General features: G+C 66.7%; 32 protein-coding genes and 4 tRNA genes. 16 read left to right on the top strand and 20 right to left on the bottom strand.

All coding sequences use genetic code 11. The annotated features are described in order from the left end of the window. Positions 1 to 1,073 (top strand): FAD-dependent oxidoreductase (locus AC36XV_RS00295; protein ID WP_492201679.1); only part of this gene is annotated, 1,073 nt, incomplete at its 5' end. 12 nt (positions 1,074 to 1,085) lie between these two features. On the opposite strand, the gene AC36XV_RS00290 is transcribed toward AC36XV_RS00295, so the two are convergent. Genes AC36XV_RS00290 through AC36XV_RS00275 form a run of 4 tightly spaced genes read right to left on the bottom strand, consistent with a single transcriptional unit; the run spans position 1,086 to position 4,700 of the window. After that, the gene (locus AC36XV_RS00290) at positions 1,086 to 1,472 is read right to left on the bottom strand and encodes a DUF3307 domain-containing protein (RefSeq protein WP_492201678.1); all 387 of its coding nucleotides are present in this window, start codon (positions 1,470 to 1,472) and stop codon (positions 1,086 to 1,088) included. Next, entirely contained in the window at positions 1,469 to 2,800 is a 1,332-nt protein-coding gene (locus tag AC36XV_RS00285; protein WP_492201677.1) for an alkaline phosphatase, read from the bottom strand. Before AC36XV_RS00285 ends, AC36XV_RS00290 begins: the two co-directional genes overlap by 4 nt. A gap of 18 nt (positions 2,801 to 2,818) precedes the next feature. Further along, entirely contained in the window at positions 2,819 to 4,018 is a 1,200-nt protein-coding gene (locus AC36XV_RS00280; RefSeq protein WP_492201676.1) for an endonuclease/exonuclease/phosphatase family protein, read from the bottom strand. Then, the gene (locus tag AC36XV_RS00275) at positions 4,011 to 4,700 is read right to left on the bottom strand and encodes a sterol desaturase family protein (RefSeq protein ID WP_492201675.1); all 690 of its coding nucleotides are present in this window, start codon (positions 4,698 to 4,700) and stop codon (positions 4,011 to 4,013) included. The genes AC36XV_RS00280 and AC36XV_RS00275 overlap by 8 nt, the downstream gene beginning before the upstream one ends. 448 nt (positions 4,701 to 5,148) lie before the next feature. Here AC36XV_RS00275 and AC36XV_RS00270 point away from each other — a divergent pair, with 448 nt between their 5' ends. Next, positions 5,149 to 5,727 carry an outer membrane beta-barrel protein gene (locus AC36XV_RS00270; RefSeq protein ID WP_492201674.1) on the top strand — a complete coding sequence of 193 codons (579 nt, stop codon included), beginning with the start codon at positions 5,149 to 5,151 and terminating at the stop codon, positions 5,725 to 5,727. 70 nt (positions 5,728 to 5,797) lie between these two features. Here the strand turns inward: AC36XV_RS00270 and AC36XV_RS00265 are convergent. Beyond that, positions 5,798 to 5,870, bottom strand: a tRNA-Gly gene (locus tag AC36XV_RS00265). A gap of 295 nt (positions 5,871 to 6,165) precedes the next feature. On the opposite strand from AC36XV_RS00265, the gene AC36XV_RS00260 reads away from it, so the two are divergent. Then, a complete protein-coding gene (locus tag AC36XV_RS00260; RefSeq protein WP_492201680.1) occupies positions 6,166 to 7,116 on the top strand; it encodes a fibronectin type III domain-containing protein in 951 nt (316 codons plus the stop codon). A gap of 88 nt (positions 7,117 to 7,204) precedes the next feature. On the opposite strand, the gene AC36XV_RS00255 is transcribed toward AC36XV_RS00260, so the two are convergent. Then, positions 7,205 to 9,559 (bottom strand): AfsR/SARP family transcriptional regulator, encoded by a 2,355-nt coding sequence (locus tag AC36XV_RS00255; protein ID WP_492201673.1) that lies wholly within the window; start codon positions 9,557 to 9,559, stop codon positions 7,205 to 7,207. 291 nt (positions 9,560 to 9,850) lie between these two features. On the opposite strand from AC36XV_RS00255, the gene AC36XV_RS00250 reads away from it, so the two are divergent. After that, positions 9,851 to 10,411, top strand: coding sequence for a hypothetical protein (locus tag AC36XV_RS00250; protein ID WP_492201672.1), 561 nt, complete (start codon positions 9,851 to 9,853; stop codon positions 10,409 to 10,411). Between the two features lie 197 nt (positions 10,412 to 10,608). Continuing rightward, positions 10,609 to 12,447, top strand: a complete 1,839-nt coding sequence (locus AC36XV_RS00245; RefSeq protein WP_492201671.1) for a c-type cytochrome domain-containing protein — start codon at positions 10,609 to 10,611, stop codon at positions 12,445 to 12,447. A gap of 157 nt (positions 12,448 to 12,604) precedes the next feature. On the opposite strand, the gene AC36XV_RS00240 is transcribed toward AC36XV_RS00245, so the two are convergent. From AC36XV_RS00240 to AC36XV_RS00220, 5 genes are all read right to left on the bottom strand, one after another. Next, positions 12,605 to 12,677: transfer RNA gene (locus AC36XV_RS00240), tRNA-Gly, on the bottom strand. A gap of 131 nt (positions 12,678 to 12,808) precedes the next feature. Next, positions 12,809 to 12,882: transfer RNA gene (locus AC36XV_RS00235), tRNA-Val, on the bottom strand. 95 nt (positions 12,883 to 12,977) lie between these two features. Continuing rightward, positions 12,978 to 13,050, bottom strand: a tRNA-Gly gene (locus AC36XV_RS00230). A 100-nt stretch (positions 13,051 to 13,150) separates the two neighbouring features. Continuing rightward, positions 13,151 to 14,158 carry a radical SAM protein gene (locus AC36XV_RS00225; protein WP_492201670.1) on the bottom strand — a complete coding sequence of 336 codons (1,008 nt, stop codon included), beginning with the start codon at positions 14,156 to 14,158 and terminating at the stop codon, positions 13,151 to 13,153. Between the two features lie 161 nt (positions 14,159 to 14,319). After that, the gene (locus AC36XV_RS00220) at positions 14,320 to 15,051 is read right to left on the bottom strand and encodes a VTT domain-containing protein (protein ID WP_492201669.1); all 732 of its coding nucleotides are present in this window, start codon (positions 15,049 to 15,051) and stop codon (positions 14,320 to 14,322) included. A gap of 217 nt (positions 15,052 to 15,268) precedes the next feature. Between AC36XV_RS00220 and AC36XV_RS00215 the strand changes: the two genes are divergently transcribed. Then, positions 15,269 to 15,529 carry a zinc-ribbon domain-containing protein gene (locus AC36XV_RS00215; RefSeq protein ID WP_492201668.1) on the top strand — a complete coding sequence of 87 codons (261 nt, stop codon included), beginning with the start codon at positions 15,269 to 15,271 and terminating at the stop codon, positions 15,527 to 15,529. Beyond that, on the top strand, positions 15,526 to 16,386 hold the full coding sequence (locus AC36XV_RS00210; protein WP_492201667.1) for an RNA methyltransferase: 861 nt from the start codon (positions 15,526 to 15,528) through the stop codon (positions 16,384 to 16,386). Before AC36XV_RS00215 ends, AC36XV_RS00210 begins: the two co-directional genes overlap by 4 nt. Here AC36XV_RS00210 and glgP read toward each other — a convergent pair. From glgP to AC36XV_RS00195, 3 genes are all read right to left on the bottom strand, one after another. Then, positions 16,383 to 18,560 carry an alpha-glucan family phosphorylase gene (glgP, locus tag AC36XV_RS00205; protein WP_492201666.1) on the bottom strand — a complete coding sequence of 726 codons (2,178 nt, stop codon included), beginning with the start codon at positions 18,558 to 18,560 and terminating at the stop codon, positions 16,383 to 16,385. The two genes, AC36XV_RS00210 and glgP, sit on opposite strands and share 4 nt — an antisense overlap. A 121-nt stretch (positions 18,561 to 18,681) precedes the next feature. Further along, complete coding sequence (gene rho, locus AC36XV_RS00200) at positions 18,682 to 19,824, bottom strand: transcription termination factor Rho (protein WP_492201665.1); 1,143 nt, start codon at positions 19,822 to 19,824, stop codon at positions 18,682 to 18,684. A gap of 260 nt (positions 19,825 to 20,084) precedes the next feature. Next, on the bottom strand, positions 20,085 to 22,373 hold the full coding sequence (locus tag AC36XV_RS00195) for a TonB-dependent receptor (protein ID WP_492201664.1): 2,289 nt from the start codon (positions 22,371 to 22,373) through the stop codon (positions 20,085 to 20,087). A 513-nt stretch (positions 22,374 to 22,886) separates the two neighbouring features. On the opposite strand from AC36XV_RS00195, the gene AC36XV_RS00190 reads away from it, so the two are divergent. From AC36XV_RS00190 to AC36XV_RS00175, 4 genes are read left to right on the top strand one after another with little or no spacing between them, the layout of a single operon-like run. Beyond that, complete coding sequence (locus AC36XV_RS00190; RefSeq protein ID WP_492201663.1) at positions 22,887 to 23,846, top strand: ABC transporter permease; 960 nt, start codon at positions 22,887 to 22,889, stop codon at positions 23,844 to 23,846. 13 nt (positions 23,847 to 23,859) lie between these two features. After that, positions 23,860 to 25,059 carry an ABC transporter permease gene (locus AC36XV_RS00185; RefSeq protein WP_492201662.1) on the top strand — a complete coding sequence of 400 codons (1,200 nt, stop codon included), beginning with the start codon at positions 23,860 to 23,862 and terminating at the stop codon, positions 25,057 to 25,059. After that, a complete protein-coding gene (locus AC36XV_RS00180) occupies positions 25,056 to 25,739 on the top strand; it encodes an ABC transporter ATP-binding protein (RefSeq protein ID WP_492201661.1) in 684 nt (227 codons plus the stop codon). The genes AC36XV_RS00185 and AC36XV_RS00180 overlap by 4 nt, the downstream gene beginning before the upstream one ends. Continuing rightward, positions 25,736 to 28,015 (top strand): serine hydrolase, encoded by a 2,280-nt coding sequence (locus AC36XV_RS00175; RefSeq protein WP_492201660.1) that lies wholly within the window; start codon positions 25,736 to 25,738, stop codon positions 28,013 to 28,015. The genes AC36XV_RS00180 and AC36XV_RS00175 overlap by 4 nt, the downstream gene beginning before the upstream one ends. Before the next feature lie 38 nt (positions 28,016 to 28,053). Here AC36XV_RS00175 and AC36XV_RS00170 read toward each other — a convergent pair whose 3' ends face one another. The 3 genes from AC36XV_RS00170 to AC36XV_RS00160 all read right to left on the bottom strand — a co-directional run bounded on the left by AC36XV_RS00170 (position 28,054) and on the right by AC36XV_RS00160 (position 31,777). After that, complete coding sequence (locus AC36XV_RS00170; protein ID WP_492201659.1) at positions 28,054 to 29,055, bottom strand: zinc-dependent alcohol dehydrogenase family protein; 1,002 nt, start codon at positions 29,053 to 29,055, stop codon at positions 28,054 to 28,056. 94 nt (positions 29,056 to 29,149) lie between these two features. Then, complete coding sequence (locus tag AC36XV_RS00165; protein ID WP_492201658.1) at positions 29,150 to 30,166, bottom strand: DUF6588 family protein; 1,017 nt, start codon at positions 30,164 to 30,166, stop codon at positions 29,150 to 29,152. Between the two features lie 306 nt (positions 30,167 to 30,472). Further along, the gene (locus AC36XV_RS00160; RefSeq protein WP_492201657.1) at positions 30,473 to 31,777 is read right to left on the bottom strand and encodes a MiaB/RimO family radical SAM methylthiotransferase; all 1,305 of its coding nucleotides are present in this window, start codon (positions 31,775 to 31,777) and stop codon (positions 30,473 to 30,475) included. A 100-nt stretch (positions 31,778 to 31,877) separates the two neighbouring features. Here AC36XV_RS00160 and AC36XV_RS00155 point away from each other — a divergent pair, with 100 nt between their 5' ends. The 4 genes from AC36XV_RS00155 to AC36XV_RS00140 all read left to right on the top strand — a co-directional run bounded on the left by AC36XV_RS00155 (position 31,878) and on the right by AC36XV_RS00140 (position 35,072). Beyond that, positions 31,878 to 32,450 carry an RNA polymerase sigma factor gene (locus AC36XV_RS00155; RefSeq protein ID WP_492201656.1) on the top strand — a complete coding sequence of 191 codons (573 nt, stop codon included), beginning with the start codon at positions 31,878 to 31,880 and terminating at the stop codon, positions 32,448 to 32,450. Positions 32,451 to 32,594: 144 nt separating this feature from the next. Further along, a complete protein-coding gene (locus AC36XV_RS00150; RefSeq protein ID WP_492201655.1) occupies positions 32,595 to 33,305 on the top strand; it encodes an anti-sigma factor family protein in 711 nt (236 codons plus the stop codon). Between the two features lie 74 nt (positions 33,306 to 33,379). Then, on the top strand, positions 33,380 to 34,231 hold the full coding sequence (locus AC36XV_RS00145; protein ID WP_492201654.1) for a DUF4097 family beta strand repeat-containing protein: 852 nt from the start codon (positions 33,380 to 33,382) through the stop codon (positions 34,229 to 34,231). A gap of 10 nt (positions 34,232 to 34,241) precedes the next feature. Then, positions 34,242 to 35,072 carry a DUF4097 family beta strand repeat-containing protein gene (locus AC36XV_RS00140; protein WP_492201653.1) on the top strand — a complete coding sequence of 277 codons (831 nt, stop codon included), beginning with the start codon at positions 34,242 to 34,244 and terminating at the stop codon, positions 35,070 to 35,072. Between the two features lie 47 nt (positions 35,073 to 35,119). Here the strand turns inward: AC36XV_RS00140 and AC36XV_RS00135 are convergent, their stop codons facing one another. After that, entirely contained in the window at positions 35,120 to 35,641 is a 522-nt protein-coding gene (locus AC36XV_RS00135) for a MarR family winged helix-turn-helix transcriptional regulator (protein WP_492201652.1), read from the bottom strand. A gap of 128 nt (positions 35,642 to 35,769) precedes the next feature. Continuing rightward, a complete protein-coding gene (locus AC36XV_RS00130; protein ID WP_492201651.1) occupies positions 35,770 to 37,629 on the bottom strand; it encodes a FlgO family outer membrane protein in 1,860 nt (619 codons plus the stop codon). A 216-nt stretch (positions 37,630 to 37,845) separates the two neighbouring features. On the opposite strand from AC36XV_RS00130, the gene AC36XV_RS00125 reads away from it, so the two are divergent. Next, entirely contained in the window at positions 37,846 to 39,546 is a 1,701-nt protein-coding gene (locus tag AC36XV_RS00125) for a serine/threonine-protein kinase (protein WP_492201650.1), read from the top strand. 108 nt (positions 39,547 to 39,654) lie between these two features. Here AC36XV_RS00125 and AC36XV_RS00120 read toward each other — a convergent pair. After that, on the bottom strand, positions 39,655 to 40,511 hold an 857-nt coding region (locus AC36XV_RS00120), incomplete at its 5' end, for a hypothetical protein (protein ID WP_492201649.1).

Genomic DNA, 40,511 nt, shown 5'->3' with positions numbered 1-40,511 from the left:
GTTCCCGGCATACCGCCCTGTACCTGGGCATCGGGGCGCAGATGGGACGCGGTCTCGGAATCCTGGGGGAAGACGGTCCCGCGGTGTGGACGGGCACGGACTACCTGGCGCGGGTGAACTGCGGCGAAGCGGTGGAGCTGGGAAACGAGGTCGTCGTGGTCGGAGGCGGAAACACGGCCATCGACGCCGCCCGGACGGCCCGCCGGACCGGGGCCCGCGTCACCCTCCTGTACCGCCGTTCCCGGGCCGAAATGCCCGCCATCGAGGAAGAGGTGGAGGACGCCCTGGAGGAGGGGATCGAGCTCGTGCTGTTGTCCTCTCCGGTGCGTCTCGAGCGGTCGGAAGACGGAACGCTGGAGCGGATGATCGCCTGCCGCATGGAGCTCGGCGAGCCCGACGAGTCCGGGCGCCGGCGTCCGATCCCGATCCCCGGCTCCGAGTACGCCATTCCGGCCGACTCGGTCATCGCGGCCGTGTCGCAGGCGCCGGTGCTCGAGGGCTTCGAGGCTCTCGATCACGACGGCAGCTGGCTCGTGGCCGGAGGCCAGGGCCCGAACGGGGATGGAATCCTCGTCGGAGGCGATGCCCTCGGGCTCGGGATCGCGGGCAACGCGATCGTCCAGGGCCGCAGGGCCGCAGAGGAGCTTCATGCCCGGCTGAGCGGTCGAGAGGTGGGCGAGGTCCGGGCCGACCACCGGATGGACGGCCGACCGGTGATCGATGCGAGTCAGGTCATGCTCGATTACAAGCCCGAGACCTCAGCCACCCGGGCTCCAAAGCTGGACGGGATTGAACGGATCGCCCACGGCGCCGCGGAAGTCGCGGGGACGATCTCGGAGGAGGAGTTCCTCGCGGAGGCGAGCCGGTGTTTCTCCTGCGGGTCGTGCTTCGGGTGCGAGCAGTGCTCGATGTTCTGCACCCCGGGCTGCTTCACGAAGCTGGAAGAGGTGGGTCCGGGGATGTACTTCACCCTCGCGCTCGACCACTGCGAGGAGTGCGGAAAGTGCGTCGAAGTGTGCCCGTGCGGCTTCCTGGAGGTGACCCGGCCCTCCGACACGCGGCCGACCGCCTGACGCAGCGTTCCGCTACAGCAGGACCAACCAGCCGATCCACACCAGCACGACCGCGTGCGCGAGCTGGTCCAGACCGAGCGCCGTCCAGAAGCGCCTGCGGCTCGGGTCGCCGAGTGCCGGTCGGCGCGAGCTCATGACCCCCTTCCACCAGTCGAGCAGGAAGTGCGTCCAGAACTCGATCGCCAGCGCGGCCAGGACGAGGATCGGCGCCGCGCGGGCGACCAGTGCGACGGCGAGGCTCACCAGAGCGGCATGCACGAGGGCATGCAGGGCGATCGGTCCGAGAGGCGTGCCTGCCCGCTTTGCTTCCTGCATCCTCTCCGTGGCCAGTGGCGTGAAGTCGCCGAGGAAGTGGCTCAGGAAGAGAACGGAAAGCAGCACCGCGGCCTGCGAGCTCATGGCTCCTCCGGCAAGGGACCGAAAAGGACCGAGTACATTACGGTGTAGAGCTCGGTGTTGTCCATCGTCCCATGGACCCGCTCGGCTCCGAGACCGGCAGCACGCATGAGGATCCCGCCGCTCACGTCGTGATACTGGGCCCACGTGATGACGAACGGCAGGCGTACGCCCTGCGCATCCGGCTGGGCGAGAAACAGGTGACCTCCCGTTCCCTCCACCCCATCGAAGGGCGCGCCGTTGGCGGCTCTGTGGGCGGCGGTGTCCGCGGGCTGAGGCTCGCCGAACACCTGCATGCCTCCCGCGTCGCTGTCCGACGCCATGATCATCAGGGTATTCGGGTGCTCGTCGATGAACCGCTGGATCACTCCGATCGCCTCGTCCGCCCGCTGGCCGGCGATGATCTCACCCATGGCGTTGTTGGCGTTCGCCATGTTGTCCGTGCCTTCCTCCTCGGCCACGAGGAAGAATCGCCGGCCGCTGCGCGAGAGCACGTCCAGGGCTGCCCCCGTCATCTCGGCGATGGTGGGCGCTTCGGCGGGCCAGGCCTGGAGTCCCTTCTCCCGCAGGGACTCTTCGGGCTGATCGTTGAAGGTATGGTAGTAGGCGAACAGGCCCAGCAGCTTCGTGACCGTATCCGGCAGCGACAGCAGTTCCTCTCGGGTTCGGACGACCGTGTATCCGCGGTCTTCGGCCTCCTCGATGAGATTCCGTCCGTCCTCGCGGGAGCCCGGACCGTAGAGGCCGTCCGTACCCTCGGGAAGGAAGAACTGTTCACCGCCGCCGAGGATCACCTCGGCGTCCGACTCGAAGATCTGCCGGGCGATCTCCTGGTGCGCGTACCGCTCGGGGTAGCTGGCGGCGAAGACCCCGGAGCCCGGCTCCGTGATCGTGCCGCTGTTGACCATGCCGACCGGCAGCCCGGCGGCCTGCGCCTCCTCGAGGATGCTTCCGCGGAAGCCCGAGGCGGACGTAAGGGGCTCCCGGCCGTCCATCCCGTAGCTGTCCGCCAGTACCTTGACGCCGTAGGCGTGCACGGTCGCCCCGCCGTGAGAGGTCGACGTCAGTCGGTCCTTCATGTGGCCCGTGTACACGGCCATGTACGGAAGCCGGTCCCAGTTGAGCCGACCGTCCGGCCCGACGGTCATCATGCGGACCGCCCCCCACGTGTTGACGCCCATTCCATCCGGGTGGAAGAAGACCACGCTGCCGAGCTCACCTTCACCTTCGCCTCCGGGGACGGACGCGGCGGGTCGGGAGCGTGCGGCCCAAAGCGCGAACCCGGCCAGGAGGGCAACCAGTACCATGACAAAGCGAAGCGGTCTGGACATCGGGGGCTCCGTTCCCGTTTACGGTTGTCCCGCTCGCGAGCTATCGGGCGGCCAGGCCAGGTCCACCCACACGAGTCGGTGGTCCGAAGCGGTTTCAACTCGTCGCGCCCCCTCCGGATCATCCGCCGGATCCGGGTCGAAGACGCCGCTCGAGGTCACCTTCAGGCCGGCGCTGGGAAGAACGTAATCGACCCGGGTCCCTTCGTTCCACACCGCCGTCCTCGCGCCCTTCGGACCCGGGTCCTGCAGTCGTGGATCCATCAACAACTGATCGATCGCCGATAGTCCGTCGTAGACGACCTCCGGATCGGCGGGCCTCGCGTTGAGGTCGCCCGCGATCACGACGGGACTCGTCGAGGCATACCCACCTTCGCGGCCCTGATCATCCACCAGCCGCTCTTCACCATCCATGTACAGCACCCAGAATCGGATCTCGTCGAAGTTGCGGCGGCCATTGCGGTCTTCAGGTCCATCGAAGACCGGGGGCGTGGGGTGGCTGACCCACAGATGCAGGGTGTCGGTACCGATGGGCACCGGCACGTCCCAGTGGGACTTGCTGGAGAGACGGAACACGGCTCGGGCTTCCGCCGAGAAATGCCCTTGCGGCATGTGGTTGCCCGGAAGTTCGGCCCACTTGAAGCGCTGAAAGGTCCGGACACCGGCCGAGTCGATCGGAAGGCGGGAGAGCACGGCCATGGCGTATTGGCCCGGATAGGTACCGAAGCCGTACGAATCGTCGCCGTGCTCCCTCGTTCCGCGATCCGCGTCCGTCGCTACCGTACCGTTTCCGTCCAGATCCAGCCCGGACAGGAGCCCCGTGTTGCTCGGCGCCGCGTAGGCGTAGGAGTAATCGATCGAGTCCGGTCCCACGGCCAGATACGAGGCGGCGAACCGTCGGGCGTTCAGAGAAAGATCGTCCGGGTGACTCCAGTCGAGGTCGATCTCGTTCAATACGAGGATGTCGGGACGGACGGCCTGGACGATGCGGGCGGCCGCGGACGCCTGCGGATCGAGACCCCTTCCCGCTTCGTCCACGGAGGTCAGGGCCCCGGTGTCCAGCTCCTGGATGTTGAACGTGGCCACACGAATCGTGGGCGGAATTGTCGAATCGACGTCCGGAGAGCGGCACCCACCCAGGGAGGCGGACAGGAGGAAGACAAACCCCTGGGCGAGGGAATGAAGCCTGAGGTTCGGGGGCCTGCGCAGCACGTCACGCACGCACGGCAGTCTTCTTCTTCCCTCCATAGGTCCCGAAGATGATGTCCCACAGGGGCGAGCTGACTCCGTAATCCTCATCCGGGTCGAGGAAGTGGTGCCGCATGTGCGTCCGCTTCAGGAGCTTCCCGAACGGAGTCGGCACGGACTTGTGATGCACCACGTAGTGTGTCGTGTCGTAGATGAGGTATCCCACCAGCAGGCCGGCGAACGCTGGCATCGCCCGGTCTCCGAACGCCAGTGAGAAGATGAGCCAGGCCACGATCCCCATCGGAATGCTGGCGATGGGCGGCATCACGAGTCGCAGCGAGTCGCTCGGATACTCGTGGTGGACGCCGTGGAAGATGAAGTAAATGACGTGACGAAGCGTCGGCAGTGCCGGAATCACCGGCTCATTGAGCTCGAGACCGGCGGAAATCTCGTGGGTCTCCCGCATGATCTCGTCCGGAGCGTGAAACGCGAAGCGGTGCAGCAGGTACTCGAGGAACGTCCAGATGAGGAGACCGACCGCGAAGTACAGCGCGCTGGCGCCGACGCCGAGCGGACTGAACCACAAAAGGGCGACCACGATCGGCACGTAGATCAGGTGCGGTACCCAGGGTCGCACGAAGGTGGTCTTCTCGAGCAGGTCGCTCCGGAACATTCGGACGGATTCGTCACGATTCGATACGAAGAATTCGCCCATCAGGATCCTCGGGAATCGAGTGGCTGGGGCTCCCTCCAAGTCGCGGAAAACTAGTCCACGCAGAGGTTCGCTGAAAGGGTCCGAAGGTACCCGGGACTCAGGGCGCTCACCGCACGACGCACCCCCTGTTTATAGGCCGGTTTGCGGGTTCCGCTCCTCTCAGCGGGCCGTGGCATTCTGCGGCGATCAGACCGGGCTGCGATAGCGCAATCTGCCTTGGGCGATCCGAATGAGTCGGCCGGAGATCGGGGTCGGCGGTCGACTTCAGGCAGGGCAGGTGCCGTAAGTAACACCTGGACAGCACGATAACTGTTTCCGGACGAGCCCTTGCCATTCCAGAAAGTGCGCTATCGCCGCCGGGGCATTGGAGTTGCAGCTGTTCCTGTGGAATCGGGGCGCTTGCGTCCCGTCTCTGGCACTCGAGCCGTCGACTGGAAGGAGACTCTCCATGAATCGATTCGCGAGTATTCTGGTAGCTGCCGCTGCTTGCTTGTTCTTCTTTTCGGCCCAACTCGCAGGGCAGGAGGCGCCTCGCGAGAACAATCGGGTCGGTCTGTGGGGTGGCTTCGGCCTGGGGGCCGGTCTGCTCGGCTGTCTGGAGAGCGGCTGCAGCCACGACGAGTGGGGCTTCTCCGGTAACGGCCGACTGGGCGGGACGCTGTCGCCTTCCCTGCGCCTGGCTGGCGGGACTAACGGCTTCTACAAGCAGCTCGACACCGGGGACGTCGGAGACGCCGACTTCACTCTGGGCGTCGTCAGCGCCCAGGCGCTGTGGTATCCCGGCGCGGGAGACTTCTTCGTTCTCGGCGGGGTGGGATTCGCGTGGGCGGAGGTCTCAGCTTCGTATCAGAACCTGACCGTGTCCGACAGCGAGACGGGGGCGGGCTTCGTCCTCGGCTTCGGCTACGACCTGGTGCTGAACCGGTCCGGGAGCCTGGCCCTCACTCCGTTCGCCAACTGGGTGATCACGACGATCGATCCAACGTACGACTTCCTGCAGTTCGGCCTCGGGCTCACCTTCAACTGAGTCCAGCCTTTCAGAGCCGTAGACAAGCAAAGCCGCAGCGCTCCGAGCGCTGCGGCTTTGTTCATATCAGAGCGGGCGACCGGGGTCGAACCGGCGACCTTCAGCTTGGAAGGCTGACGCTCTGCCAACTGAGCTACGCCCGCATTGAATCAGGGGGCGGCAATCTCGCTACCGCCCCGCCTCATGGCAAGGACGGCAGCCAGGCAACCGAGGGACGCTTGCATCTCCGCCTTGCAGAGCAGACGACGACCGCTCAGGCAGGACCCCGGAATTGTCCTCAGTTGCGCCCCGTTACGGTCCGTGCGGTCGCGGTAGAATCCTGTATATTGGAATGGCCCCCGACGTTGGTCTGTGCGCACACCCCCCGAAGCGACGAACCAGCAATGCCCAGCATGGGAGGGAGTCGTGCGTTCCGGACGGAAGTCGTGGATCGGTCTCATGGCCATAGCCGCTTGGACGCTCGCCGGAGGGTGCGGCGGGGATGAGGTCACCAGCCCGACGGGCGGCGAACCGCCAGAGCCGCCTGAGCCGCCTGCCGTATCCGCTCCTGCCTCGCCGACCGACGTCGGTGTGACGGTGCAGAACAACACAGCGTGGATCCGATGGACACCCGGTGACCGGGCCTCGACCCAGGATGTCGTGCTGTCGAACCTGGATGGGCTCGAGGCCGATCGGATCGAAGAGCTGAACGGCCTGTGGTTTCAGCTGGTGTTCACGGACCTCAAGTGGGGCGCATCGTACCAGGTCGTGGTCGCGGCAGTGAACGAGGCCGGACGTGCGGAAAGTGCCCCGGCGAGTTTCGAGATCCAGATTCCCGAGCCCCCCGTCCTGACATGGTTCTCGGCCATGCGTGACCCCACTTGCCTGACCGTCGAATGGACCGACACGGGACCGGCCAAGGGCCACCGCGTTGTCGTGACCGGAGCCACGGAGGACGCATCGTTCGAACACCCCGTCGATCCCTTTGTGGATGTCGCGTTCTGTGCGAGAGGCTTCCCGATCTTCGACGGTATGACCTACACCGCCCGGGTGGTGGCCGAGTACGAAGGCCTGGAGCTCGAGAGCGGCACGCGCGAGTTCACGGTCGACTTCGATCCCGAGTATTCGCTGACCGGAGTCTGGCACGGTGGATTCTGTTTCGAGAACTGCGTGGAGTGGATGCTCGACCTCGTCGAGGTGGACGGTAGTATCGCCGGTTCCTGGATGTTTCTGGATGCTTCCGGTCTGGAGTCATCCGGCCGTGTCACCGGCACAAGTATCGGCGAGGACTTCGAGCTGGCTCTCGACGAGTGGGAATTCGACTACTCATGGTTCGGCAGCTTTGACGGACCGGACAGAATCTGGGCATGGATAGTCGACGGAATCGGGTTGCAGCTCCAACGCGACTGAGCGAAGCGGTCCGTCACGCTCATGCAGACGCTGACAAGGGAGTACTTCATCTGGCCTCTCCCGGGTCGCAGTCGAGAACTGGGGCGTCCTATCCGCGCGGCCGCAGGAACGCGACGAATTCCGGCTCGGAACGGAGTGGCCGTAGCGCCGGCATGGCGTGAAGCTCGACTACGGCCGTCAGTCCGTCCGCCCGTGCCCGACGCAGCGCGTCGACGGCCATAGCGGGCCGCCCGAGCGTCGACTGAATCTCGGCCTCGAGCAGCAGGTGGCGGCCGCTGAGGTAGGGATTCTCCAGCGCACGAAGCTGCTCGATGACAGCATCCGCGCTCGCTTCATCCCCCGTCACCGCGGACAGTAGCCCCGCCATGCCCAGCGGCTCCAGGTCCTCGAAGGGCGTCAACGCGGCCAGGCGGGTGCCAGCACCCTCCAGGTCGCCCGATTCGATCAGAAGGCGAATCTCGAGGGAACGTTCCACCGGCCCTCCTTCGCGGGAAGCGAGCCAGGCAAGACCCAGACGCCTCGCCTCGGATCCAGCCTCGGGGTGACCGTGTGCTTCGAGTTCCTGTGCAGCGGTCCAGGCCACGTCGGCGGGAGTGACGAGTCGTGGCAGGAGGCTCATCGCCTCATCGACGATCTCCAGGACCGCCTTCGCCTCCCCGAGTGCGGCCCGCGCCCGAACCTCCGCCCGCATGGGCTCCAGCGCTTCGGGAAAACGCGTCCGGCCACCCAGCACGACTTCGAGCTCCGTGTGATGCTCGCCGAGAAGGTGGTACGCACCGCCCTGCACCTCGAAGACTTCGACCCAGTTTCTCCACCACCCCTGACCGTGGTCGCTGCGCTCGAGCAGGGGCAGTGCCTCCCGCGGCCTCAGCAGCCTGTACGCCTCGCGACCCGCGAGGAAGAGGAGAACGGGGTGGGAAGTCAGCCTGATGATCTCCTGCGTCGCTCGATAGGCCCCTGAGCGGTCTCCTCGCAGGTCCGCGAGGAAGTAGGCGCCGAAGTGTCTCTCGTACTCCGATGCCGTATCCGCTCCGGTGCGCAGGGACTCAGTCGCCAGCACCTCGGCTCCAGCCGGATCCCCGCAGTAGGCCCGCGCGATGGCCGCGAAGATACCGGCCTTGGTGAAGTCCGCATCGATCTCGTTGGCCCGGCGGAGTCTCCGCTCCGCCTCATCGAACCGGTAGGCGCCGAAGGCCTCGGATCCCTGAAGGAACTCCAGCCATGCCTTCCAGGACGGGGTCCGTACCGGCGACCCTCCGACGAACGCGATCGGAACGCGTGGATCGAGGTGCGCCGCGACCGAGGCCATCACCCTCGCGACGACCCGATCGAGGGTCTCCTCGGAGGGATCGTCCGGGAGAGCCACGGGATCGTGCACCGCCAGCAGCCTTCCCCCTTCGCCGGCTTCCGTCAATCGCGTCCGTGCCTCCAGCCCAGCCGCAGTGCTCTCCAGGTGAGCCGAGACGATCGCGGTCGCCCAGGGCACCGTGGCGCCAACGACCACTTCGACGTAGTCGAGCTCCGAGATTCCGCCAGAGAGTCTGTCCGTGAGTCGCTTCCCCAGAATCTCGTGGCAGGGATCGCCCGTCCTGTTTTCGGTCGGACGGATCACGATCACGATCGGAACGACGGGCTGATCCGAATCCTGCAGCCACCCGTTGCCGTCCGTCGCGGCCATGCCACCACCATCGTCACCGCGGGTGACAGAATCGCCATTCGGGCGAACGGCCTGGCGCCCCCGGATGCGCTCGACCAGCGCTCGGGTCTCGGGTGCGGGCTCCACGTCGAACGTCTCGCGCAAGCGGGCCGCGAAAGAGTCGTACACCGAGAGCGCCCCCGCTCGATCGCCCGTGCGGTCCAGCAGTGACATCAGACGTCGCCAGGCCATCTCGTCGTGCCACGCGAGTTCCGTCCAGCGCCGTGCCCAGCGAATCGCGGCACTCAGGTCTCCGTTCTTCTCAGCCCGAGCACTGATTCGGTCGGCGACCAGGGATGCGCGCTGCGTAAGCCGAGACCGGGCTCCGTCCAGCCAGTGATCGAATTCGCCGCCATCGACGTGAAGCCCCGGAAGCAGCTCTCCCTGCACCAGATCCATGGCCTGCGTCAGGCGTCCGGACTCGACCGCCACCTCGAAAGCACGAGCGTCGCACCAGATTCGCTCGCCATCCACGCCGACCACCTCGCTCCCATCACCCTGAAATGCCTCGTGTCCGAGGATCTGCCTCAACTCGTACAGCTCGTGTCGCAGCATCGCTCTTCCGTGCTGCGAGTCGAGATCCGGCCACAGGAGGGCGACGAGAGTCTCGCGCCTGTGGGAGCGAACCGGGTTCGGAACCGCCAGGTACGCGAGAAGCGCGACCCGTTTCGAATGCCGAAGCGGTGCGTGGAGGAGTCTGTCTCCCTCTCGCAAGTCGATCGTGCCGAGCGTTCGAAACTCAAACATGTGCCCGTCTCGCCAAGGGTCTGGATGGGCGCACGGCGATGCAGGAAGGAGTGCAGGAGGGGTCACGCCAGTCCCGGCCAGTGTTCAAAGATACCGGAATCTCCCCGAATCGCCACTTGTTCAGGGTCCTCGTGGCTGGCGGCGCTCACGCCCAGCCCACGCTGCGCCCACGCCTGCAGAGCACTGTTCAAGAGGATCAGAGCAACGTTTTCAGCCTGCATCGCCAGGAGACTCCGATTCCGCCCTTACGGGCAGACGGGCCCGCATGGCACCAGGCCGTCGGAGGTCGACATGAAAAAGCTCATTCCTTTCATCGCCCTGCTCGCAGCGGTGAGCGCATGCGAGAACTCGACCGCGCCGGAGAATCCGATCTCCACGAGGGAAGACGAGAGCGCCGTCCCGGGCATGGCGGAGCTCAGCTCGACGGCCCTGCCCATTCATGGAATCGCGCAACGCTCGAGTGGCGACCAGCAGGTCATCGGCTGGTGCAACGAGGCGGCCGGCGTGGTCCTCATGGCTGCGCCCGGCACCGGGACTTCGACGCACGGAGGCCGTTTCGAAATCCAGCAGACCAACTGCGTGGATATGGCCTCAGGCGCCATCACCGGAGGAGCGGCCACGCTCACGACCGCGAACGGCGATGAGATCCACATGGTGTACAGCGGCCGGGTTCTCCCGGGAATCGTCCCCCAGACGCTGCATCTCGACTACGTGCTCGTCGGAGGCACGGGGCGCTTCGAACACGCGGAGGGAGAATTGAGTGCCGCGGTCTATTACACCTCGGCCACGACCTGGGTCAGCGATGGGGCTGGCTGGATCCGGTACACCGCGTCGGATGTTTCGTCGAAGTGAAGAGCCCTGGGGGATCGGCCGCCCAGCGTCCGCGTGTGCCGAGATCGTGGCCGTCCGGACGCGTCTCCCCCGGTGGTTTCGAGAAAGGAGGCGGTCCCATGAAAAGGTTATATAGGGCAATTCTTTACGGAGCCGTCATCTGGTTGTGCTCAACCTGCGACTCCGCGCCGGTCGCCGAACCCGAATACGAGCCCCCCGTGGCGAACGCGGGATCCAATCAGACGCTATGGGACAGGGATGGAAACGGGTCCGAGCCCGTGGTTCTCGACGCATCCGCCAGCATCCGCGGGAGCCGCCAGATCGTCCGCTGGGAATGGACGGAAGACGGATCTCCCGTGTTCGGATGGTCGGAAACCGACCGCCGCACCGTCTATACGAACGTCGCCGTCGGACGGCACTGGTTCGTCCTCACCGTGACCGACGATACGGAACGCTCGGATCGCGACACGACCGTGATCGAGATCCGAGCTTCGGACCCGGTCGTGAGGATCCTCCTTCCCGGCAATGGAACCACCCACGCGACCGGGCGCGATTTGCACTTCCATGGCCGCGCCGTCGACCAGTACGATTCGCTGCTGACGGGCTCCCAGCTCGTCTGGGTGTCCGACCTCGACGGCGAAATCGGGACCGGCGACGAGTTCGTGCGCACCGATCTTTCGAGCGGTGAGCACGTCATCACGCTCCAGGGGACGGACCGATCGGGCTTCGTGGGGTCCTCCAGCGTCGGGATCACGCTCATCGACCCTCCGAAGGCCACCATCCTCGGGCCTGAGGACGGACGCACGTTCTTCTGGGCGGAGGACATGAACCTCGCCGGCACGTGCGAGCGGCCCGGCGATGAGCCCTCAGGCGACGTCGAGGCGCTATGGTACGTTTCCGGTGAGGGGTTGGTCGGTTCAGGTCTGCAGATTCGGCCCGAACTGAGCCCGCCCGGTCCCGAGTTCATTTCGCCCGGTTCGCACGTGGTAACCCTAGTCTGCGCCGATGAACGGGGCGTGAACGGTGAGGCATCGGTAACCATCGATATCGCCGTCTCGTTCGCCGCGAACATTCAACCCATGCTCGCACTGCTCGGCTGCCTGCGCTGCCATTCCGGGGCGAACCCGGCCGGCGGTATCGGCCTGGACAGCTACGAGGCGATCACGGGCGGGGAGAGCGCCAGCGGGCCCCTGATCCTTCCCGGAGACGCAACGCAGGGCACCCTGATCGACCAGCTGGAATGGGGACACGAGCAGATCGACCCGGCTGACTTTCTCTATCGCTGGTGGGGATGGGATCCGAGCGACATTTACGTCAACTTCGACGGCTGGTGGGCGAAGAACATTCTCGCCTGGTGGATCGACGCTGGAGCGCTGGAAGACACGCCGGCGGATCCGGGGACGAATACCTCGCCGAGGGCTGGCATCGAGATGCCCTGCAACGGACTGAGACTGTACGAGGGCCGGGGCAGCTATTTTGGGGGCTCGGCGTGGGATAAGGAAGATGGCCAGTTATCATACGAGAGTTTCAAATGGGATCTGGATGGAAGGGAAATCCCCGGCTGCGGTGAGTGGGATGGCTGGGCCGAGGCAGGATGTGGGTATGGAGGTTGGATCGAGAGCATCGAGCTCGGGCCCCATGTCCTCACGCTTACGGTGACCGACTCCGAGGGGGCTACGGGCTCGGCGAGCATCACCATGACGGGCGTCGAGTTTCAGAACGCCTCGTTCACGGACGACATCCTATCGTTCATGGGCATGTACTGCACGAACTGCCACGGCGCGGAATGGGCGGCGGCCGGGATCCGGCTCGACAGCTACGAGGCGATCACGACGGGTGGAAGTTCGAACGGTCCCTTGATCGTGGAGGGGGATCCGACCGGGGGCATTCTGATTCCGCAGGTCCTGTCCGACCACTACTACGTCGAGGGCTTCGGCACATATCCAAGCAGGTGGCTCGGCGAGACCATTCTTCCGGTGTGGATCCTCGAGGGGGCCAGGAACACGGACCACCCGCACCCAGGGCATCCGGAACCCAGGTGCGGAGCAGGGGGGTGAAGCGGGCGTCTAACGAGAAGGGCCCCGTTGCCGGGCCTTCGAGGCAGGCGCTGGGTTTCGCCGTCGAGCCGCCTGCGGCGAGACATTCCGCGAGTGAAACGAGCGGACGTACCCACGACCGCCGAGATGCAAGAAGGCCCCGTCTCCGGGGCCTTCAAGCGGGCGATGGGTCTCGAACCCACGACCTTCAGCTTGGGAAGCTGACGCTCTACCAACTGAGCTACGCCCGCAATGCATCTACCCTGTCGCAGCGCGAACCTCCGGGCTGCGCATCGCGCACCTGCATTCGAGGGCGGTCTCTCCAGAGCGAGCCTCCGCAGCGAAGCGAGGACTCGCTCGCGGCGGAGAGATCCGTCTCGAATGGGGCGGGAGGGACTCGAACCCCCGACTTCTGCGATGTGAACGCAGCGCTCTAGCCAGCTGAGCTACCGCCCCGTGTGTTCCTGACCTCCTGCAAGCGGGTGACCGGGTGGCTTCGCACGCTGCGCGTGCTCAGTCCCGGTCTACCTGCATTCTCTGCCCTCTTGCAGAGCGGGTGACCGGGTTCGAACCGGCGACCTCAACCTTGGCAAGGTTGCGCTCTACCAGCTGAGCTACACCCGCGAGGTCAAAAACGGAGCCACCCGGGGGCGGCTCCGTGCGCGGCAGATTCTACCTGAATTCGGGTCTTTCGTCAACCGAAATCGGGCTGATTCCGAACGGCTCAGCTGCCCCACTTCCAAGGCTGGACCATCTTCTTGAGGATCGGACCGTTGTCCTCGAGAAACTCGCGGAAGGTCTTCTCGGTGTTGGCCCGGGTCGCAATGTAACAGGCCTCGCAGGTGTTCTGCTTGGTGAACTTCTCGAGCATGTCCTCCTGCTTGTCGAAGTACGCCATCACCATCGCGCAGGGCGTGAGCCGACCGTCGGGATTGATGACCAGGAACCGACGACCCGCCTGGCACCCGGGGAATCCACCTTCCGTCATGAACCGGTGGAACTTCCACAGCACGCGCGGCGAGGTGTAGACCGGGTACCCCTGGTTCCGGAGGTCGATCACTTCCTCGATCTTCTCCGCCAGGAGATCGTGGCCGCCGTTTCCATCCACCAGTCCCGTACGGTCCTGCACGCGAAGGTGGCTGTACACCGAGAAGTTGATCGGAAGGCCCCACTCCTTGGCGCGCTTCACGAGCCCCGGCAGGTCCTGGTAGTTCCAGGCCGTGATGCAGACGTTCAGCAGGATGTCGTCCTTCTCCGAGTTCCGGGCCAGCTCCGGGAGGGTGCGCGACATCTTGTCGAACAGGCCGGGGATCCGGCGGAACTCGTCGTGCCGCTCGTCCGGAAAGTCGAGCGAGATCGACAGCTGGTCCATTCCGGCCGCCTGCAGCTTCCGGAATCTCTCCTCGTTCAGGTTCGACGCGTTGCTCACGACGATCATGAACGGAAGTTTCCCCGGATTGGCCAGCTTCTCCACGATCTCGTACACGTCACCCCGGGCCAGCGGCTCACCACCGGAGACGTGAGACACCACGGGACGCAGATCCTTCTGAATCGCCGCGTACTCGTCGGCCGAGAGACGTGTCTCCTTGATCGGGCCTCCCCAGTTGCAGTGCCAGCAGTTGGCCGTGCAGCTGTGGGTCACCTCGAACGAGATCGACAGAGGCTTGTTCTGGAGTTTGTTGGCAAAACCACGCGCCAGCATCCTGGCGGCCATGGCTCCGGATATGTTCATGCACGTCCCCCTGGAGTCACTGCCCGTATGATGAAAGGTGTCAATCTGGCCCTGGACCGGGCGTCGAACAAGCGAGAGTGCCCGGCGCGGGGCGCTCACACGGTGGCCTGAAACCCGGCGTCACCTCAATCGTTCCCCGCGGTTTGCCGCCATGCGGCCCTCTACATTCCGTCTTCATCGGAAGGCTCGGCCGACGACGCCCGCGCCCGGCGCGTCGTCCGAATGTAGTCCACCGCTTTCGGCACGGCCTTCACGGCATAGATGAGAATCACGAGGCCGAAGAACGCGAACAGCACCCAGGTCGGAATCTTGAACAGGCTGCCGAGCCAGGCGAGTAGCACGTACCGCGGAAAGCGGCCCGCCAGCAGCGCGCTCAGGTACTTCCACATCGGGTAGTGCACGGAGAATGCTAGGAACTTGAAGGGAAAGAACGGAATCGGCGTGAAGCCCGTCACCACGATCACGAAGAAGGGATACTTCATGAACAGCCGGGCGATCTTCTGGTACCACGCCTTGTCCTTGTAGGCGGACAGCGACTGGAGGTTCATGACGGGCACGAACACCGAGTGGTCCAGCCAGCCTGCGATCAGCGTCCCGATGCTGGCCGCGATCGCCGTGTACCAGATGTTCCCGTTCGAGCCGAAGTAGATGACCACCGGCTCGTGGGGAAACACCGAGACCGCACTGTTGGCGGGAATCGCGTAGAACAGCAGATACAGATAGCTGTTGGACGAGAACTCCTGCAGGATGAGAACCAGGGTCACGATGGCGGTGACCACCATGATCGAGCCGAGGATCCAGACCTTCGGGCCGAGCTTCTGGTAGGTGTGCGGACGCCTCACGCCATCCGCGAACGTGTAAGACTGCGGTCCTGCCCCGTTCTTCAAGCGCATGCCTCCTCGTTGGACGCCCACGGCGCGGCGGCCAACGATATTTCCTGTCCGACCCCGGCGCCAGCGGCCGGCCGAGCGTACTGGCACGAGGCGGGCCCGCATGCGTAGCTTGGCGCGAAGCTCGGACGCGGATCGCCGGACACGGCCCCGAAGGTCGGCCGAATGCCTGATGAATCGCCTCCGCGTCGAGCCTTTGACCCGTGGTGAGGAGTTGCTCGTGACCAAAGTGTCTGCCTGTCCGGAGTGTGGCGCGGAGCTGGGACCGTACGACCAGACGTGCCAGAAGTGTGGAAGGGCCCTCTCGTACGAAGCCGGCGAGGCGAACGTCGGCTGCGCCGTGTGCGGAGCCGACATCGGCGCGTACACGGAGACGTGTCCGGAGTGTGGCGAGACGGGCTACCCGGCGCTGCGGCCGCGAAAGGGCAGGAAGTTCAAGGGGTCGCCGGCGCTGGAGTCCAAGCGAGCCGAGCAGGAGTGATCCCGACGGACCCCATGGCTGGACGCGCCACCCTCGATCGCTTCGTCGTCGTACTCTACGAGCCCCAGGATCTCGTGAACATCGCGCTCGTCGTGAGGGCGATGAAGAACATGGGGCTCTCCCGCCTGCGTCTCGTATCCCCCGCCCTATTCGATGCCTATCGGATCACGGGCATCGCGCACGACACGCAAGAGATCGTCGACGCGATCACGCTGCACGACGATTTCGACGAGGCGGTGGGCGACTCGGTCCGCGTCGTGGCCATGACGGCCAGGCGAAGGGCGAGCCAGCAGAGCTGGAGCGAGCCCGCCGAGGCGGCGGAGCAGCTGGTGGAGAGGAGCGTCGAGGGGGACATCGCCCTCGTGTTCGGACGCGAGGACCGGGGTCTTCCGAACGAGATCCTCGACCGGTGCCACGAGGCCGTCTGCATCCCGACCAACCCGGAACACCCGAGCCTGAACCTCGCGCACGCGGCCATGATCCTGTTCTACGAGGTACGGCTCGCCGTGCGACGTTCCCACGGACTCGACGAGCGGGACCTCTCCGGAAAGCTGCGGGACCAGGCCCCGCCCGCCACGGCCGCCGAGATGGAGGAGTTCTTCGGAGTCTGGGAGCAGGCGATGAGCGCTCTCGGCATGTTCCGGGGGGTCGAGCCGACGACGAAGATGCGCAGCTATCGGAGGATCCTGAAGCGCTCCGATCCCGACCGACGCGAGCTCCGCCTGCTCGAGGCGACGGCCTGGCGCATCGTGCACTTCGCGACCCGGATCGAAGCGCGGATCCGCGACGAGATCGCGAAGGAGCAGAAGGCCCGGAATTCCGAGCGTAAGAAGGACGGGCAGTCGGTCGGAAGCTAGACCTCGGCCAGCTCCGTCTCCGCCTCTTCTCCCGCTGCCCGACGCGCCGCCGGCACGTAGTATCGCTCCGTGTAGTCCTTGAGCATCCGGCGCGCCGTGAACCGGGCGCCGCCCGTGCGGATCGCCTGCTTCATCGTGCGGACCCAGCCCCTCGGCACGCCGTCCGCGTCGCGAGCGTAGTACAGCGGCCGCACCTCCTCCTCGATCAGCCGATACAGCGCCTCGGCATCGGCCGCATCCGCCGCCGCCCAGTCCAGCGGGGTCTCACCATGCAGGTCCTCGCCGATGGCCCAGCCGTTCAGGCGTGTGAATCCCTCGGCCCACCAGCCGTCCAGCGTGGACAGGTGCGGAACCCCGTTGATGGCGGCCTTCTGGCCGCTCGTTCCGCTCGCTTCCATCGGCGGCCGCGGCGTGTTGAGCCACACATCCACCCCCGAAACCAGCTCGCGGGCGACGTTCATCTCGTAGTTCTCGACGAAGGCGATCCGGCCCGCGAATGCGGGATCGGACGCGGCCCGGTACACCTCCGCGAGGAGCTCCTGCCCCGGTGCATCCGCCGGGTGGGCCTTTCCGGCCATCACGATCTGGACCGGTCTCCACGGATCGAGGAGAAGGCTCCGGAGCCGCTCCACGTCGTGAAACAGGAGCGTGGCCCGCTTGTAGGTGGCGAATCGCCGGGCGAAGCCGATCGTCAGGGTCTTCGGGCCGAGAAGGGTCCCCGCCGCCACCACCTGGCTCGGGGAGGACTCCCCGTCGGTCCACCGCTCCCGGGCGCGCATCCGCAGCTCGGTGAACAGTCGGCCTCGGCACTCCTTGTGGGCCTGCCACACCAGGTGATCGGGCAGATCCAATGCCCGTTCCCACAGGGCCGGGTCATCCTGCTGAAGTTCCCAGTCGGGGCCCAGATAGCGGTCGTACAGCCGGCGAAACGGTGGCGCCACCCAGGAAGGCACGTGAATGCCATTCGTCACGTGACCGATCGGCACCTCGTCGTCGCTCTGGGCCCCGGGCCACATCGCCCGCCACATGCGACGCGCCACCTCACCATGCCGCTCGGCCACTCCGTTCCGGGAATCCGCCATGCGGATCGCCAGGGTCGACATGTGGAAGCGTCCGTCGTCGTGCGGATGGCGGCCGAGCGCGAAGAGCTCCTCCCGGGTGAGTCCCAGCCGGTCCAGGTAGTGCTTGAAGTAGCGGTCCATGCGGTCGAGGGCGAAGGCGTCGTGTCCGGCTGCCACGGGCGTATGCGTGGTGAACACGGTCGTTTCGGCGACCTTCTCGCGTGCCTCCTCCGAGGAGAGCCCCGACTCCACGTACTCCCGGAAGCGTTCGAGCGTCATGAAGGCGGCGTGTCCCTCGTTGGCGTGCCACACATCCGGATGGATGTCGAGGGCCCGGAGCACCCTGACGCCACCGATTCCGAGCACGATCTCCTGCCGGAGCCGCATCTCGTTGTCTCCCGAGTACAGCTGGTGGGAGAGCATCCGATCCTCGGGGTGGTTGGCGTCGATGTCGGTGTCCATCAGGTAGATGGACGAGCGCCCCACGAGCAGCTCCCAGAGCCCGAGGTGCACCGTTCGCCCGTCCAGGGTGACCGTGGCGTGCGTCCCCTCCTCGCCGTTCCCCCACACCTTCCGGATCGCCATCGAGTCCGGGTCGAACGGCTCCTCGATCGCCAGCTGCCGCCCCTCCTCGGTCATCCGCTGGCGGAAGTATCCCTTCTGGTAGAAGAGACCTACGCCGACGAGCGGGATTCCGAGGTCGCTGGCTTCCTTGAAGTGATCCCCGGCCAGGATCCCGAGGCCGCCCGAGTAGATCGGGATCGAGGCGTGCACCCCGAACTCGGCGCAGAAATAGGCAATCCCTCCCGAGGCCAGGTCGCCGTACGTCTCCCGGTACCAGCTTCGCCGCTGCTCCAGCACCGCATCGAACTCGGCGATGACGGCATCGTACTCGCGCAGGAACACCGGATCTCGCGCGACATCCGAGAGCCGATCGGGGTCGACCCGGCGCAACAGATCGACGGCGTTCTTGCCGGAGAGGGCCCACAGGGTGGGATCGAGACGCTGAAACAGACCCCGGGCGTCCTGATGCCACGTCCACCAGAGGTTGTTGGCGAGTTGATCCAGGCGCTCGATGCGCTTGGGAAGCGGTGTTTCGGGCGTGTCGCTCATTCACCTCTGGCTCTCGAACGGGTGCCGCCGGGCGCTCGGCACGAACGGCGCCGATGCGCGACCCGGCGGGGAGGCGATGCAGCGCCCCCGCGCCGGGTTCACGGATTCAGAAGTGACAATGCTAGATGCGTGCCGCGATCTTGTCGAGGAGCACCGAGTTGGTCTCGGTGCGTCGCATGATGCCCAGCACCTCGCTCATCGCGTCCACCTCGGACATGCCGCTGAGCTCCCGCCGCATGGCATGAGAGGCAGTCAGCGCCGCGTCGGAGAGCAGCAGCTCTTCGCGCCGCGTGGCGCTCGCGTTCAGATCGATCGCCGGGAAGATCCGGCGGTCGGCCAGCTCACGGCTCAACACGAGCTCGCTGTTCCCGGTGCCCTTGAACTCCTCGAAGATGACCTGGTCCATCCGGGAGCCCGTGTCCACCAGGGCGGTGGCGATGATCGTGAGCGACCCGCCTCCCTCGGCAGGGTCGATGTAGCGGGCGCTTCCGAGGAAACGCTTCGGCTTGTCGAGGGAACCGGCGTCGAGCCCGCCCGACAGGGTCCGGCCCGTGCCATCCTCCACCGTGTTGTACGCCCGGGCGAGACGGGTGATCGAGTCCAGGATGATCACGACGTCCTGCCCCATCTCGGCCCGGCGCCGCGCCCTCTCGAGGGTGATCTCGGCCACCTGGACGTGCCGGTCGGCCGGGTAGTCGAAGCTCGAGGCCACCACCTCGCCGTAGCCGCAGGCCTCCATCTCCGTCACCTCCTCCGGCCGTTCATCGACGAGCAGAATGAAGACCGCCGACTCCGGATAGTTCTTGACGATCCCCTCGGCGATCGCCTGGAGGACCATCGTCTTCCCGGCCTTGGACGGGGCGACGATCATGGCCCGCTGCCCCTTCCCGAGCGGGCAGAACAGGTCGATGATCCGGTTGGTCGGATCCGGCGACCCTCGACGCTCGAGCCCGCATTCGAGCCGGAGCTGCTCCTTCGGATGCTGGGCCGAGAGCCGCTTGAAGTCGCGCCGATGGCCCAGCTCCTCGACCGGTATGCCGTTCACCGAGAACACCTGCTTCAGCGGCGGGCTCTTCCCCTTGCCGGGCGGATTGCCCACCTCTCCGGCGATTTCATCGCCCGAGCGGAGCTTGTGCCTGTGGATCAGGCGCTGCCCGACGTAGATGTCATCATCGCTCGGCGTGTAACTGGTGTGCTTGCGCCGGATGAACCCCGACTTTCCGCCGAGGACTTCGAGCACCCCGAGGGTTCCTTCGTTCGTCAATGGATTTCCGTTCGTTGCTGATCGACCCGCGCAGCCAGGCCACGAGCCAGGGAAAATCGACCACACCGTCCGCCGCCCGACCATGAGGATCGAAACAGAAGCAGCATGGAGCTACCTGAGACCCGGCGGACCTGAGGGGGATCCCCGGCGGAGCCGCGGGTCGGCTCGGTCGGGCCCGCTCACGTGCGGAGCTCGACCTCGACCGAGGCCTGTATCATAGCACTCTGACCGGTGGAATCAACCTTCGGTCATCGGGCAACCTAGAAGAGCAGCCGGTACGTCAACCTCAGATCGATGCCTGGCAGGGGCGCGATGTCCTTGAGGAGCGACACGTGATTGCGCGCCTCTTCGTCGAGCAGGTTGGTTCCACGCAGCGTCAGCTCGTGCACCAGATTCCCGGAGAAGAAGGTGTAGCCGACGGATGCGTTGAGGAACGTGTACCCCGGCGTGGTCGTTTCGTAGGCCGCGACCCGCGTCTGCTCTTCGGTACGTCTCAGCTCGACTGACGCCTGCCAGCGGTCGATCTCCCACACGGCCCCTCCTCCCCATCGAAGCGGAGGGATGTAAGGAAGCGGCTGATCGGTCTCGGTCTGCTCGGCCCACACGTAGTCGCTGAAGCCCGTGAGCGCGAGGTGATTCCCGGGCCTGTGGAGAATCGACACCGTCAGGCTCACCTCGAAGCCGTAGAAGAACGCGTCCTCCTGCTGATACAGGGCGACCGGGAAGCCATCCTCGATCGAGTCCGTCGGCATGAGGAAAATGAAATCGTTGAAGTCGTTCACGTACCCGGAGAGCTGCCCGGTGACCGGCCCGTCGCCCACGATCAGGGCCGCGTCGAGGCTGTTTCCGCTCTCGTTGACCAGGTTCGGGTTCCCGACCTCGTACAGCCGGGTGGCGACGTGCGGCCCATCGGAGTAGAGCTCCTCGGCCGTCGGGAGCTTGGTGGAGTGGGATACCGAGACGGTGACCGTGGCGGCGTCCGATGCGGACCAGTTGACGCCCAGGGACCCGGAGAAGCCGTCGTCGTTCCGGCTCCGGCCGTCCACGACGTCGTGCCGGTTGCCCTCCCAGCGGGCGCCGACTCCGAAGCTCACCGCCCCGACCGGGACCTCCTCGTACAGGAACAGCGCCAGCGCATCGGTCTTCGTGTCGGGCAGGAACGCCTCCTCGCCCGTGGCTTCGACGTTCTCGTAGCCGTACTGGAGCCCCACGGTGCCGGTGACCGGGCCGAGATCCGCGTGCGTGGCCTCCAACCGACCCTCGACGGAATTGCGGTCGAACTGGGTTCCCACCATCTCGCCTTCGAGCTCCTGATGCCGGTAGTCCGAGTAGCCCGCCCGCAGCTTCGCCGACCGAACCAGGGCGCCGCCGAAGCTCCAGGCTCCCTCCAGGTCGTAGCGTACCTGCTCGAGATCGATCTCCACCCCGCCGTGCGCCTCCTCCGGCGCCCCCGGCTCCTCCTCGTGCTCGTGGCCCGGCACGCCGTACCTCGTTCCGTATCCGCTCACGGCGGCGCCGAGGTAGCCCGCCGAGCCGACCCAGGACCCGCCAACCGATCCGGTCTGCGTCGACAGGGCGCTGTTCTCCAGGTATCCGAGGTCCGGATGCTCTTCGTCCGGCTCCTGTGCACCGAGGGCCACCGCGGGACCGGGGATGTTGTAGTCGTCGGTATTTCGCAGCAGGCCGCTCGCATTCCAGGCGACGTTCCCGAACGACCCGTTCACGGAGCCCCCCCCGTTCAGCTCATCGCTCACGGTGGCGCCCTGCATCTGTACGAAGCCCGACACGGCATGCTCGGAGGTCTCACGGGGAATGCGCGTATCGATCATGTTGACCGCACCACCGATCGCGGAGCTCCCATAGAGCAGCGTCGAGGGACCCCGGATGATTTCGATCTGGCCGGCCAGCATGGGCTCCACGGCCACGGCGTGATCCGGCCCGCTGGCGGAAACGTCCCCGCTTCCGATCCCCGACTCCAGAATCCGGACCCGATCGCCCTGGAGTCCCCGGATTACCGGCCGGCTCGAGCCCGGGCCGTAATAGGTGGACGTGACGCCGGGCTGCTCGGCCAGCGTCTCCCCGAGCGAGCTTCGTCCCTTCTCCACCAGGTCGCGTCCGCCGAGCACGTCGGTGGCCTGATACAACTCGGTCTGAGTGCGGGCGCTCGGGCCCACGCTGGCGATGATCGGCTCGGCGTGGAAGACCGGCTCCAGCTCTACGTCGAGCGTCACTTCGGAGCCTGCCGCGAGCGTCACACGCTCCACGGCGCGGCCGAAGCGCGGACTGTACACCTCGATCACGTAGGATCCCGGGGGGACGGTAAGCTGGAATCGTCCGTCCTCATCCGTGTCCACGTGCCGACCGAGCCCCACGACCCGGACCTCGGCGCCGACCGCGGCGTCTCCCTTCGGAGTGGTGACCTGGCCCGAGAGGACCGACGCCGACTGCTGCGCCAGCGCCGGCCGTGCGAGCGAGGCGACGATCACCCCCACGAGGACGACCGCGATCCCGAGCCTGATCAGGCTCGTTCGTATTCTGTCGTTGATCATTCTGTCTCCAAACGAATTTCGTCAGGACGGGCGCGGCGAGTCGCAGCGGCTCGTCGGAAAGCAACGAAGAACGCTCAGAGAGGAGGAGCCCGGGCCCGGGTCGATCGGACGACCTTTCGGCCGTGGAAGGCGGGTGCGGCGGCCGACTCGGACAGGTTCGATTCGGGACAGGTGAAGACCGGTACCGGAACCTGCGGCGCCTCGGCGGAGGCTCCGGCGTGCGCGCATACGGCACAGGAGTACGCCTGCGTCTGACCGCCCTCGTGCGCGTGGGCGGCGCCGGCGATCGTTCCGGACAGGAAGATCCCGACGAAGAGCAGAGCGACCAGGCGACCGGCCGAGCGACCGCTCCGCCGACCCGCCCTCCGGCCTCGCGAATCCCTGCTTTGTGGCGAGGCGCCGTACCTTCCCGTAGTCTCCACAGCTTGTACCAGGACTCAAAGCTCCCGCGTGTATCGGATCTCGGACAGGATGAGTCCGCAGGGAAGATCCCGCAAACTTCGAGACGGACACGTGTTGAGAAGATACCGGAAGGCAGGCCGGAAGATCCGCGGAATCATCGGAAGGACCGAGTTCTTCGCCGGCGCGGCGGCTCCTACCCTGCTCTGCCTCGCCGCATCGTCGGCTGTGGCCCAGGTTCCCGCTTCCGCTCGGGAGTGCCCGGCTGCGCCGGAGATACTCGTCGAGCGTCGGCTTGCGGATCGCTTCTCCCTCGAAGTCGGAGACACGCTCGCCATGGCCGGCCCCCTGACCGAGGCACCCTGTTTGGCGACCCTCTCGGGCGTGTACGAGCCTGAGGCCGATCCATCGGAGCTGGCCCGCGAGCGCCCCAAGATCATCATGCACCTTCCCGACGTCGCGCTCCTCGCCGGTCGCGAAGACGAGGTGGACCGGTTTTCCGTGCGGCTCCGAACCGACCCGGTGAGTGGCGATTCGATCGGGACCATCGGCGACGCGGGGAGCGGACCTGGTTCCGCTGCCCTTCAACGTCGGCTCGAGTCGCTGCTGCCCGGCACCCGGGTGCTGGGAGCGAGCGAGGTGGCGGACCGGGCCTCCACCACCTTCGAAGTGGTGCGGCGCTTCCACCGGGCCATCGGACTGATCACCATCACGGCCGGTGGGGTCTTCCTCGCCTGCATCATGACGCTGAAGGTGCAGGAGCGCCGTACGCAGGTGGCGGCCTTGCGGCTGGTCGGCGTCTCCCGACGGACGCTCCTGGCGTGGTTGATGCTCGAAGCGGCGTTCGTCTCCGCCGCCGGAGGGGCGATGGGCGTCGGCATCGGCTACCTGGCCTCGACCGTCATCAATGCCTTCTATCAGCGGGCCTACCAGACCACGCTGTCCTTCTCGATCGTCACGCCCGAGACCGTTCGAACCGGCCTCGTGCTCGCCGTGGTGCTCGGACTGGTCGCAGGCGGCGTGGCGGCGCTGCGACTGCTCCAGGTCGATGCCCTCGAGGAGGTCGGCCGATGAGCCGCGCGGACCGATGATGATCCTTCGCTACTCCGCTCGGGAGCTGCTGCGTCACCCGGCCCGGTCCTTCCTGGCCGTGGCCGGCGTGGCCGTGGCCTGCGCGATGCTTCTCGACATGTTGATGCTCGGCGGGGGCCTCGATTCGAGCTTCCGCAACCTCCTCACGTCCGCCGGATACGAGCTCCGTGTCTCCCCCGGCGGCACGCTCCCGTTCGACACGGGGGCCACGTTCTCGGACGCGACGCGGGTTCGGGAGATCCTTGAGGCGGATGCTTCGGTCGAAGCGGTCTCCCCCGTGCTCGCCTCCAACCTGCTCCGCGCAGGGTCGGGTGAGGCGAGAGTCTTCGCCCTGGGCGTCGACCCCGGACAGCAGGGCATCTACCGCCTGATCGAGGGCTCGGACCTCGGCGATCTCCGTCCGTCGGCGCCCGGGGACAGGGTCGATCGGATCGTGATCGGCAGACAGCTCCGGGAGGAGGGACTCCAGACCGGAGACACGATCCTTCTGAGGGTTCCCGGGAGTTTCGCGGAAGCGGGTTCGAGGGCTCGCCGCTTCGTGGTCTCGGGGGTGGGCGAATTCCTGTATGCGTCGGCCGGAGAGCGACCGGCTGCGATGGATCTCGCCGCGCTCGGCGAGCTGGCCGACCGGCCCGACGAGGCCTCCCTCATGATGGTCGACGTAGAGGATACGGCCGATCCCGACTCGGTGGCGGAGGCTTTGAGCCGGACCTTTCCCGAACTGGAGATCGCCTCCGTCGGCCAGCTGGTCGACCGGGCCGCCCAGAGGCTCTCCTACTTCCGGCAGCTGGCGGCCATTCTCGGAACCGTGAGCCTGATCGTGACGACGCTGCTCATCGGCACGATCATGGCCATCTCGATCAACGATCGGTACGGCACGATCGCGGCGCTCCGGGCGATCGGGATCTCTCGCCGATCTCTCGTCTCGGCTTTCGCCGTCGAGAGCCTGCTGCTCTGCGTCGCGGCGGCGGCGGTCGGACTGTGGCTCGGGATCGGAGTCGCCGGCCAGCTGGAGAAGATTCTCTCCGACTTCCCGGGCCTGCCGTCGGCCATCCGTTTCTTCGTCCTGGAGCCGGGCCGGGTCGCCGCCGCGGGGGGAGGTATCCTTCTGGCCGGCGTCCTCGCGGCCCTCGTCCCGGCGTGGAGGGCGATGAACGCCCCGATCGCCACCACCTTGCACCGGGAGGAGCCGTGAGCGGAGGGAACGGCGGGCTCGTCGTCGCGAAGAACGTGAGGCGGGAATACCGGCTTCGGGGTGATGTGATCGAGGCCGTGCGGGGCATCTCGCTCGACGTGAGCCCCGGAGCGTTCCTGGCCGTCGTCGGACCGAGCGGCTCGGGCAAGTCCACGCTTCTCCACCTTCTCGGCGCCGTGGACACTCCGACCACCGGTACGGTGCACCTGGACGGCACCGACGTCTCCACCATGAGCGAGCCGGAGCGGGCTCGCTTCCGGCTGCTTCACGTGGGCCTGGTGTTCCAGAGGTTTCACCTGCTTCCGATGCTGACGGCGCTCGAGAACGTCGAGCTTCCGATGGCCGAGGCGGGCATGAGCAGGAGCGAACGCCGGGAGCGCGCCGCCGGGCTTCTCGAGCGGGTGGAGCTGGGTCACCGGCTCGAGCATCGGCCGGGAGAGATGTCGGGCGGTCAGAGACAGCGCGTCGCCGTGGCGCGCGCCCTCGCGAACCGCCCCGCCCTCTTGCTGGCCGATGAACCGACCGGCGAGCTGGACCGGGTCACATCCGCCGGCATGCTGGACCTGTTCCGGTCCCTCAACGAGGAAGGGACCGCCATCGTGGTGGCCACCCATGATCTGCAGTTCGCCGCCGGCGCTCACCAGGTGCTGACCCTGGTGGACGGAAGGATCCAGGAATGATCGGGAGGCTGGTGTGGCAGTCCCTGGCCCAGCGGCCGGGCCGCTCGCTCCTGCTCCTGATCGGATACGGGCTCGGGGTCGGAGTGACCGTCGCCCTGCTCTCGATCGGCGATGCCCTGGTGGAGCAGTCGCGCGACCGCGAACTGCTTGGAGGCGGCGACCTCATCGTCGTACCCGCCGGGATCGACCTGGAAACCCTGAAGACGGGCGGCGTGAGTTCTCTGTACTTCACCATCGATCAGGCCCGCTTCCTGTACAGGGGAGTGCTCTCCGGTCCGAGATTCGCCGAAGAGATCGAGGCGGCTTCACCGTGGATCGATGATGCGCTTCTCCAGCTGCATGTCGGCGACACGGTCGTCGCGATCTCGGCGAGGGGACAGATCCCCAGCCGGGCCTCCGCGCTGGGGGTCTCCCCGGCACTCCTGGCGGGAAGCTGGGAGGACAGCGAGGCGGATCGACGGTGGCTGGCGCCGTCGGACTCGGCCCGACTGGCGGAGATCGACGCGTTTCACCTTCCCGCAGGAGCGGCGGCTGACGACTCGACGTGGGCCGAGTGGCACTACTTCAACATCCTGGCCCCGGACCGGAGCTGGTGGCTGTATCTGACCTATCTGGTGGGCGGAGACGTTCCGGATGGCCGCTGGGGAGGGCAGCTTCTCGCCAACCTCGTCCGCACAGACGGCACCGAGAGGCGGTTCGAAGGCCGGATCGAGGCCGCGGACATCCGCTTCCATACCGACCGTCCCGACCTGGACCTCGGGGCGTCCCGGGTCCGCCTGACCTCCGGGGGACGATACGGGCTCCGCGCGGTGGTCCCGGCCGTAGACGGAAGGGGCGACTCGCTGACCCTCGAGCTCTCGCTGACGCCCGATCCGCACCGGTACCTCCCGCCGGTCGACGTCTCGCCGGGCGGCTTCGCCTCCGGATACGTCGTCCCGGCGCTGGGCGGCCTGGCGGAAGGACAGGTGTGCCTCGAGGCGAGGTGCACCTCGCTGGTCGATGCACCCGCGTATCACGATCACAACTGGGGCGTGTGGAGCGACGTGACCTGGGACTGGGGCGTGGCCCGAGCCGGCGACCTCTCCCTGATCTACGGCGGAGTGCGCCGATCCGGTGGCGCGATGGGCGGCCGGTTCCTGTTCGCCGTGGACAGCCTCGGTCTGAGGGGCGTGCTTCCGGTTCGCGACCTGGAGTACGCGTGGCAGGCCGGAGACGACTCGAGCGCACGGTCGGAAGCGCCGGCCGGCTTTCGTCTACGCGCCGACCGGGGAAGCGACACCGTAACGCTGGCGGTCGACGTCGATCACGTGCGGGTCACGCCGCGGGAAGCGGACGCGGCGAGGTTCTACCAGATGCGCGGTAGAACGGAGGTTCGAGGGAGACTGCTCGGGGAGGCCGTGTCGTCGACGGGCGCCGGCTTCTTCGAGACCTGGACGACCGGTTCCGAACGACTGACCCGGGCCATCGAGAGCCGGATGAACGAATCGGGCGCGGAGTTCGCAGTCGCATACCGCGACCTCGAGTCGGGAGAGGAGGTCCTCCTCGACCCGGACCTCGAGTTTCATGCGGCGAGCATGATGAAGGTGCCCGTGATGGCCCGGCTGTACCGCATGGCCGAGTCCGGTCAGTTGAGCCTCGACGGCCCCGTGCCGGTCCGGAACGACTTCACCAGCATCCTGGACGGGAGCGCGTATTCGCTCTCGCCGGAGGACGACAGTGACTCGACTCTGTACGAGCAGGTCGGGTCCGAGGTCACCGTGCGCGAGCTGGTGGACCGAATGATTACCCGTTCCTCGAATCTGGCCACGAACCTTCTCATCGAGATCGCCGAGCCCGACTCCATCGCCGTCCTCCTGGAGTCGGTCGGAGCGGACGGCATGCGAGTGCTGCGGGGAGTCGAAGACATCCCGGCGTATCGGGCCGGGCTGAACAACACGACGACGGCGCGGGGACTGCTCGAGCTTTACACGGCACTGGGTCGAGGGGAGCTCGCGGGCCCGGCGGCCACGGAAGCGATGATTGACATCCTGTCGGAGCAGGAATTCAACGATGCGATCCCGGCCGGTCTTCCGCCCGGGGTTCCCGTGGCGCACAAGACGGGGTGGATCACCGCCGTGGACCACGACGGCGGCATCGTGCTTCCCCCCGGAGGATCCCCCTACGTACTGGTCGTGCTCACGCGTGGCGTGGACGATGAGCGGGTGACCCGGCGGGCAGCGGCGGACGTGAGTCGGATCATCTGGGACCACCGGCAGGAGATCGCGGTCGACGACTGAGGCGGTCGCAGGCCGGCGACCCGGGGTTCGTCGGCGGCTCAGTCCACCACGAGCACCGCGCTTCCGTCGATCCGGTCCTCCTTCAGCCGGATCAGCGCTTCATTCGCCTGCTCGAGCGGGAACCGCGTCACCCGGGCGCGCACCGGCACGGCCGCCGCCTCCCTGAGCAGACCCCGACCGTCTTCCCGGGTGTTGGCTTCCACGCTCCGCAGGTTCTTCTCGTGGAACAGGTGCTTCTCGTAGTCGAGCGCCGGAACCACTGACATGTAGATGCCCGCCATCGCCACCGTTCCGCCCTTTCGGACCGCTTCGAGCGCCTCCGGCACGATCTCTCCCGCCGGCGCGAAGATGATCGCGCTGTCCACGGCCTCGGGCGGCTTTTCGCCTGCCTCGCCTACCCAGCACGCCCCCAGCTGCCGCGCGAGCTGCCGGTGACTGTCCCCGCGCGAGACCACGTAGACCTCATGACCCCGATGCAGCGCGATCTGGATGACCACGCTGGCCGAGGAGCCGAAACCGTACAGGGCGAGCTTCCCACCCGGGGGGACCGCGGCACGTTCCAGCGCCCGGTATCCGATGATCCCGGCGCACAGCAGGGGCGCCGCCTGGATTTCATCGTACCCTTCCGGGATCCGGTACGCGTAGGCCTCCGGAACCAGCGCCAGCTCCGCGTACCCTCCGTGCGCGTGGTAGCCGGTGTAGCGCGAGTCGGGACACAGGTTTTCGTTTCCTCCCTCGCAGTACTCGCATGTGCCGCAGGTACTCCTGAGCCAGGCGATTCCCACACGGTCCCCGACCGAGAAGCGGCTCGCATCCGGCCCGAGCGCGTCGACCTCGCCCACGATCTGGTGACCCGGGATGATGGGCAGGGTGTGCTCGGGCAGATCGCCCTCCACGACGTGCAGATCCGTGCGGCAGACACCGCACGCTCGTACTCGCACCCGGATCTCACCCGGACCCGGCTCCGGATCGGGTAAGTCGACCAGGCGCAGCGGCCGCTCCTCCACGGGAGCGATCTGCTCGAGGACCATGGCTCTCATCGCTCCGCCTCCAGCCAGAGTTGCGGTGGGCGAACAGCGCAGACTGGAAAGCTATGCCTCCGGGCGCCGGGATGGGAGCGACCCGCGAAGCGTGTCAGAAGATTCCGAACAGCAGCGATGCGGTGAGCACGTCCCGGGAGGCCACCGTGTACTCGGCGTTCACCCCGACTGGCCCGAGCGCCAGCGTCGCGCCCAGCTTCAGCGTCTCGCGGTTCGGGGTCTCCTGGGTGAACTCGACCTTCTGGAGCTCGACCGGCACATCGGCGGCGATGTCGGGCTCGAACTCGTAGGAGATGTCGAGGTTCGCGGTCTCGAGGGTGCCCGCCCCGTACAGCGTGAGCACCGAGAGCTTCTTGCTGGCGATCAGTGAGAACTGGGTGGAGTTCGCGTCCAGGTAGTCCCCGACCTGGAAGTGCTGGAAACCGAAGGCCACCGCCAGGTGGAGCGGGGGGGTGTTCCAGATCCACTGGTCGATCGAGTGCTTGATGGCCCCACCGACCATGGAGATCGATCCCACGTCATCGCTCGGGGTGAAGCTCGGGATGAAGCGAACGACGATCTCCGTCCCGAGAGGGATTCCGATCGCCCCCTGGACCGCCGCATACGGAGCGATCGGGATGTCGTAGCCTTCCGGAAACCGGATGTCGTAATCGGCCGGGTTTTCGCCGACGGCGATCAGGGAGTCCCGGAACTCTCCCTGCGGAGCGAGAACGATTCCCTGGCCCACGCCGGTGACGGTCGGCGAGACGAGGGACGACCCACCGGCCGGACCGTAGGGATCGAAGAACGTGCGCCCCTCGATCACGACGGAGTCCGGAAGTACGGGATTGAACGTGTCCAGGTCCGTCGGGACGAACGAGCCCATGACCCGAAACCCGATGTCGAAGCCGAGCACATCGTGCACGGCGGCGGTGTGGTAGAAGCCCGAGTTCAGCGCGGCCGCGAGTCCGGTCGAGAGCGGGCCGATGTACAGCTTCCCGTTCGCCTCGTTCAGGCTGCTGAGGGACTCGGACACGTCCTGGGCCTGCGCCCCGGTCGGCATCCCGAAGAGGCAGGCGATGGCCATGAGCCGAATGATCCTGTCCCGAAGGCGGCGAGGCTGTGCGTCCATCGACTCGATCCTGTCCGTTTTGCGGTTCTGGTCTGGAGATTCCCTTCGATCGTCTCGGACGAGAATCTTCGTCGGCCCGGAAGAGGAAGCAGGAGCCGCGCCAGCCGGCGCCCCGTGGCTAAGGAGGTTTCGGTCGAACCGATCGGTCCGTCCTATTGCATTGCCAGAGCGCCCGTTGCGCAGGTTCGCTGCGACCGCGAGGAATGGGAACCGGCCCCATGGAGGCCCGGGGCTGACCTGCCCTCCGACCGCACGGTCCTGCAATCGTTGCAGATCGCGGGGAACGATCCGCTCTGGCCGGCTCGCCTACCCTGGAGAGGCGGCGAGAACGGGTAGCGCTGCGCGGCCCGTCGCTCCGGCTGCGGCGCGGAGATCCGTCGGCACGCCGGTCAGGCGGGCCGGAACGAGGCTTCCCGGGTGGACCGGCGAGCCCGCGAGGCGGACTCGGAGATAGTCGCCCGTCAGACCGTTCGTCTCCGTCTCCACGGCGACCAGGGCGTGACCACCTGAACGAGCTTCGGCGTAGGCCGTGCCCTTCTCGACCCCGAGCTCCCGCAGCTCGCGGGAACGCTCGGCCGCCAGATGGGCCGGTACGGGGTTCGGAAGGCCGGCCGCGGGCGTGCCCTCGCGGGAGGAGTAGGGAAACACGTGCAGGTAGGTGTAGGGAAGCTCCTCGACCAGCGCCCGGGTCAGGGCATGGTCCGTGTCGCTCTCACCGGGAAACCCGGTGATGATGTCGGCGCCCAGGCCCAGGGGCTGCACGCGATCCGCGATCTCGAGGACCCGCCTCCGATATTGCTCCCGTGTGTGCCACCGTCGCATTCGCCGCAGCACCGCATCGCTGCCGCTCTGAAGCGGCAGGTGCAGGTGGGGCGCCAGCATGCCGCCGGAGGATTCGAGGAGCGCCAGAAGCTCCCCGTCGATCTCGGTGGCCTCGATCGAGCCGAGCCGGAACCGAACCCCGGGCACCCCCTCGAGCAGCTCGCGGCACAGCCGGGCGAGCGTATCCGGGGCCGGAAGGTCTCGTCCGTAATGACCGATGTGGATACCGGTCAGGACGATCTCGCCGTGCTTTCGCGACAGCAGGCGGGCCTCGTCGATCAGCTCGGCGGGCGGGCGCGAGCGGCTCACGCCGCGGGCGATCCGGGTGGCGCAAAACGAGCAGCGGCGATCGCACCCGTCCTGGATCTTCATCCACCCGCGGCTTCCGCGCCGGTTCGCCGCCAGCAGCACCCCACCGATCGGCTCTTCGTCGGCGTCCGCGAGGGCGGCCTCCGGCGCCACCTCCAGCGCGACCGAAACCGGGTCCTGGCCTTCGACCACGGCAGTCACTTCGCCCATGGCACGGTACTCCTCGGCTCGCAGGGCGGAGGAACAGCCGGCTACCACGATGCGGAGGTCCGGGTACCGACGATGCAGCCGCCGGATCATGCGGCGGGCCGAGCGATCGGCCTGATCGGTCACGGTACACGTGTTGAGAACGGCCGTCGTGGCCGAGTCCGGAACGTCACAGGTGACGGCGCCGCGGCTCTCCAGCTCCTGGCGCATGCGCTCCGTGTCGTACTGGTTCGCCTTGCAGCCGAACGTATGATACCAGACTGCTGCTCTCATCGGACTCCTCGTCGAGTAGCGGACGAAATGCGTCGCGAGGGCGTGTTGCGCAACTCGCCGGTTTCAACCATTCCTGTTTCATAGCCATCCAACCCTCCCGATGAATGCGAGCATCGCACTGGCCATGACCACCGGCGGCGACGACTCGGCCGCGAACCGCGACATCGACGACGTCCGCCTCGCGGCGGCCGGCGACGTGGCGGCCTTCGAGCGCCTGTATCGCAGGCACGTGGCGAGGGTGCACTCGCTCGCCGCCCGCATGCTCGACGACGAGCTGGCCGATGAAGTCACGCAGGACGTCTTCGTCCGCGTGTGGCGGAAGCTCGGGACGTTCCGGGGCGACTCGGCTTTCACGACGTGGCTTCACCGCGTCGCCGTCAACCTGGTTCTCGGACGCCGTAAGAAGCTCGGGATTCGACGCGAACGGCAGCACCCCGATTCGGAGGCGGTGATCGAGAAGGCGTCGGGCCCCGACCCGCGGCCAGCCATGGGCGCCGAGTTCGAGGCCGGCATGAAGCGTCTTCCAGACGGCGCCCGCGAGGTATTCGTTCTCCACGACATCGAGGGTTTCAAGCATCGTGAAATCGCAGAAATGCTCGGGGTCACCACAGGAACGACGAAGGCGCAGCTGCACCGGGCCCGCATGCTGCTGCGCGAGTACGTGAGCCTTTGAACCGGAGCCGGCGGGCGAGGTGTGAGGGCGGCGGAATCCGGCCCTTTCAACCTTCGGCCGTCTCCCGGGATCGAATCCTGTGCGGGAGAAACCGCACGCTGGAAGACTGAAACCGCGCAACGAGTGCGATCGAAGGACGATACGATGATCGACTGGACCGAAAAACTCTCGGAGTACCTGGACGACGAGCTCTCCGGGGAAGAGCGGGCGCAGCTCGACGCGGCCCTCGAGGGGGACGCGGAGCTTCGGCAGATCCTGGAAGGGCTTCGGGCGGTTCGCGACCGGGCCGCCTCGCTGCCGAGGCGCGAGCCCCGATCCGACCTGTGGCCCGGTGTCGAGGCACGCATACGGCAAGACCGGGTCGACGACGTCGTTCCGATCGCAGCGGGTCGAGAGCGGCGGCGATTCTCCTTCACCGTTCCTCAGCTCGCGGCGGCGGCAGCGGCGTTTCTGATCGTCGGAGGCGGGACGGCCTGGGTGGCGACGGGACTCCGGTACGGATCGTCTGAGACCGGAGCGCCTGTCACCGCGGTTCGGCCGGCAACCGGCCCCTCGCAGTCCGATGCGGCTCTCGCGGCGGCGGCGGACGCCACGGCCAGCAGCTCCTCATCGTTCTCGTACGAGGAAACGATCCGGGAGCTCGAGCAGAAGGTGGAAATCGGACGGGGCCAGCTGAGTCCCGAGACCGTGGAAGCGCTCGAGACCAGCCTGGCCACCATCGACCGGGCGATCGCTCGGGCCCGGGAAGCGCTCGAGGCGGACCCGGCGAACATCTACTTGAATCGGCACCTCGCCGAAGCGCGCACGCGGAAGCTGCAGATCCTGCAGCAAGCAGCGCTGCTGGCGATTTCGTGAGGCTCGGATAGCGGTTTGAACGATCGCGACGGTCACGTCGCGGGATTCTCATAGGGAAGAAGGGGAGGGATCCGATGATAGCGCACCTGACAGCCCTGATGCTGGCCGCCGCGGCTCCGGCGCAGCAGGCGGCGGACACCACCTTCGCGGTGCAAGCCGACGGCCGGCTGGAGATCACGCAGATCGAGGGCGTGATACGGATCTCGGCATGGGACCGGGCCGAGATGCGGGTCGTCGCGAGCTACGACGAGGAGGAAGGTCGTCTCGAGGTCCGACAGTCCGGCGGCGCGGTCCACGTGTCGGCCAAGGGAGAGTGGGGCGAGCCGGTGTACGCCGAGTTCGACATCACGGTCCCGAGACGCATGGCACTCGAGATGAGCGGTGCCGAGCTCGAGGTGAGCATCGACGGATCCGAGGGTGACGTCCAGGTCAGCACCGCCGAGGGCGACATTTCCCTCTCCGGCGGCTCGGGCAACGTCGCGCTGAACGCGGTGGACGGCACCGTGACCGTGAGCGGCGCTTCGGGCAAGATCGCGATCAATGCGGTCGACGGGGACATCTCCGTGACCCGGGCGAACGGCGCCGTCACGGCCACAGCCGTCGACGGCAGCGTCGTGTTGCAGGAGATCACCTCGGACAACATCAGCGTGAACGCGGTGGACGGCGACATCACCTATCGGGGCACGATTTCCGACGGAGGACGCTACGTGCTGTCCACGCACGATGGCGACCTCGACATCGTCATCCCGGACGGGTCGAACGCAAGAATCTCGATCGACACGTTCAGCGGTGACCTGGAGACCGACTTCCCGGTCCAGTTCGAAGGCGATTTCGGCAAGAAGCGGATCTCCTTCACCGTGGGAACCGGAAAGGCCCTGGTCGAGCTGTCCGCCTTCGACGGCACGATCTCACTGAAGAAGCCATAGAGGAGGTTCGATGATGAAGACGATGGGAGCGGTCGCACTGGCGGCCGCGGGGCTCATGAGCCTGACGGGATCGCTCGAGTCCCCGCTGGCGGGAGACCTCTTCGAGGCGACGCCGGGGGTGCAGCAGGCGCAGGACTGGGACTGGCAGGGATCCGTGGATCGGGGCGACGCGATCGAGATCAAGGGCGTCAACGGGGCCATCAAGGCAACGGGGGCCTCCGGATCCCAGGTCGTGGTCAACGCGGTCAAGAAGGGCAAGGATGACGATCCGGCCGACGTTCGGATCGAGGTCGTGGAGCATTCGGGTGGCGTGACGATCTGCGCCGTCTATCCGGACGCGGGCGGGAAGAAGAACGAGTGCGCCCCGGGTGACGGTGGTCGTCTGTCCAGCAAGGACAACGACGTGCAGGTGAACTTCACGGTTCAGGTTCCCGACGGTGTTCGTCTGGTGGCCACCACCGTCAACGGAGGCATCGAAGCCGGGGACCTTCAGGCCGACGCCTCTGCGACGACCGTGAATGGAGACATCAGGATTACCTCATCCGGAATCGTGAAGGCCCGCACGGTCAACGGGTCGATCCAGGCCTCGATGGGCCGCGCCGACTGGAACGGCACGCTCGACTTCAACACGGTGAACGGGAGCATCACGGTTCGGCTGCCGGACGACGTCAGCACCGACGTGTCCGCTTCGACGGTGAACGGGAGCCTGGATACGGACTTTCCGCTCACGGTCCAGGGCAAGTTCTCGATGAAGAACATGCGGGGAACGATCGGTGGTGGTGGCCGTGACCTGGAGATGGAAACGGTGAACGGCTCGATCCACCTGAAGCGGGGAGGCTGACCGCCCTCTCCCGTCAGGCCGGAGAAGATACTAGCGAAAGCGCCGCCTCAACCGGGCGGCGCTTCGCTTTCCAGGTCGCCGAGCAGGGCCAGCGTGTTGGATTCGATCCGCCGCAGCGCTTTCCGCAGCGTCTCCAGCTCCTGCTTGTCCAATCCCTCGTAGAGCCGGTCCCGCGTCCGCGCCGCCATCGGAGCGGTGCTCGCCACGACCTCGCGGGCTCTCGACGTCAGATGGATGCGGGTCTTCCGGCGGTCGTCCGGATCGGCCCGGCGAGCCACCAGCCCTCGTTGTTCCATTCCCGAGAGGATGCGGCTGATGTTCGGCCGATCGCGATAGGTCGCCTCGGCGAGCTCGGACTGGTACTGCCCGTCCCGCGCGACGAGCCTCGTCATGACGGTCCACATCTCCGGCGTGATCTCGGCATCCTCCTCCTGCATCAGCCTCAGGAAGAGCACGCGGAGGAGACGCGCCGTTCGCTGGATCAGCCAGGCGGGCGCGTCGTCCGACCGGGTCGTGCGGAGCAGGCCCTCACCGTCGGTCGCCCGCTGATGCTCGTGTTGATTGGTCATCCCGCAAGGTGCGGGCCGATAGTTGCGTGCGCAAGCATCTGTCCGTTGCCGACGCACCACATCATCCGGATGGAGAGGACTCGCGAAGATGGCGCGGAAATATGCAGGTCTTCGCTTGCTCCGAAGCGTCAGGACCCCGGAGGCGGTGGAGGCGGCCTGCCCTCACCGGGTCGGGCGGCCGCGGGAGCCGGCTTCCCCTTTTCCACCCACTCGGCCTGCACCGCCGCCATACGCTCGGGCGTGTCCGCGAGGCGGGGAACGTCCTGAATCACGTCGCCCCAGTCCTTCAGCAGCTTGCCGTACGCCGCCATGGCCGCCCGAGGCTTGCCGAGCAATTCGTACACGCGGCCCTTGAGGTAGAGGATGGTGTGGAACTCGATCGGATAGAGCCGGTCCGAGTCCTTCACGTACAGCCGGTCCGCGGCCTCGACGAGGTTGAGCGCGGTCTCTCCGCGGCCCAGGTCGAGGAGCGTCCATACGGAACTGTTGATCCGGGACACCCCGCTGGACGGGTCGAGCAGCCCGTCCACCCACAGGGCGCTCTCACGCCCGGAGGCCTCGATTTCCGGGAGCCCTTCGCGCACCCCGACGGCCTCCGCGCGGCCGTAGGCCGACGTCGCCCGGTCGAATCGGCCTTCCCAGGCCCAGGCGTCTCCGATCAGCAGTTCCGCCTCCGCTTCGACGACCGGGTTCTCGCTGGCCGTGTAGCTTCTCATCTCCTCGCGGGCCCCGGCCGGATCGTTGGCCCTCAGGTACGTGCGTGCGAGACGGTCCAGGAGGTCCGTGTTCGCGGGCTCGATCTCGAGCCCCCTGCGATAGGCGGTTCTGGCGCCTTCGAACTCTCCGGCCATCTCCATCAGCTGCCCCGCGCCCGCCTGCGCGGCCAGCGGGTCGTCCTCCAGGTTCATGTACTTCACGATCAGGCTGTCGGCGGCGGCCGTGTCCCCCTGCACGATGGCGATGCGCGCGAGCCGACCGACCGCGGGTGCCTCACCCGGAGCGATCTGGATGATCTCCTCGAGCGTTCTCCGCGCCTCCTCCTCTCGTCCGGGCATCATTTCGAGCATGTCGACGAGCCTGTAGCGCACGTCGAGGCTGTCGCTGTCGAGCCGATTCCATGCCGAGCGCACCCCGGCCTGGTATTCCCGCAGTTTGCCGAGGTCCCCGGTCAGCTCGAACGGCGACTTCTCGGGCGCCGCGGCCATCTGATACTCGGCGCCCTGAACGAGCCGGGACGCGAGTCGCTCCGCTACCGTATCGGCCAGCGCGAACACGTCCGACCCTCGGGCGCGTTCTGCGGCGATGATCGTCCCGTCCGTCAGGTCGATGAGCTGAGCGTCGAGAGCCATGTCCTCCGGCGAGCCGAGAATCGTGCCGTGCACCATCGTGCGCGCCCCCGAACGGGACGCGATGTCGATCGCGCGCTCCTGGGGAATCCGATCCGTCTCGGAATGGCCTTCCTGCCTGAGGAGCTCGAACAGACGCTGCGGGCTCACGACCCGGAGGGCCCCGGTCTGAGCGAGGTTCGTGGTCAGCATGTCCGACATCCCGGGGCCGAGCCAGTCGAGGCTGTCGATCCCGGTGCTGTTCACGAAGGGCAGCACGGCCACGGACCGCTCGCCGAGATCGGTCGTGGCCGCAGGAATTGCTGCCGTGCCCTGAGTTCCCGGATCCGTTCGGGCCGGGTCCACCGCCGCCGTGCTCAGGCGGAACGTGCCGACCGCGGCCAGGACCGCGAGGGTGAGCAGCAGTGAGGCCTCGGTCTTCTGCACCTGCTGCTTTCCGGGCTCACCATGATACCAGGCGATGATGAGGGCGGCTGGAAACCCGAGCACGATGAGCAGAACGGCCACGTCGAGCACGGTCCGGGACCAGCCGTAGTTGTCCACGAAGAAGCCGATGGCTTCCATGGCCGCCCAGGCGCCGCCCAGATACAGGAAGGCCGTCCTGAAGATGTGCTTTTCCCTCAGCCTTTCGAACCAGCTCATCGAACCTCGGTGCTTTGACGCCGACCCTGCCCCGGAGATGGGACGCCCCGGGGCCATCGACTATTCCTTCGACCCGTGGGCCGCCTGCGGGCCCCTCGGGAGATCGGTCTGTACACTATTTGACACACGAACGGCGCGATGGGATGACTCGTTGGCCGTGGCCACTGTGATCGATACACAATATACATTCGTGGGATCCACCGAACGGAGGCGTGATTGACGGACTCGGCGATCGACAGAGGCGAGGGCTCCGCGCAGCCGGAGTCGACGGCCACCGGGAGCGACCTCCAGATCGGACGCTCGCTGGGTTTGCGGACCACGCAGCTCGGTTCCGCTTTCGAGCGCGAGCGACACGCCCAGCTGTGGCACCGCACCCGGCTCGTCCTGGGCATCGGACTCGCCATCAACGCGCTGATGTGGCTGGTGACCCTGGTGGCCCCGGTCGCCGAACCCGTGACGACGTTCGGTGCGTGGGATTGGAAGAACTGGCTCGATCTCCTGTACCCGGCGTCCTTCGCCGCCGGTCTGGCCTGGATGTACCTGTTGCGGCCGGGCGTGCGCGGGCTGCAGCTGGTCGCTCTCGTGGTCATCGCCGCGAACGTGGTCGCCTCGTTGATCCAGGTCTCCCTCTCGCGCCCCGACCTGATTCCCGGCTTCGGGATCGCCCTCGCCCTATTCGTGCCCGCCGCCTTCATCCCCTGGCGGCTGAGCTACCAGGTGACGCTCGCTGCCATCACCTTCGTTGCGGCGATCACGGCTCCGGCCGTGAGTTATCTCCTGGTGCCCGCGCTTCAGGACTTCTGGACCGACGGGGCGGCCCGCACGTTCGGAGAGCAGCTGCTCATGAACGGGGTCGGCACGCTTCTGCTCGGCGCCACGTCGGTCTTCGTCACCCGGACCCTGTACGGGTTGCGGAAGACCGCTTTCCGGGCCAAGCGGCTCGGCAACTACGTGCTCCACAAGGAGCTGGGCGAGGGAGGGATGGGCCGGGTCTACGTGGCCGAGCACGCCCTCATGTGCCGCCCCAGCGCCGTCAAGGTGCTCAAGACGAGCGGCACGGCGGACAAGCTGGCTCTCGCCCGGTTCGAACGGGAAGTACGGCTCTCCTCCAGCCTTTCGCACCCGAACACGATCACCATCTTCGATTTCGGGCGCGCGGGCGAGGATACGTTCTACTACGCCATGGAGTATCTCGAGGGCATGGACCTCGAGCGCTTCGTGAAGCGCTTCGGGCCGATCCCGGCCAGCCGCACCGTGTTTCTTCTCCTCCAGGTCACGGGACCGCTGGCCGAAGCACACGAGCGGGGCATCGTGCACCGGGACCTCAAGCCCTCGAACATCTTCCTCACCATGCGCGGCGGGCTGTACGACTTCGTCAAGGTGCTGGACTTCGGACTGGCGAAGCGGATCCAGGGAGAGGACACTCCCTCGGAGCTGACGCAGACGGGCGTCGTGTTCGGCACGCCGCGATATCTCGCGCCGGAGACGGTATACGGAACCGCCGGCGTCGGCCCTCGCGCCGATATCTACGCGTTCGGCGCCGTCGCCTACTGGATGCTGACCGGACGTCCTCCGTTCGAGGCCGACACGGCCGTCGCCCTGATGATCGACCACGTGAAGACCGTGCCGCGGCGTCCCTCGGAGATCTGCGAGGTCCCCATTCCGGAGGAACTGGACGACGTGGTGATGAGGTGCCTCGAGAAGGACCCGGATGATCGCTTTCAGTCGATCGCGGAGCTCGAGGACGCGTTGCGGGCGGTTCCGGAACCCTTCCCGTGGACCCGCACGCGGGCCGCCAGGTGGTGGCAGCTGCACATGACGGACGACGAGGTGGTGCGCGACTGCTTCTGTCCGCCGGTCGAGGACCTGGTGTTCGACAGCGACGACTATTCGGAGCTGGAGATGGCGGGGGTGTAGAGTACGGCGCCCTGTCGGTGCCCGGACGGCCGACACCGAAGGCAGATGAGCCGAGCCCCGCCCCGGACGGATCCGGGAGCGGGGCTCAGTCAGATCCCCAGATCTCGATCAGTTGGAGTAGAAGCGCAACTCCAGATTCTTAAGGCCGTGGTTGTCGTAGTTCCAGAAGTAGTTCTCGAAGCAGCGATCGAACAAGTAGATGTCGTACGTGTCCGGCTTGCCGTCTTCTGATTTGGGACCCGGATCGATGCACGCGGCGAGTTCAGGATCGCCGATGTTGTTCCCATAACCATCATCGATGAAGTCATCAACGGTGATCGTCATGTAGAGTAGTGCATCGTGCACCGGCACGGCCTTGAACGCCGACTGCTTGCTCAGCGTAATGCCGTTGCTGCCGCACCAGATATCATCGGACCCGTCGAAACCAGTACCGGTCTCGTCCGCGCACGTCGTGATCGTCGCGGATCCACTACCAGCCTTCGCCCGCGCCCAAATCGCGTAGCGTGGGGTGCACGAGTCCGTGCTGTCCACCCCTTCACACGGATCGGGAATCCCGAACAAAGCACCATCGCTGTCCGTCGCGTTTGCGTCGATCACTCCAAAGCCGTCGGCATTGTCAACACGCCAAGCCTCACAACGGGGATCCTGGCTGTCGTTCAGCCCGTCGGTGCTGTTGCACAGGTAGATCTTGTTCACATCGGAGTTCTTCAGGTGGTTGTTCTTGCCACCGGGGCTCGTGACTTCACCGCCACCCTCGAGCATGACGAAGATCCGCCGGCCGTTGTTGTTGTCCATGTCGGCGGTCTTGCCCTGAGGAACGCCCAGGATGTTGAGCTTGTAGTCGAACTGCGTGGCCGGGTAGCCGTTTCCGAGCTTGTCCGGCTTGAAGGCCGCTGCCTGCTGCTCCGGCTCCGTCGGCTGGTCGTCGCACGCCGCGAGCGAGATCGCGACGACGGCGGCGAGGC

This window comes from Candidatus Benthicola sp., assembly GCF_058719085.1.
The sequence above is the reverse complement of the archived record's forward strand: the minus strand, read 5'-3'. Positions and strand labels throughout refer to the sequence as shown.

Excerpts from the sequence above, each read along its gene's own strand:
- AC36XV_RS00140 (WP_492201653.1), top strand. The coding sequence starts at position 34,242 with ATGATGAAGACGATGGGAGCGGTCGCACTGGCGGCCGCGGGGCTCATG.
- AC36XV_RS00160 (WP_492201657.1), bottom strand. The coding sequence starts at position 31,777 with ATGAGAGCAGCAGTCTGGTATCATACGTTCGGCTGCAAGGCGAACCAG.
- AC36XV_RS00260 (WP_492201680.1), top strand. The coding sequence starts at position 6,166 with ATGGCCATAGCCGCTTGGACGCTCGCCGGAGGGTGCGGCGGGGATGAG.
- AC36XV_RS00130 (WP_492201651.1), bottom strand. The coding sequence starts at position 37,629 with ATGAGCTGGTTCGAAAGGCTGAGGGAAAAGCACATCTTCAGGACGGCC.
- AC36XV_RS00255 (WP_492201673.1), bottom strand. The coding sequence starts at position 9,559 with ATGTTTGAGTTTCGAACGCTCGGCACGATCGACTTGCGAGAGGGAGAC.
- AC36XV_RS00270 (WP_492201674.1), top strand. The coding sequence starts at position 5,149 with ATGAATCGATTCGCGAGTATTCTGGTAGCTGCCGCTGCTTGCTTGTTC.
- AC36XV_RS00165 (WP_492201658.1), bottom strand. The coding sequence starts at position 30,166 with ATGGACGCACAGCCTCGCCGCCTTCGGGACAGGATCATTCGGCTCATG.
- AC36XV_RS00185 (WP_492201662.1), top strand. The coding sequence starts at position 23,860 with ATGATGATCCTTCGCTACTCCGCTCGGGAGCTGCTGCGTCACCCGGCC.
- AC36XV_RS00135 (WP_492201652.1), bottom strand. The coding sequence starts at position 35,641 with ATGACCAATCAACACGAGCATCAGCGGGCGACCGACGGTGAGGGCCTG.
- AC36XV_RS00290 (WP_492201678.1), bottom strand. The coding sequence starts at position 1,472 with ATGAGCTCGCAGGCCGCGGTGCTGCTTTCCGTTCTCTTCCTGAGCCAC.
- AC36XV_RS00275 (WP_492201675.1), bottom strand. The coding sequence starts at position 4,700 with ATGGGCGAATTCTTCGTATCGAATCGTGACGAATCCGTCCGAATGTTC.
- AC36XV_RS00195 (WP_492201664.1), bottom strand. The coding sequence starts at position 22,373 with ATGATCAACGACAGAATACGAACGAGCCTGATCAGGCTCGGGATCGCG.
- AC36XV_RS00250 (WP_492201672.1), top strand. The coding sequence starts at position 9,851 with ATGAAAAAGCTCATTCCTTTCATCGCCCTGCTCGCAGCGGTGAGCGCA.
- AC36XV_RS00220 (WP_492201669.1), bottom strand. The coding sequence starts at position 15,051 with ATGCGCTTGAAGAACGGGGCAGGACCGCAGTCTTACACGTTCGCGGAT.
- AC36XV_RS00285 (WP_492201677.1), bottom strand. The coding sequence starts at position 2,800 with ATGTCCAGACCGCTTCGCTTTGTCATGGTACTGGTTGCCCTCCTGGCC.
- AC36XV_RS00175 (WP_492201660.1), top strand. The coding sequence starts at position 25,736 with ATGATCGGGAGGCTGGTGTGGCAGTCCCTGGCCCAGCGGCCGGGCCGC.
- AC36XV_RS00145 (WP_492201654.1), top strand. The coding sequence starts at position 33,380 with ATGATAGCGCACCTGACAGCCCTGATGCTGGCCGCCGCGGCTCCGGCG.
- glgP (WP_492201666.1), bottom strand. The coding sequence starts at position 18,560 with ATGAGCGACACGCCCGAAACACCGCTTCCCAAGCGCATCGAGCGCCTG.
- AC36XV_RS00155 (WP_492201656.1), top strand. The coding sequence starts at position 31,878 with ATGAATGCGAGCATCGCACTGGCCATGACCACCGGCGGCGACGACTCG.
- AC36XV_RS00225 (WP_492201670.1), bottom strand. The coding sequence starts at position 14,158 with ATGAACATATCCGGAGCCATGGCCGCCAGGATGCTGGCGCGTGGTTTT.
- AC36XV_RS00170 (WP_492201659.1), bottom strand. The coding sequence starts at position 29,055 with ATGAGAGCCATGGTCCTCGAGCAGATCGCTCCCGTGGAGGAGCGGCCG.
- AC36XV_RS00150 (WP_492201655.1), top strand. The coding sequence starts at position 32,595 with ATGATCGACTGGACCGAAAAACTCTCGGAGTACCTGGACGACGAGCTC.